A 56,971-nucleotide genomic window follows, 5' to 3' on the forward strand; every position below is an offset into this window, starting at 1 on the left:
TACAATAACTTTCCAGATGTCCATGTGACAGTGCTGGACAAGCTAACTTACGCAGGTAATCGTGCTAATATTGAAGAAATTTTAGGCGACCGCGTTGAGTTGGTTGTTGGAGATATTGCTGATGCAGCCTTGGTAGATAAGCTTGCTTCTGAAGCGGATGCTATCGTTCACTATGCGGCAGAAAGCCACAATGATAACTCGCTCAATGACCCGAGTCCATTTATCCACACCAACTTCATCGGAACTTACACGCTTTTGGAAGCATCTCGTAAGTACGATATTCGTTTCCACCATGTGTCGACTGACGAGGTTTATGGAGACTTGCCTCTGCGTGAAGACTTGCCAGGTCATGGAGAAGGTCCAGGTGAGAAATTTACCGCTGAAACCAAGTACAATCCAAGCTCGCCTTACTCATCAACCAAGGCAGCTTCAGACTTGATTGTCAAAGCTTGGGTGCGTTCATTTGGCGTCAAAGCGACTATTTCTAACTGTTCAAATAACTATGGTCCTTACCAGCACATTGAGAAGTTCATTCCGCGCCAAATCACCAATATCTTGAGCGGTATCAAGCCAAAACTTTACGGTGAAGGTAAAAACGTCCGTGACTGGATTCATACCAATGACCATTCATCAGGTGTTTGGACGATTCTGACCAAGGGACAAATCGGCGAAACTTACTTGATCGGTGCTGATGGCGAGAAGAACAACAAGGAAGTTCTAGAGCTGATTCTCAAGGAAATGGGACAGCCAGCAGATGCTTATGATCATGTGACAGACCGTGCCGGCCACGATCTTCGCTATGCCATTGATGCCAGCAAGCTCCGCGATGAGCTTGGATGGAAGCCAGAGTTCACCAACTTTGAAGCGGGTCTCAAAGAGACAATCAAGTGGTACACAGACAATCAAGACTGGTGGAAATCTGAAAAAGAAGCAGTCGAAGCCAACTATGCTAAGACGCAACAAGTGATTAAGTAAGCCTTGTTATACAGGCAATATGCGATTAAGAGGCTGGGATTATTTGTCCCAGTCTTTTTTATAGGATTGTTAGCCTTTTAATCTGTTTGTTACAGAAAATGATGTAAAAATAGTGTAAAATGAGATAAATCCTTTCTGTGTTTTCAGCTAAGGATATTTCTCAAAGTAAAGGAAGACAAAAATGAAATTGATCAAAAGATTGGTAGGAATTGTCTTGGTGCTGTTGCTTGCAGCAGTGCTATTTCTGGTTCCTTCTTCTATCAATCCGAATGAACAACTAAAAAATGTTCAAGCGAATACTTCGTGGGAAAGTATGATTGAGCCGACTTTGAACAATGCTAATGTAACGGCTCAGGGAGTCAGCACAGAGGTCTCTCTCAATAGTGTCCAGCTTAATCAGGTGCTCAAGTCTTCGCTGACTGACTCTGAGAATCAGGAGCTGCTGAACAGTGCTTACAGTATTGAAGGCAATAAGCTGCGCATCCAGTATCCAGTTAAGTTATTTTTTATTGACAGTAAACTGGATCTAGAGGTGGATGTGACGGTGAAGGGGAGTGCCTTGTACATCACAATCGATAACGCCAAGCTAGGCATCCTTCCTATCCCTAAATCTTGGGTGACTGGCATGCTGAAGCAGCAACTGCAGACCTCTAATTCGACTATCACGACGGAGGGAGATAGTTTTCTTCTACCTCTGCCGCAGAGTCCATTCAGCATTGACAAAATCAGCCTGCAGAATGGAGTTGCTAAAATCCAGATCAGTATAGCTTATGGAATTCAATGATTTTTAAATCTAATTCATAACAAATTTCTAGATTGAAGAAAAGATCTATTTTAGATGATGCTCTTCAATCTTTTTATATTTAAGAAAATTGATCGAATAGAGCATGATGAAAATACCATATTTTTTAACTTTGTAGGCATCAATTAGGAATATTAAAAAATTCTGACAATTCTTTAAAATTATGCTAAAATGAAGAAAAGGAGGGAAAACGATGAAATTTTACTCAATAGATCCAAATGTTGATGTGGTTGAAACTCCGGTTGAAGAGCAAGGACGTCTCATCCGCCATTTGCACCTTGCTAAAGGAAAACAAATTCCTGAACATAGCGCAGATGCTCTTGTTACAGTTGTCTGTCTAGAAGAAAAAGTAGATTTTACTGCCTTTGGAGAAACTGTACAATTGGTGCCGGGAAGTTTTCTGACAATGGAGCCGAATGAACTTCATAGTTTATATGGTGTGGAAGAGAGCCATGTTTTAGTGATTCAGCAGTTGCTTTATCCCTGATCTACTTGAACAGATGCTCTTTCAACATTAACTCAAGGAATTTTTCTATTTCTTGAGTTTTTTTATTCTATTTTCCAAGAGGGCTTTGTTGCTAATTTTATGCTATAATAAATACTATGCAAACTAAACCAACTTCTGCCTATGTGCATATTCCTTTTTGTACTCAGATTTGTTATTACTGCGATTTTTCCAAGGTTTTTATCAAAAATCAGCCGGTAGATAGTTATCTGGAGCATTTGATTGAGGAGTATGATTCCTACGATATCAAAAAGCTCCGTACCCTCTATATCGGTGGTGGGACTCCGACCGCTCTATCAGCGCCTCAATTGGCCTTCTTGTTGGAAAAGCTGACAGACAAGCTTGACTTGTCTTGTCTAGAAGAGTTGACCATCGAAGCCAATCCTGGGGACTTGGATCAGGAGAAGATTGCTGTACTTAAAGACTCGCCTGTCAATCGGGTTTCGCTGGGCGTTCAGACTTTTAATGACCGTATGCTTAAGCAAATTGGTCGCAGTCACTCGGAAAAGGACATCTATGAGAATATTGCCAATCTCAAAAAAGCGGGTTTTGACAATATCTCGATTGACCTGATTTATGCCCTGCCCAAGCAGACTATGGAAGATGTAAAAACCAATGTTGCCAAGGCTATTGCTCTGGACATTCCTCACATGAGTTTGTATAGCTTGATTTTGGAAAATCATACGGTCTTTATGAATCGGATGCGGCGCGGAAAGTTGCCCCTGCCTAAAGAGGATTTGGAAGCGGAGATGTTTGAATATATTATAGCTGAGCTGGGAAAAGCAGGTTTTGAGCATTACGAGATTTCCAACTTTTCCAAGCCAGGCTTTGAGAGCCGTCACAACCTCATGTACTGGGACAATGCGGAGTATTATGGTATCGGTGCGGGAGCGTCTGGCTATGTTGATGGTGTTCGCTATAAAAACCACGGCCCCATTCGTCATTATCTGCAGGCGGTGGAAGCAGGCAGTGCCCGTGTGCAGGAAGAAGTGCTGACGCTGCATGAAAAGATGGAAGAAGAGATGTTTCTCGGACTGCGGAAGAAGTCAGGTATTTCTAAAAAACGCTTTGAGGAAAAATTCGGTCTTTCCTTTGAAGATCAATACGGAGCTGTTGTGACTGAACTGACTGAGCAGGGTTTGCTAGTGCCAGACAAAGACATCGTGCGCATGACCAAACAAGGCCTCTTTTTGGGCGATACGGTTGCTGAGAAATTTATATTGGAGTAAATCATGGGCTTAACTTATCAAATGAAAATGAAAATTCCTTTTGATATGGCAGATATGAATGGCCATATCAAGCTACCGGATGTCATCCTGCTGTCCTTGCAGGTATCAGGCATGCAGTCGATTGAGCTTGGTGTCAGCGACAAGGACATGCTGGAGCAGTATAATCTAGTCTGGATTATTACGGACTACGATATTGATGTGACACGACTACCGCGATTTGCAGAGGAAATTACCATCGAGACTGAAGCATTGACTTACAATCGGCTTTTTTGCTACCGTCGCTTCACGATTTTTGATGAAGCGGGCGAGGCTATTATCCAGATGATGGCGACTTTTGTCCTTATGGATCGTGATAGTCGCAAGGTTCATGCAGTTGAACCTGAAATTGTTGCACCTTACCAGTCTGACTTTTCTAAGAAATTGCTGCGCGGTCCCAAGTATCCAAACTTGGAAAATCCTATCAGCAAGGACTACCATGTGCGCTTTTACGACTTGGATATGAATGGACATGTCAACAATAGCAAGTATCTAGACTGGATTTTTGAGGTCATGGGCGCAGATTTCCTTACCCAGCATATTCCTCAGAAAATCAACCTGAAGTATGTCAAGGAAGTCCGACCAGGTGGTATGATTGCCTCTAGCTATGAACTAGACGGTCTGCAGAGCACGCACCAGATTTCTAGTGATGGCGATGTCAATGCGCAAGCTATAATCACTTGGCAAGAAATTGAAAAAGATTAGAAAGTAATGTATGACTTATAAAGGATATTTGATTGACTTAGACGGGACGATTTACAAGGGAAAGAGCCGAATTCCGGCAGGAGAGTCCTTTGTACACGAGCTGCAGAAGCGTAGCATTCCCTATCTTTTCGTGACCAATAACACCACGCGTACGCCAGAAGCTGTTCAGACTATGTTGGCTGAGAATTTCAACATTGAGACGCCGCTTGAGACTATTTACACAGCAACTTTAGCGACCATTGACTATATGAAGGAGAAAAATCTGGGCAAAAAAGTCTATGTCATCGGTGATGTTGGGCTTAAACAGGCCATTGAAGAGGCTGGCTATATAGAAGACACAGAAAAACCAGACTATGTGGTAGTGGGTCTGGACTGGGAAGTGGACTATGAGAAGCTGACAATAGCGACTCTGGCTATTCAAAAAGGCGCTCACTTTATCGGAACCAATCCCGACCTCAATATTCCGACTGAGCGAGGTTTGCAGCCAGGAGCGGGTGCTATCAACTCCCTCTTGGAAGCAGCCACTCGGGTTAAGCCGACCTTTATCGGCAAGCCAAACGCCATCATCATGGAAAAAGCCATAGAGCATTTAGGGCTGGCGCGTGAGGATGTAGTCATGGTGGGGGATAACTACCTGACAGATATTCGAGCGGGAATCGACAATGGCATTCCGACCCTCTTGGTTACGACAGGCTTTACCCTGCCAGAAGAGGTACCAAATCTGCCGATCCAACCGACGCATGTATTGTCTAGTCTAGCGGAGTGGGACTTTGATGCGTGATAAGTTAAGATTTTCAGCCAGCGTTTTGTGCTTGCTGGCAGCAGCTATCTTGCTGACTATTTATCTGGCTTGGCTGTTTTATCCGCTGGAAATTTCCTATTTTACTTTGTATGATAAGGTTCATTTGAAAGCAGAGACCATCCAGTATAATTTCAATATTTTGATGAATTACTTGACCAATCCTTTTAGTCAGAAGCTGGCAATGCCGGATTTTCGCTCGTCAGCAGCTGGGCTGTATCATTTTCAGGCGGTCAAGTATCTCTTCCACTTGGCGCAGGTTGTCTTTGTACTAACCTTGCCGGCTTTTATTTTCTTTATCCAAAAAGTGGTCAAAAAAGGATTTTTAGCTCTTTATCAAAGAAGCTTGTTTATCTTGAGCGTATTGCCCTTTGTCATGATTTGCTTGGCTGGTTTGATTGGTTTTAACAGCTTTTTTACGCTTTTTCATCAAGTGCTTTTTGTGGGAGATAATACATGGCTATTTGATCCAGCCAAGGATCCAGTCATCTGGATTTTGCCAGAAGAATTTTTCATGCACGCCTTTATTCTTTTTGCTCTTCTTTATGAGGGAATCTTTTTAAGTTTGTATTTTTTCAGTAGAAAGACTCGTAGCTAATAATACCAAAGGAGATTTTATGAATACTTTACCTGAGCCTTTAAATCCCAAGAAAGATTTGGGGAGATTTTCAGCAAGCTGCTTCACTTATTCTATCGTGATGCTAGTGGTTGTCATACTTTATACTGTCTTTTCCTATTTCTTTGTTCTTTTTCAGCAGGGTTTTGATATAGGTAAGACTGAGGAATTTGTAAAAAGTTTTATGGATAAAGATGGCGGTTCCTACATTATCGCTTCTTGTGTGGGAGTGCTTATTTTCACGATTTTCAGGGGCAAGCAGCTTTTCACGCGAGATTTGCGCAAGAAAAATAAAAAAATGACAGCCAAAGTCTTTTTCTTCATGATTTGTTTCTTGTTTTTCTCTCAGCTATTTAGCACTTTGACGAGTCAGATCATGAATGCTATTTTGTCTCTCTTTGGTTTGGATCTTTCTGAAATTTTATCACAGGATTTTAGCTCTCATTCAATCACCATGTTTATCTATACCACCATCATGGCACCGATTACGGAGGAGATTATTTTTCGGGGAGCAGGTTTGCGGGCTTTGGAAAAACACGGAAAAGTTTTTGCCATTATCATGACGGCTCTGCTTTTCGGTCTATTCCATGAAAATCTCTATCAGGTGTATTTTGCTGCTATGATTGGTCTGGGCTTTGGTTACATCGCTTTTGAATATTCTATTTTCTGGGTGATCTTCTTCCATATTTTCAATAATTTGGTCATCGCAGAAGGACTTGATTTTCTGACCAACTATATCCCAGAAAGAATCGTGAATCTCATAAATTATGGATTGATGACTGTAGGAACAACGGTAGTATTGATTGTACTCATCCTAAATAGGTCGAAAATTAAAGCTTATATTACTGAAAATAGATCTCAGCCGGGAACATATAAGCAAGCTCTTAAATCAGTTTGGTTCTGGGTATTTTCGATCTTATGTGTGCTTGCTGCCTTTTTACCGATCCTTCTTGTCTATATCGCTACAAGATAATAAAGAAATTCAAAGAAGTCTAACAGGCTTCTTTTTTCTATATTCAAACAAATGATTTGTTTTTGATAGAAAATGACAGAAAATGCTTGACTTTGAAATTTAATCTTGTATAATAGAACTGTAATCGATTGCAGAGGAGGTGTTCTATGCTGAAGTCGAAAAGAAAGCAGCTGATTCTCGAGAAAGTTATGAAAGATAAATTTGTTTCTTTAGAGTATCTAGTAAAAGCTTTAGACACTTCAGAATCAACTGTTAGAAGAGATTTAGATGAGCTTGAAAGCGAGCGGAAGTTGAGGCGTGTACATGGTGGTGCTGAGAGTCTTCACTTCTTGCAGGAGGAAGAAAGCAACCAAGAAAAATCTATCAAAAACATTCAAGAAAAAACCAGGATTGCTCAGAAAGCAGCGAGCTTGATTCAAGAATACGATGTCATTTTTATTGATGCAGGGACGACCAATGAACTCTTAGTCAATGAATTGCACGATCCGAGCGTGACGGTGGTGACCAACTCTATCCATCATGCGACTAAGTTGGTGGAGCGCAACATTCCCACTGTGATCATTGGTGGTATCGTGAAACGTTCGACAGATGCCAGTATCGGTGGTGTCGCTCTAAATCAAATCGGTCAGCTGAATTTTGACAAGGCTTTTATCGGAATGAATGGAATCGACGATGGATTTTTCACGACTCCGGATATGGAAGAAGGAGCGGTGAAACGCGCTATTCTTGAAAATGCTAAGAGAACTTATGTTTTGGCTGATGCCTCAAAGTTAGGTCAGACATCTTTTGCAAAAGTGGCCCCGATATCGCGCGCAAGGCTTATTACAAACCAAACTGAATCTGAAGTGATTCAAAAGATTAAAGAAAAAACGGAGGTAATAGAAGCATGATTTATACAGTCACACTCAATCCATCCATTGACTATATCGTTCGCTTGGATCAAGTCCAAGTTGGCAGTGTCAATCGTATGGATAGTGATGATAAATTTGCTGGTGGGAAAGGAATCAATGTCAGCCGTGTTTTGAAGCGCTTGGATATTCCAAACACAGCGACTGGATTTATCGGAGGCTTTACTGGTAAATTTATCACAGATACATTGGCAGAGGAAGAAATCGAGACACGCTTTGTCCAAGTAGCAGAAGATACTCGTATCAATGTCAAGATTAAAGCCGACCAAGAAACAGAAATCAACGGAACGGGTCCAACTGTCGAACCAGCTCAGTTAGAAGAATTGAAAGCTATTTTATCTAGTTTGACAGCAGAAGATACAGTTGTGTTTGCGGGTTCGAGTGCTAAGAACCTAGGCAATGTTATCTACAAAGATCTGATTGCATTGACACGCAAGACTGGTGCGCAAGTGGTTTGTGACTTTGAAGGACAGACCTTGATTGATAGTTTAGACTACCAGCCACTTTTGGTTAAACCAAATAATCACGAACTTGGAGCTATCTTTGGAGTCAAGCTTGAAAGCCTTGATGAAATCGAGAAATACGCACGAGAATTACTGGCTAAGGGTGCTCAAAACGTCATTATTTCTATGGCTGGGGACGGTGCCCTTTTGGTAACATCCGAGGGAGCTTACTTCGCTAAACCAATCAAAGGAACAGTGAAAAATTCAGTAGGAGCTGGCGACTCTATGGTTGCCGGATTTACAGGTGAGTTTGTCAAATCCAAAGATGCAGTAGAAGCCTTCAAATGGGGAGTGGCTTGTGGAACAGCAACCACCTTCTCGGATGACTTGGCAACAGCGGAATTTATTAAAGAAACATATGAAAAAGTTGAGGTAGAAAAACGATGAAAATTCAAGACCTATTGAGAAAAGATGTCATGTTGCTGGATTTGCAAGCAACTGAAAAAACAGCCGTCATCGAAGAGATGATTAAAAGCCTGGTCGATCACGGTTATGTGACAGATTTTGAAACCTTTAAAGAAGGCATTTTGGCGCGTGAAGCCTTGACTTCAACTGGTTTGGGTGAGGGGATTGCTATGCCGCACAGCAAGAACTCTGCTGTCAAAGAAGCAACAGTTCTCTTTGCCAAGTCAAACAAGGGTGTTGACTATGAAAGTTTGGATGGGCAACCAACAGACCTCTTCTTCATGATTGCTGCTCCAGAAGGTGCCAATGATACTCACTTGGCAGCCTTGGCAGAACTGTCTCAATACTTGATGAAAGACGGTTTTGCAGACAAATTGCGCAAAGTATCTTCACCAGACGAAGTTATTGCTCTTTTTGACCAAGCGTCTGAAAAGGCAGCTGAACCGGCAACTGTTGCTCCTGCCAACGAATCTGGTGACTTCCTCGTAGCTGTTACAGCTTGTACAACAGGGATTGCCCACACTTACATGGCTCAAGAAGCCCTTCAAAAAGTAGCTGCTGAAATGGGAGTTGGCATTAAGGTTGAAACTAATGGTGCTAGCGGTGTTGGCAACAAACTGACAGCAGAAGACATCAAAAAAGCTAAAGCAGTCATCATCGCAGCAGACAAGGCTGTTGAAATGGATCGTTTTGATGGCAAACCTTTAATCAGTCGTCCAGTTGCAGACGGCATCCGCAAGACAGAAGAACTGATCAATCTGGCTCTTTCTGGCAATGCTGAAGTTTATAAGGCTGCTAATGGTGGCGCTGCAGTAGCTAGCAGCAATGAAAAACTTAGCTTGGGTGGAGCTTTTTACAAGCACTTGATGAGCGGTGTTTCTCAAATGTTGCCATTCGTTATTGGCGGCGGAATCATGATTGCCATTGCCTTCTTGTTGGATCAGATCTTAGGTGTGCCAAAGGATCAGCTTTCTAATCTGGGAAGCTATCATGAAATTGCGGCTCAATTTAAGGCAATTGGTGGTGCAGCCTTTGGCTTCATGTTGCCAGTATTGGCTGGTTATATCGCTTATTCAATCGCTGAAAAGCCTGGTTTGGTTTCTGGTTTCGTAGCCGGTGCAATTGCTAGCAGTGGCGCATCATTTGGTGGTGTTGCCTATGCTGCAGGTGGTGAGAAGACACTCTCTCTAGCGGGTGTATCATCTGGTTTCCTTGGAGCTCTAGTCGGTGGATTCTTAGCTGGTGGTGTGATTTTAGTACTTCGCAAATTACTTGCAGGTCTGCCTCGCTCACTTGAAGGTATTCGCTCCATCTTGCTCTTGCCACTTCTTGGTGTTCTTGTGACTGGATTCCTTATGCTGGCAGTCAATATCCCTATGTCAGCAATAAATACAGCCCTCAACGATTTCCTTGCTAGTCTGAGCGGAAGCTCTGCTGTCCTCCTCGGTCTCTTAGTCGGTGGTATGATGGCAGTCGATATGGGTGGACCAGTCAACAAAGCAGCCTATGTATTTGGTACAAGTACGCTGGCAAGCACTGTCTCAACTGGTGGTTCTCCAGTCATGGCAGCGGTTATGGCAGCCGGAATGGTTCCACCGCTTGCAGTATTCGTGGCAACTCTGCTTTTCAAAGATAAATTTACTACTGAAGAACGTGATTCAGGTTTGACAAATATCGTTATGGGTCTTTCCTTCATCACAGAAGGTGCGATTCCATTTGGAGCTGCTGACCCAGCCCGTGCAATTCCAAGCTTTATCGTAGGTTCAGCTCTTACAGGTGCACTTGTCGGTCTATCTGGCATCAAACTTATGGCTCCTCACGGAGGAATCTTTGTCATCGGTTTGACTAACAACCCAATCCTTTACCTTGTGTATGTCTTGATTGGTGCAGTTGTCAGCGGTATTCTTTTCGGATATTTGCGTAAACCACTGGAAAAATAAAACCGACGCGAAAGAATCTTGATGGTTTGTCAAGGTTCTTTTTGCCATAATTTGAATAGATGGGATAAGATTATGAAAACATATACAGATAAGTTAGTTGTGAATATGAAAGCAGACATTGCTTGGGAAGCATTGAAAATGATGGATAGATGGCTCCCTAGTTTGTCAACAAATCAAGCCATTTACTTTGAAGGCGGAGAAGACTTTTTCTACGAAGGAAGAAAATACGATGTTGTGACAAAAGAAGGGATAAAAATGGCTTGCGAAATAAGCGAGGTCAAAGAGGAAAACTTTTGGATTGAGATACATGCGAGACATTCTCTTCTACATTCGATTTTAAATTGTCAAGTGGTTCCTTTGACTTCTTCGACCTGCCAATTGGTAAGAATACAATCTTATCCAGGCTTTGTTGGATTTTTGTTTAATCTATTCTTTAAGCGTAGAGAAGCAGGCGAGACAAGTGAGTATTTGGAAGTATGGAAAAATTACGCCCAAAATCAGTTTCAGACTTTGTGATAATTCGTCACCATCTCCTATCTAATAGAGTTCTGAAAACAATTATCGCTAGAAAGATACATCAAATTATGTTATAATGGACTATCGTATATTTTTAGGAGAATAGTAATGGAATTACAACGTGAACAAGAATTTGTCAGCCAGTATCATTTTGATGCACGCAATTTTGAATGGGAAAAAGAAAATGGAACACCAGAAACAAAAGTTGACGTGAATTTTCAGCTGATTGAAAGAAATGAAGAAAAGAATTCAACATCCATGATTGTGATTTTGACTTTTATGATTGTGTTTGATCGTTTTGTGATCAGTGGAACGATTACGCAGACAAATCATATTCAAGGACGTTTGGTNNAGGAACCTAGTGANTTTGANCATGAAGAAGTGGAAGAATTGGCGCGTCCTTGCTTGACNATGCTCAATCGNTTGACTTATGAAGTNACTGAGATTGCGCTAGATTTACCAGGTATTAATTTGGAGTTCTAATGATGAAATTAGCGGTTATAACGGATTCGTCCGCTTTTTTACCGGATAGCCTTCGTGGAAATGACCATCTTTGTGTGCTCGATATTCCAGTAGTGATTGCTGGAGAGACTTATGTAGAAGGAAAAAATCTGACAGCTAGTGAGTTTTATGAGAAAATGGCTGCTGCAGATGAATTGCCAAAGACAAGCCAGCCTAGTGTGGCAGAGTTGGAGGAGACGTTGACGCGCCTTGCCAGCGAGGATTACACGCATGTACTAGGGCTCTTTTTATCCAGTGGGATTTCAGGATTTTATCAAAATATCCAGTATCTCAAGGATGAGTTTCCTGATTTGAAAATCGCCTTTCCTGATTCAAAAATCACCAGTGCTCCGCTGGGGCTCATGGTTGAAAATGCTTTGACTTGGGCTGCTGAAGGACAGGATTTTGAAGAGATTTTGATCAAGATTCAGCAGCAAATTGATGGAACCAGCGCCTTTATCATGGTTGACGATCTCAATCATCTGGTTAAGGGCGGTCGCTTGTCCAATGGCGCAGCTATTTTAGGAAATCTCCTAAGTATCAAGCCGATTCTGTATTTTAACGATGCAGGTGTCATTGAAGTCTTTGAAAAGATTCGGACGGAAAAGAAGGCGACCAAGAGATTGATTGAAGTAGTGGAGGAAAAAACTGCCTCTGCTTCTTATCAGGTCATGGTGATTCATGGGAATGCTGAAGAGAAGGCGGAAAGCTTACGCCAGCAGCTTATAGAGGCTGGTATAGCGAACGATATTCCTCTTGCTACCTTTGGTAGTGTGATTGGAACTCACTTGGGCGAGGGTAGTGTCGCTTTAGCCTACATTCCGCTGGTCTAGAGTTTTGCAGAGCGGTTAGTCAAGAATAGAGAGAGGTTCTAGATGAGTATAAAAGTCATTATTGCTGGTTTCAAGGGAAAGATGGGACAAGCAGCCTATAAGATGGTAACAGAAGATCCTGAACTAGAATTAGTTGGACTGCTGGATCCTTTTACAGATGAAAAGGAAGTGGCGGGAGTTCCAGTTTTCAATACCAAAGAAGAACTTGCAGGCCTTCAAGCAGATGTCTGGATTGACTTTACGACTCCCAAAGTGGCTTATGAAAATACTCGCTTCGCTCTTGAGAATGGCTTTGCTCCGGTGGTCGGAACGACTGGTTTTACGCCTGAGCAGATTGAAGAATTGACCCAACTATCGCGTCAAAAGAGTCTTGGTGGATTGATTGCCCCGAATTTTGCTCTGGGAGCCGTTTTGATTATGCAATTTGCAGCCCAAGCAGCCAAGTATTTTCCAGATGTGGAAATTATTGAACTGCATCATGACAATAAAAAAGATGCACCAAGCGGTACGGCTATCAAGACAGCTGAATTGATCAGCAAAGTTCGGACGAGCAAGCAGCAGGGAGCAGCTGATGAGGAAGAATCCTTGGCTGGTGCCCGTGGGGCAGCCTTTGACGGCATGCGGATTCACTCAGTGCGTTTGCCTGGCTTGGTGGCCCATCAGGAAGTTATCTTTGGTAGTCAAGGAGAAGGACTGACTTTGCGGCATGACTCCTATGACCGGGTTTCCTTTATGACTGGGGTAAATCTGGGTATCAAAGAGGTAGTCAAGCGCTCTGAATTGGTCTATGGATTGGAACATTTACTATGAGATTAGAGAAGATGCCTTCTGAGTTTCAGGAGGCTTTGCCAGTATTAGAGAAGATTAAAGAGGCTGGTTTTGAGGCTTATTTTGTCGGCGGTTCTGTACGAGATGCTCTGTTGAATCGGCCGATTCACGATGTGGATATTGCCAGCTCGGCCTATCCCGAGGAGATCAAAACAATCTTTCCTCGGACAGTTGATGTCGGCATTGAGCATGGAACAGTGCTGGTCTTGGAAGGCCAGGGGGAATACGAGATAACGACCTTTCGGACCGAGGATGTCTATGTGGACTACCGCAGGCCTAGTCAGGTCTCTTTTGTGCGCTCTTTGGAAGAAGACTTGAAGCGCAGGGATTTTACAATCAATGCTCTTGCTTTAAACCAAGAGGGAGAGATTGTGGACCTCTTTAACGGTTTGGCAGATATGAAAAATCGTACTCTGCGGGCAGTCGGAGTAGCTGCAGAGCGTTTCAATGAAGATGCCCTTCGAATCATGCGGGGCTTCCGTTTTCAGGCTGGTTTAGACTTTGATTTGGAAGACTTGACCTTTCAGGCTATGGCAGATTGTGCGCCGCTTTTGGAGAAGATATCGGTAGAGCGGATTTTTATCGAGTTTGACAAGCTCCTGATGGCACCTTTCTGGAGAAAAGGTCTAGAGAGCCTGATCAACGCTGCTGCCTACGACTTTCTTCCTGATATGAAAGATTCAGCAGAAGCTTTGCAGGAACTACTAGACGGTTTAGAAGAAGATTTTCAATTTGCTAGTTCCGAGCAGGCTTGGGCTGCGCTTTTGCTGGCTTTGAAAGTAAAAGATGTTCGGAAGTTCTTGAAGCATTGGAAAACGTCCAATGACTTTCAAAAGCGAGTGAATCAGCTGGTAGCTGTTTATGAGATTCGGCAGGAGCGGAGTCTTTCTAAGCGTGATTGCTATCAGTATGATTTGGATTTGATTCTGCAGGCAGAAAGTTTGAGACAGGCAGCAGGCTTACCGGTTGAGTTTGAGGCCGTCGAATCAACACATGCTGCTCTGACCATTCATGACAAACATGAGATTGTGGTGACGGGCAGTCATTTGATCCGAGATTATGGCTTTAAACCCGGACCAGAATTGGGACAAATCCTGACTAAAATTGAATTGGCCATTGTCGACGGAGAATTGGCAAATAGCAAGGAAGAGATTATGAACTTTATTAAGGAGCAAGTTGGATGAGTGACTTTATCGTTGAAAAGCTGACCAAGTCTGTTGGGGATAAGACCGTCTTTCAAGAGATTTCTTTTATCGTTCACGACTTGGATCGGATTGGACTAATTGGAGTCAATGGGACAGGAAAAACCACTCTTTTGGATGTCTTGTCTGGCAAATCAGGCTTTGATGGTGATGTATATCCTTTTTCAGCAAAATCTGACTATAAAATCTCCTATTTAACTCAGGAACCAGACTTCGATGAAGAGAAGACAGTCTTGGATACTGTTTTGTCCAGCGATTTGCGAGAAATGCAGCTCATTCGAGAATACGAACTGCTCATGGCAGCTTATGATGAAGCCAAGCAAGCTCGTCTAGACAAGGTCATGGCAGAAATGGATTCGTTGCATGCTTGGGAGATTGAAAGTCAGGTAAAAACCGTCCTATCCAAGCTCGGTATCTCAGATTTGGCAGCAAAAATCAGCCAGCTTTCTGGTGGTCTACGCCGGCGGGTGCAGTTGGCGCAGGTCCTACTTTCAGAAGCGGACTTGCTGTTGTTGGATGAGCCGACCAACCATCTGGATATTGATACGATTGAATGGCTGACAAATTTCCTGAAGAACTCAAAGAAGACGGTCCTCTTTATCACCCACGACCGCTATTTTTTGGACAATATTTCCACGCGGATTTTTGAATTGGACGGTGGAAACTTGATAGAGTATCAGGGCAACTATCAGGACTATGTCCGGCTCAAGGCTGAGCAGGATGAGCGCGATGCTGCCCTGCTCCACAAGAAACAGCAGCTTTACAAGCAGGAGTTATCTTGGATGCGCCGTCAGCCTCAGGCGCGAGCGACCAAGCAGCAGGCACGTATCAATCGTTTCCATGATCTTAAAAGTGATTTGGCTGGTCAGACCAATCAGACGGACTTAGAGATGAACTTTGAAACCAGTCGTATTGGGAAGAAGGTTATCGAGTTTCAGGATGTGGATTTTGCATACGGAGACAAGCAGATTTTGTCGCATTTCAATCTCCTGCTGCAAAATAAAGATCGACTGGGCATTGTCGGAGATAATGGAGTGGGTAAGTCTACTCTGCTTAACCTAATTGCTGGTCAGTTGCAGCCTCAGTCTGGTCAGGTCATAATTGGCGAGACAGTCCGAGTAGCTTATTTCTCTCAACAGATTGAAGGCTTGGATGAGTCCAAGCGGGTCATCAATTACTTGCAAGAAGTGGCGGAAGAGGTTAAGAGTGGTAGCGGGACGACATCCATTGCTGAGCTATTGGAGCAGTTTCTCTTTCCTCGCTCAAGCCACGGCACTTTGATTGAGAAGTTGTCTGGTGGAGAAAAGAAGCGGCTTTACTTGCTCAAGCTTTTACTAGAAAAGCCCAATGTCCTGCTTCTGGACGAGCCGACCAATGATTTGGATATCGCAACCTTGACAGTTCTAGAAAATTTCCTGCAGGGCTTTGCAGGGCCGGTGATCACAGTTAGCCACGATCGGTATTTCCTAGATAAGGTAGCCAGCAAGATTTTAGCTTTTGAGGATGGACAGGTCCGAGAGTTCTTTGGCAACTACACGGACTATCTGGATGAAAAGGCTTTTAGACAATCCAGCGCAGCCATTTCCCAAAAGAAAGAAAAGGAAAAGCCAGCCAAGGCGCGGGAACAGAAGAAGCGGATGAGCTACTTTGAAAAGCAAGAGTGGGAGACCATCGAGGCGGATATCGAGGAGCTGGAGGCACGTATCGCCACCATTGAGGCGGAAATGGAGCAGAACGGATCGGACTTTACCAAGCTATCGGAACTTCAGAAGGAGCTGGATGACAAGAATGAGCAGCTTCTTGAAAAGTATGAGCGCTATGAGTATCTGAGCGAGTTGGAGTAGGATAGTACGTAGTATATTCGTTATGGATACAAGTTTGTGAGGGAGAATGATGGAAATTAGGATTTATAGCCAGCCCAGTCAGGAAATCAAGGATCAGCTTTTTGAGCTGGTTCAAAGCTGTCACGTTACAGATGGGACTTATCGACTTCCTTATCTGGATAATGCCTATAATTTTGATGGGGATATGCCAGCTTTTTTTCTGGCCAATCTAGATCATCAAACGGTTGGTTTTTTATCGGTTTATGCGGATGAGCCGGGTCAAGCAGAGGTATCTGTCTACGTATTGCCTGACTATCGCAGACAGGACATAGCGAGCGCCCTTTTACAGGAATTTTCCAAAATTGCAGAGAAATACGATTTATCCCAAATCGAATACATCAGTGAAGTCAAGTTTTTAGCAGACCATCCGACCTTTGCTGAGAAGTTTGACTATGATTTGAAAGAGACGGAAATCTGGCTGGAGCAGGCGGCGGGGACTTTCCCTCAAGAAGAAAAAGAAGGAGTGGAAGTCTTACTTGGGAAAAAAGAAATGGTTGCGGAGATTGCAGCGTTTCAGTCGCAGATTTTTGAAATGCCCATGGATACTGCGCTTCACTATGCCAGTCAAGCGCTGGAGAGCCCAGATAGTCTGCTCTATGTCCTGAAAAAAGACGGTCAAATCGTAGCGTCTTGCTCAGTGGATACAAGTTTTGGAAGTAATCATCTGTTCGCCTTAGCTGTGGATCAGGCTTTTCAGGGACAGGGACTGGGGAGTCACCTAGTCAGGTCTATCTTGAATGACCTTGCTAGCTGCAATGGACAAGTCTGCCAAATCGTCGTAGAAGCTCAAAATACAGGTGCCCTGAGGCTATATGAAAGATTAGGCTTTAAACGAAAATCGGAAGCAGTTTATTTAAAGAGAAAATAGAAGAATTATCTTTCGAAGAAAAGAGCTTTTAAGGTTAGGAGATCTATTGATGATAAAGAAAAAAGAGCCATACTTGGTTCAGGCGGGCTTGGTGCTGGGCTTACTAGCCTTGGGAAATTTAGTCGGTGATGTCAGTCAGTTCTTGCGCTATCTTTTAGCAAGTCTGGCATTCTTGTTTTTCCTCCATCTAGTGATGGGAATGCTGACGCATACCAAGCAAGTCAAAGAGCAACTAGGTCAAGCGCTAGTGGCCTCGGTCTTCCCGACTTTTTTCATGCAGGGAATGGTGGCTTCGACCTATCTAGCGAGCTGGACTTTTTTGGGAAATTTTGCCCGAATTAGTGCGCAAGTGCTGTGGTGGCTAAGCTTTGGCGGGTTGGTTTTCTTGATGGTCTATTATATCCTGACCTTTGTCTTCCCTTTCAAGTGGGAGAATGTTTTTCCCGCTTGGACGGTCTTATTTGTCGGGATTGGTGTCGCTCCTCTGACAATTGCAATTCCTCAGCAGTTAGCTTTGGGGCAGCTGGTCTTTTGGTACGGCCTTTTAGCGACCATCTTGGTCTTGCCAATCGTCCTTTATAAGACCTATAAAATTGGCTTAGCAGAGAATGTTCGTCCAAATACGACAACGATTTGTGCGCCTATTTCCTTGGTGACAGCGGCTTATGTAGCTACTTTTTCTCAGCCAAATCCTGTCTTATTGAGCTTGCTCTTGATTTCAGGACAATGCTTATATGCTTTTATTTTGTGGCAATTGCCTCGTTTGATCAATCGTCCTTTTTCAGCAGGCTTTTCGGCCTTTACCTTCCCCTTGGTTATTTCGGCTGTGGCCTTGAAGCAGTCTTTAAATGTATTAAATTTCGGTCTAGCAGGGCAAATTCTGCTTGCTTTTGAGGTCTTGATAGCTTTGTCTGTCGTTCTTTATGTCACCTTCTTATATACAAAGGACATTTTAGGCAAATGAGGCAGATTTCAGAGATGTATTTCAAAGAGGAAAGTCACTGCCTGCCTTTGAGGAAGGCTGATTTTGTGGTATAATTAGGAGTATTTGTAAAAGGAAAAAGATATGAATATTCAACAATTGCGTTATGTAGTGGCTATTGCCAATAGCGGAACTTTCCGCGAAGCAGCAGAAAAGATGTATGTCAGCCAGCCCAGCTTATCTATCGCGGTGCGAGATTTGGAAAAGGAGCTGGGATTTAAGATTTTCCGCCGGACCAGTAGCGGAACCTTTTTGACCAGACGGGGGATGGAATTTTACGAGAGAGCTCAGGAATTGGTCAAAGGATTTGATGTCTTTCAAAATCAGTATGCCAATCCTGAAGAGGAAAAGGATGAATTTTCCATTGCCAGTCAGCACTATGACTTTTTGCCACCTTTGATTACGGAGTTTTCTCAAAAGTATCCAGAATATAAGAATTTCCGGATTTTTGAATCAACAACCGTGCAGATTTTGGACGAAGTGGCCCAAGGCCACAGCGAGATTGGGATCATTTACCTCAATAATCAGAATAGCAAGGGCATTATGCAGCGGGTGGAGAAGCTCGGCTTGGAGGTCATTGAGCTAATTCCTTTCCAGACCCACATTTATTTGCGGGAAGATCATCCTCTGACTCAAAAGGAGGAACTGGTTATGGAGGATTTGGCTACCTTGCCAACCGTCCGCTTCACACAGGAAAAGGATGAGTACCTCTATTATTCTGAGAATTTTGTCGATACCAGCGCTAGCTCCCAGATGTTTAATGTGACGGATCGAGCAACGCTGAATGGGATTTTGGAGCGGACGGATGCTTATGCGACTGGATCTGGCTTTTTGGATAGCAACAGTGTAAATGGAATCACTGTCATCAAACTACGAGACAATTTAGACAATCACATGGTTTATGTCAAGAGGGAAGATGTGGAGCTGAGTCAGGTTGGAGAAGCCTTTGTAGCCGTTATGAAAGAATATTTTGCACAGAAAAGAGAAGTATGAAACGAAAGATTACCATTCCTTTTTTAGTTGTTCTTTTGATTGCTCTTGATCAAGCGGTCAAGTATTATATTGTTTCCAATTTTTCCTTGGGGCAGGTCAGGAAGTTTATTCCTAAGATTGTCAGTTTGACCTACCTGCGAAATACTGGTGCAGCCTTTTCTATCTTGGAAAATCAGCAGTGGTTTTTCGCTCTGATAACTTGTATCGTGATTGGAGTTGCCGTTTGGTATTTGTTTAAACATATTCAGGGCTCCAAATGGTTGCTGACGGGACTAATTCTAATTATTGCTGGTGGCTTGGGCAATTTCATTGACCGGATCCAGCAGGGATTTGTAGTGGATATGTTCCAGTTGGATTTTGTCAATTTTGCTATTTTTAACGTAGCGGATATGTACCTTACTGTTGGAGTAGCGATTTTATTACTGGTAGTTTTGAAGGAAGAAACAAATGGAATTGAAAATTGATGCAGCAACCGCAGGCCTGCGTTTGGATAAGGCAGTGGCGGACCTGACGGAGCTATCTCGTGGTTTAGCCAATGAACAGATAAAAAATGGCCAGATTTTAGTTAATGGAGAGGCAAAAAAGGCCAAGTATGCTGTCAAAGAGGGCGATGTCATTTCCTATGAAGTACCTGAGCCAGAGGTAGTTGAGTATGTGGCAGAGGATCTTCCGCTAGAAATCGTCTATCAGGATGAGGATGTAGCCGTCGTCAACAAGCCTCAAGGCATGGTGGTTCACCCGTCAGCTGGGCATACCAGCGGCACTCTGGTCAATGCTCTCATGTATCACATCAAAGACCTTTCTGGCATCAATGGTGTGTTGCGTCCGGGGATTGTCCATCGGATTGATAAGGATACTTCTGGCCTTTTAATGATTGCCAAGAATGACCAAGCCCATCTGGCACTTGCAGACGAGCTCAAGGATAAGAAATCCCTCCGTAAATACTGGGCGCTTGTCCATGGAAATCTGCCTAATGACCGTGGAGTGATTGAGGCACCAATTGGCCGCAGTGAAAAAGATCGCAAGAAACAGGCGGTTACAGCCAAGGGGAAACCCGCTCTGACACGTTTCCAAGTCTTGGAACGTTTTGGGGACTATACCTTGGTTGAGTTACAGCTGGAGACGGGGCGGACGCATCAAATCCGTGTTCACATGGCTTATATCGGCCATCCAGTCGCTGGAGATGAGGTTTATGGACCACGTAAGACCCTGAAGGGCCATGGTCAATTTTTGCACGCACGAACACTGGGCTTCACCCATCCTCGGACTGGTGAAGTGCTGGAATTTACAGCTGAAGCGCCAGCTATTTTCCTAGAAACTCTTGAAAAACTCAGAAAAGTCCATGACTAATCGTCTCCGTATTTATGAGACTCTAGATAAATGGAAAATTAAGTCGACTGTCTTGGTTACAGTCGTTTTTATTTTCGAAAAATCATGATATAATAAATAGAATACCCTAGAAGGAAGAGAAAAATGAATTTAGAAGATTTGAAAAAACGTCAGGAGAAGATCCGCAATTTCTCCATCATTGCCCACATTGACCATGGGAAATCAACCTTGGCTGACCGAATTTTGGAGGCGACTGAGACGGTTTCCAGCCGGGAAATGCAGGCCCAACTCTTGGACAGCATGGACTTGGAGCGGGAGCGCGGTATCACCATTAAGCTCAATGCTATCGAGCTCAATTATACTGCTAAGGATGGGGAGACCTATATCTTCCACCTCATTGACACGCCGGGACACGTGGACTTTACCTATGAGGTGTCACGGTCATTGGCGGCCTGTGAAGGCGCCATTCTGGTTGTGGATGCTGCTCAGGGGATTGAAGCTCAGACTCTTGCTAATGTTTATCTAGCGCTGGACAATGACTTGGAAATCCTGCCAGTTATCAATAAGATTGACTTGCCAGCTGCGGATCCTGAGCGGGTGCGGACAGAGATTGAAGACGTGATTGGACTGGATGCTAGCGAAGCCGTATTGGCTTCTGCCAAGGCTGGTATCGGAATTGAAGATATTTTAGAGCAGATTGTGGAAAAAGTTCCAGCTCCGACTGGAAATGTTGAAGCACCACTCAAAGCCTTGATTTTCGACTCAGTCTACGATGCCTATCGTGGGGTAATCCTGCAAGTGCGGGTGATGGATGGTGTGGTCAAGCCGGGAGATACCATTCAGCTCATGAGCAATGGCAAGAACTTTGACGTAACTGAGGTCGGTATCTTTACACCGAAAGCTATTGGACGTGATTTCCTAGCGACAGGGGATGTTGGTTATATCGCAGCTTCTATCAAAACGGTACAAGATACTCGGGTCGGAGACACAGTGACCTTGGCGGACAATCCAGCATCTGAGCCATTAGACGGATACAAGCAGATGAATCCTATGGTTTTCGCTGGTCTCTATCCGATTGAGTCCAATAAATACAATGACCTACGTGAGGCGCTTGAAAAGCTCCAGCTAAACGATGCCAGTCTGCAGTTTGAACCAGAAACATCTCAGGCATTGGGATTTGGATTCCGCTGTGGTTTCTTAGGCTTGCTGCATATGGATGTCATTCAGGAGCGTTTGGAGCGTGAGTTTAATATTGATCTGATTATGACGGCGCCGTCTGTTATCTATAAGGTTAATCTGACAGATGGTGAAGCTATTGATGTCTCTAATCCGAGTGAGTTTCCGGATCCGACCAAGATTGATTCCATCGAGGAGCCTTATGTCAAGGCGCAGATTATGGTGCCGCAGGAATTTGTCGGAGCTGTGATGGAGTTAGCTCAGCGCAAGCGCGGTGACTTTGTGACCATGGACTATATCGACGATAATCGGGTCAATGTCATCTATCAAATCCCGCTTGCTGAAATTGTCTTTGATTTCTTCGACAAGCTCAAGTCCTCTACTCGTGGCTATGCTAGCTTTGACTATGAAATCTCTGAGTATCGCTCATCCAAGCTGGTTAAGATGGATATCCTCCTCAATGGCGACAAGGTTGATGCCCTCAGCTTTATCGTTCACAAGGAATTTGCCTATGAGCGTGGTAAGCTGATTGTAGACAAGCTCAAGAAAATCATTCCTCGTCAGCAGTTTGAAGTACCCATTCAGGCAGCCATCGGACAGAAAATCGTGGCTCGGACTGACATCAAGGCTCTGCGTAAGAATGTTTTGGCCAAGTGTTATGGTGGTGATGTTTCCCGGAAGCGCAAACTCCTAGAAAAACAAAAAGCTGGTAAAAAACGGATGAAAGCGATCGGATCTGTCGAAGTCCCACAAGAAGCTTTCCTCAGCGTCTTGAGTATGGATGAGGAATAAAGTTGACTTTGAATGCCTGAGTCCAGCATTACAAAGTGAAGGAAAAAAAGTCAATCTGTTCCTGAAAATAAAATAGGGAAGCAGTCTTGGGTAGTTGGATTCTATCTATAATGTGTGGATAGTATGGAAATATAGATAGTTCAGGCTCATGTAGTCTAAAAAGGAGATTTCTTATGGCAAAAAAATATTTTCTTAGTTTTTTGACGGTCTTGGTTGGTCTTTCTCTGTCCTCTTGTGGCCTTATTAAAAATTATGGTAATCGGAAATCGTCTACTTCTAGTAGTACATCCAGTCAAGTTTCTCAAAAAGATAGCAGCAAATCTGATAAAGCTAGTGACAAAGATGTTTCCACTACGACCAAAACCAAGCGCATTGGTTCGGCTGACTATGGCTATATCGATATTCCAAGTAATTGGATCAAGTTCACCGACTTAGATGGTGGCGACAGCGTTCAGTTCACGGATGGCTCAGCTTATAATATCGTTACCATGAATGGCTATACTAGAGAAAAAGCTCATGTCCAAGATGGGGAAACTTTCAATGCTGAGCTAATTGCCCAGCGACTAGCCTATAGTTGGAATGATAATAAAGATGTAGAAAAAATGTGGGGAGCAAAATCCACTGTTTCTGGCAATGAAGCTTTCCAACTGAATGTAATTATGAAATCAGGGCAGTTAGTTGTTTCTTGGGTTTTCCAAAAGGACGACAAGGTCTATTTAATCTCTTTTGAAGGCGATCGGGAAACTTTGGCTTCTGTCATTTCCTACATAGAAGAAACATGGAGCCTTGACGAAAAAAGGGCCGGCTAACAATATTTAAAACAAAGTAAATGAGAGTGGGATAGAAATCGGTAATTCGTTAGAATTCGATTTCGTCGTCCCACCTCCGCACAGTTGAGTAGGGCTGTAAAAGCTGATGAAATCAGCGTAGTAGAGCCCACTCAACCACTGCGTCTTGCTCGACAATCCAAAGACAATTGAGAGGCTAGGACTTTTGTCCCAGTCTCATTTTTTTGAGATTTATGATATAATGCTAACGAAAATTAACTGATTAGAAAGTAGTTTATGACTCAAGAAATCGACCTTGAAAAGTACCATCAGCTAGCCCTGCAGAAGCAGAAAGAGCACCGAAAATTTTTAGCCAATCTCAAGAAAAAGCCACCAAAAAACCTCGATAAGATTGCCCAGCAGATCCATGATGAGGTCTTTGAGGAGATTGACTGTACAGCCTGTGCCAATTGCTGCAAGACTTTAGGACCAGACTTTAAGGAAGCCGATATTGTCCGTATTGCGAAGTATTTCAAGATGAAACTGCCGGCTTTTGAAGAGGAGTTTCTGCAGGTGGACGAAGACGGTGACAAGATCTTCAAGGCCATGCCTTGTCCTTTTTTAGGTGGAGACAATCTCTGCTCGATCTACGATGTTCGTCCCAAGGCCTGCAGAGAATTTCCCCATACAGACCGCAAGAAGATTCATCAGATTAATCATCTGACAATCAAAAATACCCTGACCTGTCCAGCGGCCTATCTCTTTGTGGAGAAGCTGCGGGATAGGTTGTAGAATCGCCCTCTAAATCTTGTACAAAAATTCTAGGGCGGAAGTATCTGAAATCTGTTAGACTATAGTCAAGAGGTGAAAAAGAATATGATGCATCAATTCAATCGAACCATGGAATATCTGGAAAGCAAGTTGGACGCAGAAGTGGATTTGCAGCAATTTCAGCAGCTATCGGGTTATTCTTATGCTCTCTTCAGCAGGCTCTTTTCCATTCTAGCAGATATGACTTTAGCGGAATACCTACGCAATCGCAGGCTGTCAGAAGCTGTGATAGACTTGCGGGGAAGCTCTGAGAAAGTCATTGATATAGCACTGAAATACGGCTATGACTCTGCGGATGCTTTTAGCGCAGCCTTCAAGAAATTCCATGGTGCGACCCCCTCAGAAGTTCGAAATGGAAAACCTTATCGGGTCTTTCCAAAACTTCAATTATCCTTAAAGATTACAGGAGGAAAGAACATGGATATCAAGATTCAAAAGAAATCTGCTTTTACCGTGGCAGGCGTCCTATTGGAAGCTATCGATAATAGCCAATGCCCATCTGCTTGGGAGCAGCTCTATGGAAATCACAGCTTTGAAAGCTTAGAAAGTATGGGCAGTGGCCAATCCTTTGGCCTCTGCTCTGATGTCAAAGAGGGTGAAATCATTAACTACATGGCGGCTTATGATGTGACGGATAAAGCGAAAGCAGAAGCCCTAGGCCTTTCTATCAAGGAAATCCCAGCAGCTGAATATGCCATCGTACCAGTCAAGGGGGCTATACCAGCCAGCATCCACCATGCTTGGAAATATGTTTTGGAAGTCTTCTTCCCAGAAACAGGTTATCGCCACTCAGGAGCACCAGATTTTGAAGTTTACACTGAGGGAGACATGTCCTCGCCAGACTATCAAATGGAACTCTGGATACCTGTGGTGAAATAAAGTGAAAATCAGCCGTTTATTTTTGAGCGGCTGGTTTTTATGCATTGTGGTATAATGTCCACACTTTACTTAGCAGTCCTAATTTTATATATAGATTGAGTCTCAGATCGCTCTTTTAAATATCAGCAATACATATGACTTTGAATAACTCGCTTCAACTCATTGTTTTATGAGTAATTTAAAAAATATATTTTTCGATGATTGTTTCATGCCTAATTAGGTAAATTAGCCATTCTTCGCGCGGTCGTATTTATATTTTTATCGTTTGAGGGAAGATCTTACCGTTTGCAAATTGATGGTTAAGTCGATATATTCTTCCTTCTCAAATATTTTCTAAATCATTTAATCTTTTTAAAGATAAGAACCGCTTTCTAATTAATCAAAGACTACTTTAAATTTTTCAACTCTTGATAACATGAGAAAATCTCCGTAAAATGATTCAATTTATTATAGCAAAAATAGACAATCTATAGAGTTAGGATTAAATGAAATTGACATTTGAAAGCGCTAAATGTATAATTTTTGTTAAACAAGAAAGAATGAGGTAACGATATGAATAAAACAGAATTACTATTACAAAGACTAAATGATATTGGTCAGTCTCTAAAAGATTCTAGACAAGCACTAGCTTTGCTGGCACTTGGTTCTTGCGGAGCAGAAAGAGAACGATTGGATCAGTACTCCGATTTGGATTTCTTTGTTATTGTAAAAGATGGCTACAAGCAGGCCTATATCCAGGACCTAACCTGGTTAAGTAATCTAGAACCAATTGCATTTCACTACCAAAATACAGTGGACGGACATAAAGTTCTATTTGAAGATGATGTTTTTTGTGAATTTGCTATCTTTGAAGCTCATGAACTAGTAAACATTCCCTTCGCTGAAGGCAAAATTATCTGGAAGGAGGTCGGTTTTGATGGAACAATCTGCCAGCCACAAAGATTGCCATCAAAAGAAAATAGAGATCGTGAATGGCTGTTGGGAGAAATTTTATGCAACCTATATATAGGACTAGGTCGCTATCAACGAGGGGAAAAATTGGCTGCTTATGATTTCATCCAAAACAGATCTGTCAAGCTCTGGACTGAACTAATCAATTTGGAAAAAACTTCTAAATCTNATTTTATAGATATTTTTAACAGCAACAGACGATTTGAAAAAGGTTATCCAAATGAAGCCAAACAATTACCCTACTTTTTGCAAGGTTACGAACGAATTTCTGAATCTGCTCAGGCACTCCTAGAATATCTTGATAAACACTATCCTCTTAACGCATTTATAAAAGAAAAAATTCGTAATTTATTATAAAAGAGACTTTCCAAAAAATAATCTAAATCCCAAAAGTTAGGTATCTTTGTCAACTATAATGGATTAATGAAATTTTAAAACCTGTAGAAGGTAATCGACGTCCTCTCCTTTCTTATGTTCAGAGTGAGAAAGATTTATTTCTTAAAGTTACCAAAGTTATCAAATTCAAAGGTATTATATTTGATTGGTTTAATCAGAGCCTAAAAAGCGCCTTTGAGGTTACTTTTTTAGTTGAGCTTAGCGTTTACTTTAGCTATTGGACTGCTGGGTACAGTCTGTGTACAGTATGATATAATAAATCTACTACAATTGCAGAAAGGATTTCGATTTTGTCATACAAATTTCTACTTTTCGACCTTGATCATACGTTGCTGGATTTTGATACGGCAGAAGACATCGCGCTGACGCATTTTTTGGAGGAGCAGGGCGTAACGGAGATCCAGACCTACAAAGACTATTATATTCCCATGAACAAGGGGCTTTGGCGGGATTTGGAGCAGGGGAAAATCACCAAGCCAGAGCTGGTCAATACGCGCTTTTCTCGTCTTTTTGCTCATTTTGGCATTGAGAAGGATGGGGCCGAGCTGGCTCTTCTCTATCAGCAGCATATTGCTCAGCAAGGACAAACATACGCTGGTGCTAGCGAGCTTTTGGACAGTCTGACAGCAGCTGATTATGAGATTTACGGAGCGACCAATGGCATCACGGCTATTCAGACCGGTCGCATGGCTCATTCTGATATTGCGCCCTATTTTAATCACATTTTTATCTCGGAGCAGATGGGGACTCAGAAGCCTGAAGCTTTATTTTATGAAAAAATAGCAGAGCAGATACCAGATTTTGATCTGTCTCAGACTTTGATGATTGGAGACTCCTTGACGGCAGATATTGCTGGCGCCAATAATGCAGGAATGGACTCTATCTGGTACAATCCCAAAAAGTTGATTAATAATAGCAGTGCGCAGCCGACTTATACGGTATCTTCCTATGGAGAAATTAAAAAATTACTACTTTGAAAAAATTTTTAACTCTGTCAAGAAAAAAACTTGACAGCTGTTTTTAATCTGCTATAATAGAACATGTGCTAAATAGCTCAGCTATTTCACCGAAATAAAAAATAAGAAAAGAGAAATTTTAAAAATGGCAGTAAAAATCCGTTTGACTCGTATGGGTTCTAAGAAAAAACCTTTCTACCGTATCAACGTTGCAGACTCACGTTCACCACGTGACGGACGTTTCATCGAAACAGTTGGAACTTACAACCCACTTGTTGAAGAAAACCAAGTGACTTTGAAAGAAGATCGCGTTCTTGCATGGTTGGCTGATGGAGCTCAACCTTCAGATACAGTTCGCAACATCCTTTCAAAAGCTGGTGTTTTGAAGAAATTCCACGATTCAAAATACTCTAAATAATAGAAGTGCAGGTTGATATATGGACACGATTGAAAATCTCATTATTGCGATAGTGAAACCTTTGATTTCACAGCCAGATGCCTTAACTATCAAGATTGAAGATACGCCTGAGTTTTTAGAGTATCATCTTGATCTTGATCCAAGCGATGTTGGACGTGTGATCGGTCGTAAAGGTCGTACTATCTCCGCTATAAGGACGATTGTTTACTCTGTCCCAACCGAGTACAAAAAAGTTCGCATCGTCATTGATGAGAAATAAGAAGCAGCGGGGCTATGTGTCCCGTTTTTTCTATGGCCCTTAATGAAACAAGCCGTTAGGCGTAGTTGAATTTAGGGCCATTGATGCAGTTCGAGCTCAGCGAGAACTACGTTCCTTATTATCCTTAATGAAACAAGCTGTTAGGTGTAGTTGAATTTATGGCCATTGATGCAGTTCGAGCTCAGCGAGAACTACGTTCCTTATTATCCTTAATAAAACAAGCCGTTAGGTGTAGTTGAATTTAGGGCCATTGATGCAGTTCGAGCTTTGCGAGAACTACGCTCCTTAATCTCCTTGCCGAAACAAGCCGTTAGGCTCAGTTGAATTTAGGGTCATTGATGCAGTTCGAGCTTCGCGAGAACTAGGTACTTCATTTAAGATAAAAACGAAATGCAGGGGCGAGTTTAGAGAAATTCGAAACCGGAGGACATATGAAGTCAGAAGATTATGCTTGGAACGCTCATGAGCGCAAGTCTTATGAGAATGATCAAGTGATTTTACCGAGCCCTTACAAGCTGAAAATTCTGGATGATAGTGAGAAGAGACTGGAATTGGAGCTTGTTTTGGAGCAGCTTCCTCAGGGGCAACTGGCTCGATGGGCTATGAAAATAGCGTCAAGCTTTATAGATCTGATTGATGCGGAAGATGAGTCTGAAAAGCAGAATATTTTGACTCAGGTAAGAGAGGTTTTTCAGGCTCGACTTGATGGGAGGGCATCTGCCTATGAAGTAAGGCAGGCTGGTTTCTTGGCTAACAAACTGTCGCAGCAAGCCCAATCACAAATCGGTAAATATGCTGCGCGTGTTTTTGCCCAAGGAGTTGCAACAGGCCACATGCGGGGCCATGCTATTGTCGCAGCGGATTATGCCATCAAAGTCAGAAACTTGCAGAGTCCAGATGATTTGCAGCGGGCTGTCAAGGAAAGAGAAGGGCAGATAGAGTTAGCCTCTGCTTTTATTAGATCAGGAAAGGAAACTTTATGAAGCATTTATTTTCACGCTTGTCACCAGCGCAAAAGATTATCTTGTCTTTTCTTCTGGTGATATTCTGTGGCTCCTTGCTACTCAGTCTGCCTTGGGTGCAGACGGCTAGTTCCAAAGCGGGCTATCTGGATCATCTTTTTACAGCTGTCTCGATGGTCTGTGTGACAGGGCTTTTTACACGATCGGTTGTGGATACATACAATGTCTGGGGACAGCTCCTTTGTATGCTGCTGATTCAGATTGGTGGTTTGGGAATCCTGACTTTTATCGGATTTTTCACCATGGAAAGTCGGAAAAAGCTCAGCCTCAAGGATCGCCGTATTCTGCGGGATAGTTTTAGTTATGGTCACAATCGTACCCTAGGTCAATTTGTCCGTTCGATTTTTATCACGACTTTTACTATCGAAGGACTGGGTGCGCTCCTTCTCATGATTCGCTTCATTCCCAAGTTTGGTCTGAGAAAAGGGATTTTTAATTCTATCTTTTTAGCCGTTTCTGCATTTTGTAATGCGGGCTTTGATAATTTTGGTAATGATAGCCTACTAGGCTTGCAGACAGATGTTTTGGTCAATATCACCTTGGCTCTCCTCATTATTACTGGAGGACTTGGCTTTATGGTCTGGTTTGACTTGGCGACTAAATTGGGAGGAAAACAGAAGGGGCTTCACTTTCATACCAAGGTAGTCTTGCTGCTGACTGCTGGTCTCCTCGTCTTTGGGACGGTCACGAGTCTCTGGACGGAGTATAATAATCCTGGAACGATTGGCAATCTTTCCTTTGGTGATAAGCTACTGGTCAGCTTTTTCCAGACAGTCAGCATGAGGACAGCTGGCTTTGCTTCCATAGATTATACGGCTGCTCGTCCAGTAACCCTGTTTATCTATCTGCTCCAGATGTTTTTAGGAGGAGCTCCGGGTGGTACAGCGGGCGGTCTGAAAATTACCACCTTCTTAGTTATTTTGCTTTTCGCTCGTAAGGAGATTTTGAGCTTGCCACATACCAATCTTGGTCGGAGAACGCTGGCTCCTCAGCTAGTGCAGAAGGCTTTTGGTGTGACAGTGATTTTTCAGCTGACATTTCTGCTTGGTCTTTTGGCTCTTGGGCTAGTGACCGATAGCAGTCATCGTTTTATTTACCTGATATTTGAGACTGTGTCGGCACTGGCTACAGTTGGTGTGACAGCCAATATCACTACCAGCCTCAATACAGCTGGTATGGTTGTGATTATGTTGCTGATGTTTATTGGACGGGTGGGGCCGCTGACTCTTATGGTCAGTCTTAACCATTATCAACCGAAGAAGGCGACTACCTTGCACTACAGCAAGGCGGACATTATGATTGGATAGGAGAAAAGAAATGGCAAATCAAACAGTTGGAATTCTCGGCTTGGGGATTTTTGGACAGAGTATCATTGAGGCTTTGATTTCTCAGGATGTAGAAATCATTGCAATTGATAATCACGAAGAGACAATCAATCAGTATGAAGACATGATTGCCGTCGGTGTGATCGGGGACATTACTGATATGGAACTTTTGGAGGCGGCAGACGTTGGTTCCTGTGATACGGTCGTCGTGGCGACTGGAGAAAGTCTGGAATCCAGTGTTCTAGCGGTCATGCACTGTAAGGCATTGGGCGTTAAAAATGTCATTGCCAAAGTCAAGGATGAAGTAACCCAGCAGGTACTGGAAAAGGTGGGAGCTGATTTGGTTATCCTGCCTGAAGTGGAGGCTGGTATTTCATTAGCTAAGACCATTCTCTTTAACCATTCGATTGAGGTTTTCCAGCTGGATGACGATGTAGTGGTGGCTGAGTTTGAACTGCCTGCTAGCTGGGTCGGGAAAACGGTCCGTGAAGTAGATGCTCGTAGGCTGTATCATCTCAATATTATCGGCTATCGTCTGACAAAAAATCAGCCTTTGGAAAGCCAGTTTACTCCAGACTTTGTCTGGCCGGAAGGAGTCAGCATTATGGCTGTGACTGATAACCAGCATTTGGATAATTTACGTGAAATAGTGAAGTAGCGGCTAGAATAAGAACCCTTCGTTAGGAAGTCTGATCAGCATTAACGATCAGTAATTCCCAGAAAGTCGATACCTACCCTCAAATGAATACCTAAGAGCTCTTTCAGGGCTCTTTTTTGAAACCAGTTATAAAATTTGTTATACTATCACTAGAAAAGGAGTGATTTTATGAGCTTAACCAGCCAGATCATTACAGCAGATTTTCCAGATTTGGATAAGGTAGAAGCCTTGAATAATGAAGCTTTCCCAGAAGAGGAAAGGATACCGCTCAGTGAGTTTTTACGATATGAGGATCAGGAAGATGCTAATTTTTTCGCCTTTTATCATGAAAAGGAGTTTGTTGGTTTTGCCTTTGCCATTTCCAACGCGCAAGCCTTTTATGTTAGTTTCTTTGCGATTATGCCTCACCTGCGCAGCCATGGCTATGGCGGTGAAATCATTGAAAAGCTGGTCAATTTCTATCAGCGAACCATGATTTTAGAAATTGAGCGCCTAGACGAGCCCTGTGACAATCTTGAACAGCGTCAAGCTCGCTGGGATTTTTATCACAGCAAGGGCTTCCGTTCAGCCAATGCCTTTCTGGAATATGAGGATCTTAGCTTTGAAATTCTGTATCGAGGGGATTCTTTTGACGAAGAAGCCTACCGAGACATTTTCCACCGACTTCAAGAGGAGAATTATTTCGACTTTGAAATCAAACATAGACGTTTCAGCGATTATTAAATGGAAGTTCTCTGGAGCTCAATGGCGATTTGGAGCAATAAAAGATTGCTTTGTTTTTACTAAAAGGAGGTTAGAATGAGACTCTGGCATCAAGCACTGATTCCCAAGCTTCCCCGTCCGCAACTACTTGGCCAGCATCGGGAATGCTGCGCTCTTCGTGGCAATGGCTGGGGCAAGAAACATGCGACCGTTGACTATGTTTTTACTCACTCTCCTTACTTGCTTTATCGCTACCATGAGCTGATTATGGAGGAGATGAGCAAGCGAGGTTATCGTGTGTCCCCAGAGTGGCTGGAGCGGGACTATCGTGGCAAGACTTGTCTAGCCTATGTGCATCTGGAAGAAGTGGCTGTGGCGAGCCCTATTTACTCCGAGCATGATGCGGCTTACTATGAGGAATGCCTGCAAAATCTCAAAGAAAAAGGCATTGACTTATAGGCTTTTCCGCTGTCTGAGCCAGCGGCCTGCCTTGAGAAAAAGCCAGCAAAATGATACAATAAAATGAATAGTAAAAAGATTAACTGGAGTAAAAATGAAGTATTTTAATGTTGGGAAAATCGTCAATACCCAAGGTTTGCAAGGCGAAATGCGGGTTTTATCAGTGACAGATTTTGCGGAGGAGCGTTTTAAAAAAGGCAATAAACTGGCTCTTTTCGATAAGAAGGATCAGTTTATCATGGATGTGGAGATTGCTAGCCACCGCAAGGCCAAGAACTTTGATATTATCAAGTTTAAGGGGATGTATCATATCAATGACATCGAGAAATTTCGTGACTTTAGTCTGAAAGTGGCCGAAGAAGACTTGGCTGATTTAGAAGATGGCGAATTTTACTACCATGAGATTATCGGCCTTGAAGTCTATGAAAATGATGTTCTGCTAGGTACGATTAAGGAGATTCTCCAGCCAGGAGCCAATGATGTCTGGGTGGTCAAGCGTAAAGGTAAGCGTGATTTGCTGCTGCCTTACATTCCGCCAGTAGTGTTAGGCATTGACATCGAGCAAGGTCGGGTTGATGTAGAGATACCGGAAGGACTGGATGATGAAGATTGATATTTTGACCCTCTTTCCAGAGATGTTTGCGCCTTTGGAGCACTCGATTGTGGGTAAGGCGCGAGAAAAAGGACTCTTGGAAATCAACTACCATAATTTTCGAGAAAATGCGGAAAAATCTCGGCATGTGGATGACGAGCCCTACGGTGGCGGTCAGGGCATGCTGCTGCGGGCTCAGCCAATTTTTGATGCCTATGATGCCATTGAAAAGAAGCAACCGCGTGTGATTTTGCTGGATCCTGCTGGTCGGACTTTTGATCAAGCCTATGCTGAGGAGCTGGCTCAGGAAGAGGAACTCATCTTCATCTGCGGTCATTACGAAGGTTATGATGAGCGGATCAAGACCTTGGTGACGGACGAGATTTCGCTGGGTGACTATGTCCTGACTGGAGGAGAATTGGCGGCTATGACCATGATTGATGCGACAGTTCGCCTAATTCCAGAGGTTATTGGCAAGGAAGTTAGTCACACGGACGACAGCTTTTCGTCTGGACTATTGGAGTATCCTCAGTACACTCGTCCTTATGACTATCGGGGCATGGTTGTTCCAGAAGTACTCATGAGCGGGCACCACGAAAATATCCGCAAGTGGCGTCTCTATGAAAGTCTAAAAAAAACCTATGAGCGTCGTCCAGACTTGCTGGAAAACTATGAATGTACAGCCGAAGAAGCCAAAATGTTGGAAGAAATTCGAGCCAATAGTAGGGATAGTGAACACTAGTCCTTTCTATAAAATAGTAAAATTTGGATACCGATTTCTCAAAGCCACGTTTGTGGCTTTTTTATTTGGATGAATAGTTGGAAAATTTTTGAAAAAATTCAAACTTCCTTCTTGACAGAAAAAATAAAAAGGAGTATTATCTTAACTAGTTAATAAACCAGTTAACAAATCAAGTTGTTTTTTAAAGCAATTCTTGGCAAAGAATGTTTTGAAAATAGTTATTTCTTTGAATGATTGCTAAACTGGTTAAGGAGTTGAAATGAAAATCAAAAGAGTTTTGATAGCTTTAAGTCTAGTCTTACTGGGGCTTGGCCTTGCTTCTTGTATCAAAAAGGAAGCAAGTGGTGCTGGCAGCAAACGCGGGCTCAATATTGTCACGAGTTTTTACCCGATTTATTCGATGGTCAAAGAAGTCTCAGGAGATTTGAACGATGTACGGATGATTCAGTCAGGCGCAGGAATTCATGAATTTGAGCCATCAGCCAGTGATGTAGCGGCTATTTATGAAGCAGATATCTTTGTGTATCATTCGCGGACTTTGGAGTCTTGGGCTGGTAGTCTGGATCCTAGTTTACAAAAGTCCAAAGTAGCGGTCGTAGAAGCTAGCAACGGGATGCAGTTGGACAAGGTGGCTGGCTTAGAAGAAGTGTCTGCTGAGGAAGGGATTGATGAAAAGACCCTCTATGATCCACATACTTGGCTGGATCCTGAAAAAGTGGCAGAAGAAGCACAACTCATCGCTCAAGCATTGTCCAAGCTAGATAGTAAAAATGCGGATACTTATCAGAAAAATGCTCAAAAATTTGCAGAGAAGGCAAAGGCCCTGAGCCAAAAATACCAAGGAGTCTTTAGTGGGCTAGATGAAAAAACTTTCGTGACCCAGCATACGGCCTTTTCTTATCTAGCCAAACGTTTCGGTCTCAAGCAACTAGGGATTTCAGGGATTTCGCCAGACCAAGAGCCTAGTCCAAGGCAGTTGACGGAGATACAAGACTTTATCAAGACCTATAAAGTCAAGACGATTTTTGTCGAGAGCAATGCTTCTTCTAAGTTGGCTGAAACCTTAAAGAAGGCGACAGGAGTCAACCTAAAGGTGCTAAATCCTCTCGAAGCAGATCCTGAAAATGATAAGACTTATCTTGAAAATTTAGAAGATAATTTAGAAATTTTAGCGAAAGAATTAAAACATTGAGGTGGTATATGAAAAAGAAATATATTATTAGTTCAGTTGCGGTACTAGCTACACTAGGTGTGTGCGGTTATGCGATCATGCAGTATCAAGCAGATAAGCCACAAGAACAAGCAACAAATCGAGTGGCTTATGTAGAAAAGAAATCTACAAATAAGCAGGACAATAAATCTCAAAAAGCCGAGAAATTGACACCTGAGCAAATTCAGGCCAAAGAAGGCATTACTGCTGAGCAAATCGTTGTCAAGATTACGGACCAAGGCTATGTGACTTCACATGGTGATCACTATCATTACTATAATGGCAAGGTTCCCTTTGATGCAATTCTGAGTGAAGAGTTGATNATGCGGGATCCAAATTATCAATTGCAGGAATCAGATATTGTCAACCAAGTGAAAGATGGCTATATTATCAAGGTTGCAGGCAAATATTACCTCTATCTGACCAATGCCAAAGAAACCAGCAATGTTCGTTCAGTTGATGAAATCGCACGGCAAAGACAAATTCATCCTAGCAAGGAAGAAGTCGAAGGCGGTTCAGAAGCTAAATCGAGTCAAACTGTTAGCAGAAAAACGCAAGACTTCAGTCGTCCAAGTGCTGCTTATGCTGCAGGAAAGAGAACCTATCAAGCAGAAGGCACTGCATCGAGTCGGAGCAATGGCGCCTATACAACAGATGACGGCTATGTTTTCAGTCCATCTGATGTGATTTCGGATACAGGAGATGGCTTCCTTGTGCCACATGGCGGTCATATGCATTATATTCCTAAAAGTGATCTGTCGCCAGGTGAGTTAGCGGCTGCCCAAGCCTACTGGGACTCCTTGCAGCGAGGCAAGCAAGCAGCTAGTCCAGCTGAAAATCCTAATACAGGAGGAGAGGCTTCTGGTCCTACAGGTAAAGGATCAGAAAATCAACATGCAGGAACTGCGACTAAGCCAGCGCATCAAGCTGACAAGGGACAGACTGCTAAGCTAGCTCAACCGTCCAAACCTGTCCAATCAGATGCTGGGCACGGAGCTAAACCAGCTGAAAAAGCAGAAGATGCACCATTAAGTTACCAAACCTTACTTGAGAAGCTCTACCATACACCAAAAGAAAAACGCTATGTTGAAAAAGATGGTCTTGTCTTTGATCCAAGCAAAATCGTTAGACGGACTGCAGAAGGAGTGGCCATTCCACATGGAAATCACTATCACTTTATCCCTTACAGCAAACTGTCTGCCCTAGAAGAAGAAATAGCTCGGAACATTCCTGTTGCTGGCCAGAAGACTTATCCTAAGGCTGCTGCAAGTACACCAAGCCAGCCTAGCCAACCAGCAAATCCAAGTCAACCAGCCAAACCAGCTGATAAAGACGAGCACGACCATGGTTTCCATGCTGAGCATGTCATCTCAAAAGATGAGGAAGGTTACGTTGTCCAACACGGCGGCCATGCACATTATTTCTTCAAAAAAGATTTGACCAAAGATCAAATTGCAGCGGCAGAAGCGAACCTGGCTAAGCACAAAGATTCAAGCCAATCCAGTCAAGTCAGCACAGAATATGACCGTTTTTCTCGTGACGCAAGTGACGAAGAGAAAATCGCTTATATTTCCAAGACTTATGGCGTACCGCGTGAAGCAATTAAGATTTCAAAAGGCTTCTTTGTCTTTAATAATCCGGATCAAGACTACGATCCGACACATATCCACCCCTATGCTGTTCGAAAAGAGCATGTTCGGATTCCTCTAGAAACTGGAAATCCAGAGCTGGACTTCCTAAACGAGCTTTATACAACAGCCCTGCGTTCGGGTCTGTCTCCATACAGTATTCAGGTTGAAAATGGTCAGTTTGTCATTCCTCATGGCGATCACAACCACTACATCCGTGTCCAATCCAAAGGATTGAATCTAGGCTTGAAGAATAAAATTCCAGCCTTGCAATCGGCTTATCAAGCAGGAGCTTATGATGAAAAGGCCGTCCTTGAAAAGGTGGATGCTCTGTTGGCAGCTAGCCGAACCATTTATGCTAAAGACTTACTTATGCAACGTCGAATCGAACTAGCTCTCGGTAATTTTGTAGAAACCATGAAGCAATTGCCAAGCAACTCAACAGAGGGATATTTGGCCAGCCTAGATCAATTTGATAAGCACTACATTCATGTTGATGAAAAAGCGAAAGCGGAAGAGCTGACAGAAGTTGATAAAAAATATCAAGAATTGGTTGACAAGATCAAACGTTTGGAAACAGACAGCTACAATGTGAATAAAACCAGCTTGCTCGCTGAATTGCAGGAAGCTAAGGTAGAAAAAAATGAAGCTAAGATGGCTGAGATTGAGCAGCTATTGGCAAGTCTGCAAGATTATCAAGATCGGACAGGAGTGACCTCCGTCGAGTATCTCAAAGCTTTCTATCTTGCGGTTGACGATGCACGTTTGCAGCCAGAACTTCGTAATAAAGTTGCTGATTTGACGCTCAAGCTTTATAAATCTCAGGCTTTTATTGAAGCGGTCGACCTGAAAGCTCTTTTCTTGGAACTCTATCAAACCAAGCTCGAAGTTGATAAGGCTCTGGCAAGTGGTGAGGCTGCTACAGCTAAGGATAAAACAGTTCTAGATACAGAAAAGTTGGACGACCACAGTTATAAGACGGCTATTTATGGTTTCTTGAAAGAATTGTATGGAGAATTTGCACCACAACCTACTGAGGAAATCTCAGAAGAAACTCTCCAAGCTCTCTTCCAAAAAGGACAAGAACTTTTGGAAAAAGTAACAGATTCGACTCTGCAAGAAAATTATCAAAAGCAACTCGCAGCACTTCGAACTGATTTGCAAGAATCTCGCAAAGATAGAGAAATCATCTTAGCAGAAACGAAAACGCTCTTGGCTCAAATCGTTGAAACCTTAAAAGAACAGCAAGCATCTGCAGCGCTCAAGGATAAAGAGACTTATCTGAAAATTTACAATTTGCTGATGTCCGCCCACAAGATGCTTGAGGAACAACAGGGGACAGATGAGCAATTTGCCAAGGTAGATGGTCTATTGGATAAATTATCCGATCCGAATGAGGACAAAGCAGCCTTGCTAGCCGAAGCAGAAGCGTTCTTTAATCAACTTCAAGCCAACAAGCCGGCTCCTACTGAGGCTAAAACTGAGACGGAGGCTAGTCCGACTGAGGAGACTAAGGAAGAAAAAACTAGCGAGTCTCCTAAAGAAACAGTAGAAGAGTCAAGCTCACCAGTCATTCCTGAAGTAGAAAAATCAAATTCAGCAGCTCCTTCAGAAAAAGCTCCTGAAAGTCAAGTGACATCAGAAGAAAATAAACAGTAAAGATTTTTTCGAAATAAATGGAATAAGGAGCGGAAGAAGCTTGAAAACGCTTTAAATCCGCTCTATTTCCACTTTATTAGGATGAAGCGTTCGATTTTTGTCATAGAATTGTAATAAAATTTCTATTTAAATGATATGGTTTTGACTGGTTTAACCAGTCATTTTATGTTAGTATTATAGCGTAGGACTAAAATATGAAATGATACATGTGCTATTAGAAGGAGATGTCTATGGACAAGAAAATTGGTAAATCCGTTGTAGCAACTGGCATTGCAGCGACAACGATTATTTCTGGTGCGCTTAGCCATCAGGTAAAAGCGGATGAACTCGTTGAGTCAACGGCTACGAAACCAAAGGCAACAGCAGTTACCGAGAAACCAATTACAACAGCGGATGTAGCAGAAGCGAAGGAAAAAGCAGATGCTGCCAAGAAAAATGTAAATCAGCAACAAGAGCAAACTAAGAAAGCTGAAGCAGACCTTGAAGGAGCCAAAACAGCAGTTTCAGAGGCTCAAGAGAAAGTGGCTACAGCTACTGAAAATGAAAAGGCAGCAACTGAAGAAAACATTTCTCAAGCAGAGACCAGTGTTAAAAAAGCTGAAGAAGAAGTAACAGCAAAATCAGAAACTGTCAAAGAAGCAGAAACTGCAGTCCAGGAAGCAAGTCAGGCAGTTAAAGACCAAGAAAATACAATTGCTGGTCAACAATCATTGGTGGATGTGGCAGAATCTGAACTAAACAAAGCTAAAGAACCAGTTCATGCAGAAACTGCAGCTGTAGAAACTGCTAAAAATCAGGAAAATCAAGCTCAGACAGCTGTGGATCATGCTAAAAATGAACTTGCAAAAGCAGAACAAGAAGCAAACGCTGCACCACAAAATCAAGCAGAAATCCAAAACAAAATCAATCAAACTCAGGCTAACTTAGAGCAGACCAAGCAATTGATTGCTGCAACAAATACAGAGTTGGTGCATGAGCAAAAAAACGCAAGTACGGCGCCAGTTGATTTACGGAATACGACCTATTCGCAATTCTTGGAAAATCTTCGAGATAATTCGAATAATGAAGCTGTGAGAAATGCTGCAGCTGATGCTTTAGCCCTTTACAAACGTGGTCAGAATGAATTCAAGATCACGGTTGGTTCAGATCCATCTAGCCCAGCTAGCTTGGAAAATAACTTGCAGGCTTTGGAATTGGTTAAGGCTATCAATGCCTACCGTCGTAATGCAGGACTGCCAGAACTTTTGGTGGATCCATATGCCAATGTTGCCAGCCAAATTCAGACCTTGTACTTTGAGAAGGCTAACTGGCACATGGGCAAGCTGATTGGCAATGAAAACGTAGCCATCAGCTTCAATCCTCAAGGTGCGGTTAATTTCTGGCATAGTGAAAAGGCCCTGTATCAGAAGATTGCTGCTCAATACGGCCTGCCAACTGATGAAAGACAACTGGATGCCAATGCCATTTATATGAAGGTGGGGCCTAACGTCTTTGCGCAAATCGGTCACTATGTCCAAATGATGGATAACAAGGCCAATGCAATCTCTGCTGCCTATGACACTCATCCAAATCAGTTTGGAACTCCATACGGAACTTCAGAAGTTGGATTCCACAATGTTCGTAATTTCAACCAAAGAGTCAATAATGGCACACTGCTAACAGTTGAAGAGATGGAGAAACTTCTCCGCAGTGGCGGCAGTCGTGGAGCTGCCTCAAGTGCCAATGTGACAGCCTTGAAGAATCGTTTGGCAGAGTTGCAAGCGCAGAAAGTTAGTCAAGAGTCTAGCCTGAATCTTTTAAACAATCAGTTGACAGATTCATACAAGGCACAGAAAGATCGTGCGGCTGCTGTTGTAAAAGCTAAACAGAATCTTGAAGCTGCTGAGAAAGCCTTAGCTCTGACTCAACAAAACTTGTCAGATAAAAAGGCTGCTTTGGAATCAGCGACAGCAAGAATCGCGTCTGCAATTTCTCCATATCAGGCTAAATTGCAAAAAGCTCAGGCAACCTTAGTAGAGGCTAAGAATCAGCTCGCAGCTTTGAAGACGGCTGAGGAAAACAAGAATAAGGCCTTAGAAGCAGCTAAAGCTGAATTGGTCGCTGCTCAAAATCGTGTAGCAGCGGCTCAGAAGAAAGTTTCAGATCTCAAAACAGCTCCACAACAATTGGAAAAAGCTAAGCAAGACTTGGCTGCAGCAGAGGCTGACCTGAAGGCTAAACAAGTTGTTGCTGAGGCTGAGAATGCAAAATTAGTTGATTTGCAAACAGTCTACAATGAGTTGCTAGCAAATTACAATTATTTGCTAGACCTTCTTCCAAAAGAAGAGCGCCAAGCCCTAGCATCGGCCACTACAACTACTTATCAGGCAAATGGTGGACTTAATTTTGCTGCAGCAGGTGCGGGAAGTCAAACGCTGCTGACTTCGAATGCAAATCCAGTTTCTCAAGATGAGAAGGATGCATCGGTTGAAACATTGGCTAACGTAGCTACTCAAGCTCAGCCAAAAACTGATAATAATACTAGTGCTACACCAACGCCAGCAGCTCCTAAAGCTTCAGCCAACAAAGCAACCGTCCTTCCTAATACAGGAACGGAAGCTGAGCTATTAGCTTTCCTTGGAATGACCCTCGGTGCAGCTCTTCTCGCAGGTGCAGTGAAACATCGCCGCAGAAAAACTTTATAGTATATAAGACTGAAGTGAGTGTTACATCTCACTTCATTTTTTATTGGTGAATTAGTTTGATTGAAACAAATTTAAGAAGAAAATTTTTTGAGACCCAAATAATTCTTAATTTTGCTAGAAAACATTCCTTTTATCTGCTTTTCAGGGGATATCATGTTATAATAGCAGAGGATTTTATACAAAAAGAGGAACTTATGACTAAAAAAGCTATTCTAATGATGACCTTTGGATCGCCAGAGGGCTATACTTTTGAGGATATTGCAGAATTTTTTACGAATATCCGTCGTGGCGTGCGACCTACTGATCGGGAGATTCAGCACCTTCATGATAATTATCAGCGTATTGGTGGCAGCCCCCTGCAACGCATCACGCGGACAGAAGTTGAGCTGGTGAAAGAAGCTTTAAAGGGGGAATATGCTGTCTATTTTGCTAATAAATTTTCTCGCCCCTTTATTCCAGATGTTATTAAGCAGATGGAGAATGACGGAATTGAGGAATGTATCTGCTTAATTTTAGAACCGCATTATTCTTTTTACTCTGTTATGGGGTATGAAAAATTTATTACGAGCCAGACAATTAAATTCCATATTATCAAAGAATGGTATCAAGCTGAGGACTTGCTTCGCTTTTGGGAGGAAGAAATCAGGAAAATCTTGCAAACGCAAGGCAAAGATGAAAGTTTTAAGGTCATTTTCTCAGCTCACAGTGTACCAGTTTTAGCCCTTGATTTTGAAGATCCATATATTGATCAGATTATTGAAAACTCACAGTTGATTGCACATCGGCTGGGTTTGGCTCCATCTGAATATACCAATACCTGGCAGAGCGAAAGCGATATTGGCTTGCCGTGGATCAAGCCAGATGTCTTAGAATATCTCCGAGATCAAGCGAACCACCCGCAACATTATATCTTTGTCCCAATCAGTTTCATCAGCGAACATATCGAGGTACTGTTCGATAATGACGTGGAGTGTCAGGAATTGTGTCAAGAACTCGGTGTGGCTTATCATCGTCCACCAATGCCGAACACAGACTCCCGTTTGATTGATGCATTATTAGCAACTATTCGTCAGCATGAAGCAGAAGAGCTTCGATACATGCATCCAGAAGAAACAACCTTTGACGAATTGGCCCCTTCAGAAGAAAGTAATCAAATTTTAAGCGAAACGGAAGAACTTCAAATGCCTGAATTTGTCAAAAAGTTGATAGAGAAAAAGGGCAGAGAAAATGTCAAAATGCCTTATTTTATAAAGAAAATGTTAGAAAAAAGGGCGCAAGAATCAAAGTAAGTCTAGCCTAGAAATAAACATTTGTAACGAGCAACGAGCAATGATCATGAATTGTTAGGGAAGTACATGTTCTAGGAAAATGAAAAATTTCTATTGAAAAGATAGGGTTTTGGAGAAATATGTCTATAAACAAGCTAATTCAATCCAAGCTGGAACTGTTGCCGACCAGTCCCGGCTGCTACATTCACAAGGACAAAAACGGTACTATTATCTATGTCGGCAAAGCCAAGAATCTCCGTAATCGGGTTCGCTCTTATTTTCGTGGCAGCCACGACACCAAGACGGAGGCCCTGGTTTCCGAGATTGAGGATTTTGAGTTTATTGTCACTGAGTCTAATATCGAGGCTTTGCTCCTAGAAATCAATCTAATCAAGGAAAATAAGCCCAAGTACAATATCATGCTCAAGGACGATAAGTCCTATCCTTTTATTAAGATTACCAACGAAGTCTATCCGCGTCTGATTATCACGCGCCAAGTCAAAAAGGATGGCGGTCTTTATTTTGGGCCTTATCCAGATGTCGGTGCAGCCAATGAAATCAAGCGCCTGCTCGATCGCATTTTTACGTTCAAAAAGTGCACCAATCCACCTGCAAAAGTCTGTTTTTATTATCACTTGGGACAATGTGAAGCCCATACGATTTGCAAGCGGGATAGCCAGTATTTCAAGAATATGGCTCAGGAAGTGTCGGATTTTCTGAAAGGGCAGGACGACAAGATTATCGATGAGCTGCGTGATAAGATGAATAAAACAGCTGCAGCCATGGAGTTTGAGAGAGCGGCCGAATACCGTGACCTGATTCAGGCTATTGGAACCTTACGTACCAAGCAGAGGGTCATGGCTAAGGATTTGCAGAATCGCGATGTTTTTGGCTATTATGTGGACAAGGGCTGGATGTGCGTGCAGGTCTTCTTTGTGCGCCAAGGCAAGTTGATTGAGCGTGATGTCAATCTTTTCCCCTATTACAATGATCCCGACGAAGATTTCCTGACCTATATTGGCCAGTTTTACCAAGAAAAGTCCCACCTCAAGCCCAATGAAATCTTGATTCCAGCAGACATTGATGAAGAAGCTGTCCGGGCCGTGGTGGATACCAAAGTAGTCAAGCCTCAGCGAGGCGAGAAGAAACAGCTGGTTAATCTAGCTATTAAGAATGCTCGGGTCAGCCTCCAGCAGAAATTTGATCTTTTGGAGAAATCCGTTGAGAAAACGCAGGGCGCTATCGAAAATCTAGGGAAGCTCCTTAACATTCCGACGCCCGTTCGGATTGAGTCTTTCGATAACTCTAACATCATGGGGACCAGTCCTGTATCGGCTATGGTGGTCTTTGTCAATGGTAAGCCTAGCAAGAAGGATTACCGCAAATACAAGATCAAGACCGTGGTAGGGCCGGACGACTACGCCAGTATGCGAGAGGTTATCAAGCGCCGCTATAGTCGGGTGATACGTGACGGGCTGACGCCACCAGATCTGATTGTCATTGACGGTGGACAAGGTCAAGTCAATATTGCTAAAGAAGTTATCCAGAACCAGTTGGGGCTTGATATTCCTATCGCTGGACTTCAAAAAAATGACAAGCACCAGACCCATGAATTGCTCTTTGGAGATCCTCTTCGAGTTGTAGAACTGTCCCGTAATTCTCAGGAATTTTTCCTCCTCCAGCGCATTCAAGATGAAGTACACCGCTTTGCCATTACCTTCCACCGCCAGCTCCGGTCTAAGAATTCCTTCTCATCGCAACTCGATGGCATCGAAGGCTTGGGACCAAAACGCAAGCAAAATCTCATGAAGCATTTCAAATCTCTGACCAAGATTAAAGAAGCCAGTGTCGATGAAATCGTCGAAGTGGGCGTACCGCGAGCGGTGGCAGAAGCTGTGCAGGCAAAACTCAATCAAATAGAGCCATCCCGACCCTTGTTAGAAGTTGCGGAACCGATTGTAGGCATAGATTGAAAGAAAAATTTATCTGATTTTAGAGAGATTCAGATACAGCTTTCAAATACTGAATGATATTGCTCAACCAGATTGATGGAGGATATTGTTGGTGCCAGTAGTGAAAAGAGGTAGATATGTTAAGAATTTTCCCATTTAAAACCGATGGTGTCATAACTGAAATAGAACAATTGGAGAAAAATTATTCTATTTCCTTGCCTGAAAAATATAAAGAATTTTTATTAAAGTATAATGGCGGAGATACGATTGATNCAAGNTTTAAANTNGAGAAANTTCGTTCAGATATCCACTCNTTTTATGGTTTNTCATTNGCTAACCATTTTAGTAATTTTAACTATCTAGTCGAAAAAGGCTTTTTAGAAGATTTTATTGAAAATCATTATCTACCCATAGCTAAAGANAGTTTTGGTAATAATATTTTACTTGGTGTCGGTGCTAGTAATTATAATAAAATAGGATTTTATGATCATGAAAAGCAAACGTATATTTCATTTACTATCGATTTTGCTGAATTTCTAAAAAAAACAAAAAGTCCTGTTGTTCATATTCCATCCATTGAGGAACGAATGAAAGAAATGGAAGAAATTGGAAGTTCTGTTGTAGTTGATGATGAGTTAAAAGCTTTATGGCAAGAAGAAATCGATGAATTTGTAGGCCGAGAGCAAGTGATTGTTAGGTTGTAATGCTATTTTATACTGGCTTTTTTGGTCTTTGACTTTCTGACTTGCCTCTGCTCTTGCGAAAGATGGGCAAGATGGTTTCCAAAATCAAGTACCTTAAGTAAAATAGCTCTTCAAATGGAATATATGCAACAAAGATTACAAGCCAGAAATTAAAAAGAAGAGGAAAATAAGATGAGCTTAATGATCCGTGCACTAGGTCATACCAGTGATGAGGATATAAAAGATTTGGAAGAGAAATACAACCTAACTCTTCCAGAAGATTATAAAAACTTTTTGAAAGAAAACAATGGTGGACACTGTCCTTCCTATGAGTTTGAAAATTCTATTGAGATACAGAACATCAATGAAGAAATTAATATTGATGTTTTATATGGGATTAAGACTGGCGTAAAAAACTTTGATATAGAAGATTGGACTGATGAATACTTGGATGATCTTTTTTCTAATTCAATCATTATAGGTGATTCCTTGCAACATGGTTTTCTAGTTTTCTGGTTGAGTGGTGATGAGGATGAAGGTATTTATTACTATGATGATACATATAATCTAGAAGCTTCAAGTGATGAAAATAATGCCTATTTTCTAGCTCGCACTTTTACCGAATTTCTAGAATTAGTCCAAAATTAATGGTAAAATGGGAGGGATTAGAATGTGAGAATGTGTAGTCCCTCTTTTATTTAGTACTTATTTTTAAAAAATAGTGGATTGATTGAATTGAAACTTTACAGGATAGTAAAAAATTTGGAGTTAGAAATGTTAAGAATATTTCCTTACGATACAGAAGGTGTAGATCAGGCTATAGCGGATTTTGAAGGTAAGTTTACAATTAAGCTCCCAGAAAAATATAAAGAATTTCTGATTAAATACAATGGCGGGAATAGCTTGCAAACTAGTTTTAGTATAAATCGTAAAANTTCAGACATACGAGCATTTTATGGTTTTAATAAAGCGAGTCAATACAATAATTTCCAATATTTGATTGAGAGTGGTTTTTTAGAAGAGTTTTTAGAAAGAGGCTTCATTCCCATAGCCAAGGATAGTTTTGGGAATTCTATTCTTCTTGGTGTTATAGAAAAAAATTTCAATCAGCTAGCTTTTTTTGATCATGAAGGCCAGCTTGTGCGGCCTTTAGAAATCAATTTTGAAGACTGGGTGGCTAAACTTAAAAGCAAAAAGAAAAAGATTCGCACGATTGAAGAAAGAATCGCCGATATGAGAGCCGTAGGCAGCAAAAAAGAAATTACTCCTAGATTAAAGGAAATCTGGCAAGAAGAAATTGATAAGTATGCTGGTCGTGAGCAAGTGATTGTTAGGTTGTAGTCTTATTTGATTTAATGAGAGTGGGACAGAAATCGGTAATTCGTTAGAATTCGCTTTCGTCGTCCCACCTCCACACAGTTGAGTAGGGCTGTAAAAGCTAGCGTAGTAGAGCCCACTCAACCACTACGTCTTGCTCGACAATCCAAAGACAATTGAGAGGCTAGGACTTTTGTCACAGACTCATTTTTATTTTTTCGAGAGTTTCTGTTATACTAGAGTTGTCCATCATTGACGTTCTAAGCTACTTTCCTGATGGAACTGGCATTATCAATCTATCTCAGTCAAAGATGGCTAATTTATCGGAACATATTTCTATCATGAAAGAAGATTAAAATGACAATTGAGAAAGAGTTAAATAGAATAGTAGAAAGTATTTCATTGATTCAAACGAGCCAAGCTGAGGTACCGTTTTCAGAAGAAGCTCTAGAAGACTTCACAGACTATTTAAGGGCCTACATTCCAAATCATGTAGGTTGGATAAAGAAGGGAAATGAAAAGCTGGTTCAGTCCCTTACAAAAGACAATCAGTTAGATAGAGAAGCAATTTCACAGATGATAGTAGGTCTACACAATTTATCTTTGGATTTTGAGGAATTATGTGACATATTGCTTAAACTTTCCGATGAAATAGATAGAAAAAACTGAAATTCAAGTATGCTGGCTATTCAAGATCAAAGAAAAGGAGAAAAAATGCTAAGACTTTTTCCGTTTGATAAAACAGGTGTTTCAGAGGCATTGGCTCAATTTGAAAAAATTCATGACATTTTGTTGCCGGAAGAATATAGAAGCTTTTTAATAAACTATAATGGTGGAAATACCTTACAGACAAGCTTTAAAATAAAGAAAGAGAGTTCTGATATTCGAGCCTTTTATGGCTTTGAAAATGCTGATTACGAATACAATTTCCAGTATTTCCTTGACCATGATTTTCTATCCGAGCATATTCAAGGTGGCTACCTACCGATTGCAGAGGATAGTTTTGGAAATTATATTCTTTTGGGAATTTCTAAACAAGATTATAATCTCATAGCATTTTTTGATCATGAAAAACAAAAAATTATCGCCTTCCATCTTTCGTTTAAAGAATTTCTGGCCACGATTAACAGTAAAGTGTGTAAGATTAAATCGATTGACGAAAGAATTCAAAAAATGAAAGAGGTAAATAGTCCAGTCATTGTTGACGATGAATTGAAAGCAATCTGGCAAGAAGAAATCGATAAGTATGCAGGCCGAGAGCAAGTGATTGTCAAGTTATAGTCTTATTTTGTTTAATGTGATAACCTGACGTTATCACATTTTCATTTTTCCTAGAGTTTTTGTTATACTAGTTTTATTGGACATTGATTTTTAACAACTTGCCTATTTTGCGAGAGGCAGATATTGTTTTGAAGTCAAATGCTTTCCTGAATAGAATGAACTGAAGGGCACTTATGAAACAATTATTGCAAGAATTAACAAGCGTTTATTCCAAATTAAATTCCCATTATAATGAGCATCTAATAAATCCAGAAAAAATATCGGATGTTTGTGATGAACTTCGTGAAGATTTCCAAGAAGACTTCGATAATCTTGCCAGAGGGCTTGCTACAATGAAAAATTTAGACTTAGAATCAATAACTAGTACTAATAATCAAGCCTACCTAAGTGGGATGTATGATATCTATACTTCATTGCTAAATATTGAAAATTATATAGCTGATTTAAGGGAGATTCACATTCACATTTCAAAGAAGATTAGAGAAATCAATGGCGAAATTGTTGATGAAGATGTGATTGGCAGAGAGGCTAGAAAATGAGTTTACTCGGCGAATGGATCGATTCTAAAAAGGAGCAGTCATGCATAAATTTATTGCCAAAATAAAGTCAGATAATAGCGATACGAAAATTTTGAAAATAATTAGAGATTTTAGTCATGAGCCAATCGGAGTAATCAAGGAAAAAATGACTCATCATATGGCTGTGCTTGAAACAGAATATCTGAATTTAGAGCGACTAAAGAGCTTTAAAAAGACAGTAGAAGAGATAATGGAATTGGGCGGAGAGCTTCAATTATTCCTTGATGATGAAAAGGTAACCATGCAATTTTTGAGTCATGTTATTGAGTCACAAGAAGATACTAAAAATCAAATTGAGGAAGACGATTTCTATATGTTCGATGATGCGAAGTAATGGTTCCGACTTTCCAATATAGTAATAATGCGAAATTGTTCCCTCTCAGTCAAGATTGTGGTCTCTGAAGATAGAAGTAGATGATAAATATATAAGGAAAGTATAAAGTGAAAGAAGTACTAGAAAATTTGCATCAGATATGCTCAACACTCAATGATAAATTTAATGGAAAACTGCTTGATTATGAGAAGTTAGATGATTTTCTGGAGGACATTCGTGATGACTGGGATTCAAGTTTCGAACAGTTAAAATGTGGTCTTCAGATCTTGGAAAGTCAGGCTGGATCAATTGAATCTTCAAGAAATAGCGCTTATACAAAAGGGATTCTTGAAATTTTTTGGGGACTGAGACGACTAGAGGTTTTATTGGATGATGCGGACGACTTGCTGGTAACCTTGAATAAGAAATTGATGTATGAAAGTGGAGAAATATCTGAGGAAGAATACCTGGATGATGGAATCCTAAATGTTAAATATCTGGATGAAGATAATGACTCAGACTAAATCAAGTTGTTAGAATAACTAAAGATAGGTTGACCGAGTGAAGGAGTGCTTAATGGAAGATATTTATAAAGGAGCGAATGGTGTCAATAATCTACACAAAGATCAAAATGTCAGATAATATCTTACAGGCATGTAAAATAATGAGGAAACATAGCACTTTGCCAATTGGCGAAATAAAGACGAGAATAGAGAAAAATGAGGCTTTGTTAGAAAGTGATTATCTGGATCTAGAGCAGTTAATAGTGATGCAAGAAATTCTCGCTAGTCTCATAGATTTAGGTGCAAAAATTAACTTGTACAAAGGACAAGCTGAAGTGGATATGGGATTTCTAAATAATACCATTGAAACCTATAAAAATATTGCGATTGACAGAGAAAAACTAGATGAACTCATGTTCGATAGTGAGGGATAAAAGCTATAAGTTCTAGCATCAGTAGCATTTTTAGAATGAACCTAGAATTTTTAATAGCACAATTTCAGGATTTCAATATAAATAGAAGTGAGAATATGGAGACTGAAAATACAGTATCAATTTGGATTGGAAATTTTGCAAGTAGGGAAGAGCTGGATACCTATATCGACTTAAGGTATGATGATGACGGAGAAATCGTCAGTTCCAAGTTTTATGATGCTTTTCGAATTGATATCGATGATATTGACGACTACCTAATCGAAAAAGAATATTGCGATTCCAGATTTTTAAATGTATATGACCATATAATCGGAGCCTCATATGCAGATGTCGTCATAGATAATTTAAAGAAGATTGAAGATGACCAAGCCATACCTGGAAGTAATTCCATTATTTTACTTTACAATTATAAATATTGTGGGCAAGTCAAAGAGCAGCCCAATATCAAATTTATTGCGACAGTCAATTATAGATAGGTAGAGAAAATGAATGAGCTAGTAACGAGGTATATCAGCTTTTGTGAGAACTTAAATCAGAACTTCAATGGAAATATTTTAAGTGGTGACAGCCTAGATGATTTAAAAAGCTGTGAAAAAGCTATAAATGAATGCTTGAATCAATTAAATAGCGGGCTTAGCTTGTTAGAAAAAAAGAAAAATAGAATTTCATCATCTCAAGATCCCTTTTATACATCTGGATTTGTAGATATCTTTTTAGCTCTAGACGGTCTAGAGGATGCATTTTCTGAACTAAAACACATTTCAATAGCAATGAATAAACACTTTATGTATGAAAGTGGAGAAATATCCGAGGAAGAATTTCTGAATGATGGTATTTTAAATGTAGGAATAGTGGATGCAGGAGATGAAGAATGAAGCTAGATGCTAGAGTTGAAGAAGCTTTAATCGAAATCAATTTTGTAGAGAGATATGAAGCATTGTCCCATATATTTAGTAGGAGTAGAACTCCTAAAGAAGAAGCTTTGGATTATTATGACGGTGATTTTTTGATGGAAATAATCAATTCCTTAGGTTATGAAGTGAAATTTAGCAAAAAAGAGTATTTTTTCTCGCTAAAAAAGGAAAAAAATGGTCAATATGAATTCGGCTTTAAATTTTCTTTGGAATATGGAATGGTAGAACTCATCTGGGATTTAAAAGATTCAAACCAAAATGTCTTGCTAGGAACTAATCTATTTACTATCATAAGATTGCTAACTTCACCAGACAATAAGATAATGGATCCCATTGTTTCTGACTACGTTGATTTTCGAGACGTCATGAAAATCGCCTTTGACATGTATGAGGATTTCAAGCAAGCCTTTTTGAAGGCTAATGCAGGAGATGAAGAATGAAGCTAAATACTAGAGTTGAACAAGCTTTAATAGAAATTAATTTCGTAGAACGATATGAAAATATTTCTAAAAAATACAATAGGGAGAGAACTCCAAAAGGCCAAGAATTGGATTACTTTGACGGCGATTTTCTGATGGAAATTGTTGAATTATTAGGCTATAAAGTTCAATATGATAAACGAGAGCGTTTTTTCCATATTGATTTGGAATCAGTCGAAAAATTTCAATTTGGTTTCCATTTTGCTCTTGAGCATGGTCGATTAGAATTGATCTGGGTTGTTTATGAAGGAGATAAAGTTGTCCTTGGTTCTCCTTGGACTAGATATCCAAGGTTGATGATTGCGCGTGATTATATTATCAAACAGCCCATTATTTCCGACTATGTAGATTTTCGAGACGTCATGAAAATTTCCTTTGAAATGTATGAGGATTTCAAGCAGGCATTTTTGAAGGCTGCTGCAGGGGATGAAGAATGAAGCTAGACACTAGAATTAAACAGGCATTAATCGACATCAACTTTGTAGAGAGATATGAAAAATTATCCGCGCATTATAGTCAGAAAAGAACACCAAAGGGTCAAGAGCTTGATTATTTTGACGGTGATTTTCTGATGGAGATAGTGGAATTATTAGGCTACAAAGTTCAGTATGATAAACAAGAACGCTTTTTCCATATAAAACTGGAGGAAATTGGACATTTTCGCTTCGGCTTCCATTTTTCTTTTGAACGTGGTCGATTAGAATTGATCTGGGTCATCTATGAGGGAGATAAAGCTATCATGGGTAGCCCCTTTGCATCTTATGCCAAATGGTTAATCTCAAGAGATTATATTATACTGAAGCCTGTAATTTCCAGTTATGATGATTTTGAAAAGGTCATGAAAATCGCCTTTGACATGTATGAGGATTTCAAGCAAGCATTTTTGAAGGCTGCTGCAGGAGATGAAGAATGGAATTAGATACTAGCTTGAATGCAAATAAATTTTCTAGAGCTATGATAGCTTTTGCAGCGTCCTAGATTCAGAAAGGAATCGAAATGGAATTTACTCTTAATCTCGATCTTTTGCAATTTATGCGAAAATTAACGGAACCGCTAGAAACATATATAGGAAACTCGGATTATAAGGAATATGTGCATGAAACGTTAGAAATTACAGGCCGATTTATTGATAGGCTTAGTGAGTCCGCCCCAGACTTGCTGTATGGTAGACTGGAAAATTTAGACGAGGAAGACATCTTAACCTATTCGGAGCTGGATAAAAGCACCGATCCAGCTGTGTGGAGATGTATTGATGCTTTCCTTGCGTTAGTAGTTTATCAGTCATACAAAGCTGTTGGACAGCGGTATTTGCCCCAAACCATAGAGTGTGTGGATGAAGATACGCTAGAAGATTATTTTATTCATTATAAGCAACTGGTTAAAAGCTATAGTGACATTGCAAGGAGAACGAAATTGCTTGAGGAGGAAGCCTATGTCACAGCCCCCTCTGTTAGCCCTTACCTAGAATTTTTGTTTGAGGAGTAAATGCGAGCATATGAATACCAATCAACTTTATCTCATGCTGGTCTATTCAGAAGCTATCCTAAGTTATATGAAAACAGAATATAAGCCACAAATTCGAGTTGCCTTGGATGCTTGCTGGAGTTTTGTGGAAAACAAAAACAAAACGGGAAAAGAGCTTTATAGTCTGCTAGATGATGGAACGGATTTTAAGGGAATTTTCATCTACATGCAATTAGACGAGAATGAGGATGATATTCCATCGTGGGATAATCTTAGCTATGCAATCGGTGCAACTGCTAGGGAAGCCTATCTGCTGGACAATCAGCAACAATTGCCTTCTCCTTTGGAAAATATTGATTCAAGCTTAGTAGACTTATTTATTGAAAATTTAAAAGAAATCAATATGAATTTTTATAATCATCTTGAAGAAATTAAGGGCTTTTTGAAGGATGATTGTCCTCCTTCAAAAAATACTTCCTTGCAAACATTGGAAAGCTTAGGATTATTAGAAGGGAGTTGAACATTGAAATGGATAATCGACAAATTCAACAAATAGCTGATGTTTTGTATGCTGAAAGCAATGCTAAAGCTGTGGCGAGCCTTGAGAAGCTTCAAACGGAGGATGAACTGTTTGTCTTGCTGGAGAATTTTAACTGGAATAATGGATTTGAAGTGCCAAAAGCAGTGCTTAATCATCCCAAGTGTAGTCTTTCAGTGGCTTTATTAGCTTTTTATCGTGCAGATGGCATCAGGTATTTACTTGAGGGAGAAGCAGCCTTTGCAAATTCGCTATCAATGGAGTGGGAAGGTTTTGTAAAAAATGTTTATACCAAAATTCTCAGAGGTCAATTTCCAAGTGGGACGATTTCTTTTCAGCCTGAAATAACGAAGATTCAAAAATTTAAACTAAAAAAATTAAAACTAGAAATTGATGAACGATTCCTTGAAGGCATTTCGGGCAAAGATTTGAATGTAGTCATTTAATGAAATAAATGGTAGAGCCATCCAAAGGACTAGGGATGGTTTTTACGTTTTCTGAGATATTTTGTTATACTAGATTTAAACTCAGCAATCGTTCGTGAAGGAGTAAATATGAAACATAAAATCGCAATTCTCTCTGATATACATGGGAATACCATGGCCTTGAAGGCAGTTCTGTCAGATGCTAAAAGACAGGAAGCAACAGAATATTGGCTTTTAGGGGATATTTTCCTCCCTGGTCCGGGGGAAAATGATTTGCTAGCCTTGCTAAAAGACCTTCCTATCACAGCGACTGTCCGTGGAAACTGGGATGATTGTGTCTTAGAGGCCTTAGATGGGCAATATGGTTTAGAAGATCCACAGGAAGTCCAGCTCTTGCGTATGACGCAGTATTTGATGGAGCGAATGGATCCCGATCAGATCGCTTGGTTGCGGAGTCTACCTATGGTTGCGAAGAAAGAAATTGATGGCCTGCGTTTTTCGCTCTCGCATAACTTGCCTGACAAGAATTATGGGAGTGACTTACTGGTTGACAATGATACGGAGAAATTTAACCAGCTACTCGATGAGGAGACTGATGTGGCAGTTTACGGTCATGTCCACAAGCAGTTGCTTCGCTATGGCAGCCAAGGGCAACAAATTATCAATCCCGGTTCGATTGGCATGCCCTATTTTGATTGGCTGGCCTTGAAAAATCACCGTGCCCAGTATGCCTTGCTAGAAGTTGAAGATGGGGAACTGGTGAATATTCAATTCCGAAAAGTCGCCTATGATTACGAGGCAGAGTTGGAATTGGCCAAAGACAAAGCCCTCCCTTTCATCGAAATGTACGAAGAATTACGTCGCGAAGATAACTACCAAGGCCATAACCGAGAATTATTGGCTTACTTGAATGACAAGTATGGTTACGTAGAGGATGTTAGGCAGTTTTTTCAGATAAGTGAACCAAAAGAAAATGGAAGTTGACGAGGGACGGCATTGAGTTTGGAAGGACGGGCTTAGATGTTTGAGAAGATTAAATTAGATCCGTTGAACCAGTTTTATCCAGTGAATCTAGATGAGATTAAAAATAGTGAATCAAAGCTGGGCATTCAAATCCCTGAACTCCTTAAAGAATTTTATGCAGAAGTCGGATATGGCTTTCTAAAAAGCAAGGTGGCTAATATAAACCGTATCATGGATCCAGAGTCAATATTAGACTTTAGATTGAGGCAACATGATTTTGAGTTTTATCCAGATATTGAAATCTACAATCAATTTGAGGATGATAAATTAGTTTTCTTTGAAACTAATGAAGTAGCACTGCTATCTATCGGATTTGCTGCTGAAAATAAGGGGAAAATCTACTACTATGATAAGGAAATTGCTCCTAATTTAGTAGATCTTCTAGAACAGCTTATGGAAGATGACACCTTCTATTATGACTTGATATAGCTGGAGTTTTTTTGGCGAATAGAAATCAATACCGATTTTTATAATCATGTTGAAAAGGTCGAGCGCTTTATCAATAGTATCCACTAACTTCAAAAGCTAAAAGAATTAGATAGGATGATGACAATGCCCCAATTTGAAGATAAATTTATGGAAGTTCAGGCTAGTATGATTTCACTAGCAATGGAATATGTCCAAGATCAGGCAGATAAAATATACATTTATGCAATAGCAGATGGTTTATATAGTTTTAATTTGTTTTATGAAATAAAAGGGAACGTTGTACATAAACACTTGGTAAATAATTTCTTACCAGATGATTCTCAAGTTGATATCAGTCTACAATCAATCTTACTGAGAGAAGGTATCAAGGATGTAGAAAACATGATTGAAATCTGCCAAGAATACGGTCGTGAGCACCCAACTGAAATGTGGCTTGTTTATGATGTTCAGAAAAACAGGCTTGAAAGTCGCTATAGCTATGAAGGCCGTTATGAGAAGGATGATGACTTAGAGCTACTTCCAAGTCTAGAGTTTGAAAAGTGGTTTGAGGAAGTGCAAGGCCAATAACTGTTTTCGACAATGAAATTGCATTGAATTGATGAAGCAGTGGAAAAAGACTGCATAGAAGGTAAGAAAGATTTTTGCGGTTACCTAGTTGACGAACTTGGAGAATAAAGAGAATAATGAAATTGAATCATCAAATTTTCGGTAACATAGAATTTAATAATGGCTGGACAAGACCTATTTCTATAACGATGTTCGGTAAGCAGCATGTTTTAGAGATAAATATTGATGCAGATGAAGACGCAGAATTTGAAATCAACCAAGAAAAATCCTATACATTTTTTCAAGAACACTTAGAAGAAATTGTAACAGAGGTTAATTCTGCTATTTTATCGTACTATGATCGAAAAATATCAGATATTGTTTCCAGTTTTACAAATTTAGCTGAAAAACAATCTTTTTTAAATAAAATTGGAGATGAGCAGCAAATTTATTCTCTGTTACAGCCTAAGCAAATCATGTTTCCTCTAACCTTTGATGAAAGTGTTGAAGAATTTGGTTTTTTATGTGATTGTGATTGGGATAAAGAAAATGGCATAGGAATAAAATTTACCAATGGCCTTTTGTCTGAAATTGGCTATCAAGATATACTTCTATAAGTATATCATTCATAAATTGTCTATCTTTTATATTTATTGAATAACAAGCACCTAGTCACATTTATCACATGCCTTTCAGCTTCAACCGTCTTATGGAAGACTTGTTAAAGATTTTAGAAAAATCCAAAGTTTAATAATAGACAGGAGCTAGAACCGTTTAGAAGATTGGGATAAAGGAAATCAAGCACGAATATGAAGTGGTTACATTACAAGGGTATTTCCATGGATATAATAGAAAGTGTGGAGCATAGTTGGCAGATTACTCTACCAGATGATTATAAGCAAGTCGCTTTGAAATATGATGGTGGTTATCCTAATCCCAATCATTTTAAGGTAGGCGAAAAGCTAGAAATTTTCAATAATTTAATTAGCCTAGATGAAAATGAATGTGATAATATATATGAAATTCTTGAAGATCTACAAAATCGGCTCGGCGACCAACTGATTCCATTTGCAGAAGATGGGTTTGGAAATGTATTATGTTTTGATTATTCAGCTGATAAAAGCGTAGTTTTTTGGAATCATGAAAAGAACTACAATGATTTTAAAGAAGCGACCTTTGTTTGTTCCAGTTTTTCTAGTCTAATTGAGGGCCTTTTTTAAGATGTCTAGTAGTAAATGACCATTATTTAGAATCAAAGCAATGAACTTGTTTGCTTCCATTTATGGGGGCGATATTAATATTCTTTTTCCTATGAATAGTAATATTAGCAGGGGTGGTAGAGTTTGGTATTCTATGGAGCATGCATGGAAAGCTAAATTAAATGATATTCCTCTTGAAGAATTAATCAGATAAGGAATAAACCAGGAGGTTAAAAATGTTTGAAAATCAATTAAGCCAATTGTTTAATGATATAGCAAATAATGTAAATCGTATGATTCCGGTAACGTGGAATGATTTCTACTTTAATGTTGAGTTAAAGGAAGGGGACGGAGAAGTTTTTTTCTATTTTAATACGAAAGAAAGTCCTGAAAAATATATTTTCTCACATGATATACCAGTAATTTATGATATTCCATTTCCCGAATATATGGACTCCTTTAATCAATTAATGAGTATTTCTAGAAATATTTTAGAGGTTTTAGAAGACAATAATCAACCTAAATGGTATGCAATGGTTTTAGTAGTAAAATCTCGGAAGCAATTAAAAGTTGAGTTTGATTACACTGATTGGTTTGCCAGTCCCTTTACCTCTAATCAAAGGTTGTCTTTTTTTTAAACATAAATGTTTAGGAGAAGAACCTGAAAATAATGATTTACTTCAACTTTTTAAAGAAATGGAAGAATATAAAAAACAAGGCTAAATATCTACGACGAACGCTTGAGGGAGTTGGAGTATTTTCCCTATGATTTGTTGGTGTAGGGAGATTAAGCATAGAAAGGGAGTTAATATATGATAAGAGACAAACATAAAGATCAAGCGTATTTTGAAAATCGTTTGAATCGTGTACAAAAACGTTTAAGAGAAGATATCGAGATGACAGATGAAATTTCGGAGAAGTATTTGTTGTTCCATTATCAAGATTTGGTTTTGGATAATGAAGAACTAGTGAAACTTTCCTATGCTATAGGGGCTTCGAAAGAGGAGATTTTTCCCTATTATCAAGGGATTCTGTCTCATCTCAAAGTTATTGCTTCGGAGGGAGTTTCCTTTTATCGTGCAGTTGATGTCTTTGCCTTGGGAGTTCTCTATAGTGAGCGCAAGGAAGAGTTTCTAGATGATTTGAAGGCTATTTATGAGCAAATGGATCACACAGATGGCTTGATTG

General features: G+C 41.0%; 66 protein-coding genes and 1 pseudogene (2 of these 67 cut by a window edge). All 67 read left to right on the top strand.

Features of this window, described 5'->3' with window-relative positions; translation table 11 throughout:
* Window positions 1-975, top strand: the 3' portion of a protein-coding gene (gene rfbB, locus D8792_RS02290) for a dTDP-glucose 4,6-dehydratase (protein WP_125372716.1). 72 nt of this gene lie to the left of the window's left edge; 975 of the gene's 1,047 nt are visible here — the last part of the coding sequence; its start codon lies off the left edge, out of view; it ends in the stop codon at window positions 973-975.
* Window positions 976-1,156: 181 nt separating this feature from the next.
* On the top strand, window positions 1,157-1,759 hold the full coding sequence (locus tag D8792_RS02295) for a hypothetical protein (protein WP_125372717.1): 603 nt from the start codon (window positions 1,157-1,159) through the stop codon (window positions 1,757-1,759).
* Between the two features lie 211 nt (window positions 1,760-1,970).
* Complete coding sequence (locus D8792_RS02300; RefSeq protein ID WP_125372718.1) at window positions 1,971-2,264, top strand: cupin domain-containing protein; 294 nt, start codon at window positions 1,971-1,973, stop codon at window positions 2,262-2,264.
* Between the two features lie 116 nt (window positions 2,265-2,380).
* Window positions 2,381-3,511 (top strand): radical SAM family heme chaperone HemW, encoded by a 1,131-nt coding sequence (gene hemW / locus D8792_RS02305; protein ID WP_125372719.1) that lies wholly within the window; start codon window positions 2,381-2,383, stop codon window positions 3,509-3,511.
* 3 nt (window positions 3,512-3,514) lie between these two features.
* Window positions 3,515-4,252 carry an acyl-[acyl-carrier-protein] thioesterase gene (locus D8792_RS02310; RefSeq protein WP_125372720.1) on the top strand — a complete coding sequence of 246 codons (738 nt, stop codon included), beginning with the start codon at window positions 3,515-3,517 and terminating at the stop codon, window positions 4,250-4,252.
* Window positions 4,253-4,262: 10 nt separating this feature from the next.
* The gene (locus D8792_RS02315) at window positions 4,263-5,033 is read left to right on the top strand and encodes a TIGR01457 family HAD-type hydrolase (RefSeq protein WP_125372721.1); all 771 of its coding nucleotides are present in this window, start codon (window positions 4,263-4,265) and stop codon (window positions 5,031-5,033) included.
* On the top strand, window positions 5,026-5,649 hold the full coding sequence (locus tag D8792_RS02320) for a TIGR01906 family membrane protein (protein ID WP_125372722.1): 624 nt from the start codon (window positions 5,026-5,028) through the stop codon (window positions 5,647-5,649). The genes D8792_RS02315 and D8792_RS02320 overlap by 8 nt, the downstream gene beginning before the upstream one ends.
* A gap of 19 nt (window positions 5,650-5,668) precedes the next feature.
* Window positions 5,669-6,640 (top strand): CPBP family intramembrane glutamic endopeptidase, encoded by a 972-nt coding sequence (locus tag D8792_RS02325; protein WP_125372723.1) that lies wholly within the window; start codon window positions 5,669-5,671, stop codon window positions 6,638-6,640.
* Window positions 6,641-6,786: 146 nt separating this feature from the next.
* Window positions 6,787-7,530, top strand: a complete 744-nt coding sequence (locus D8792_RS02330; protein ID WP_125372724.1) for a DeoR/GlpR family DNA-binding transcription regulator — start codon at window positions 6,787-6,789, stop codon at window positions 7,528-7,530.
* A complete protein-coding gene (gene pfkB / locus D8792_RS02335) occupies window positions 7,527-8,438 on the top strand; it encodes a 1-phosphofructokinase (RefSeq protein WP_125372725.1) in 912 nt (303 codons plus the stop codon). The genes D8792_RS02330 and pfkB overlap by 4 nt, the downstream gene beginning before the upstream one ends.
* A complete protein-coding gene (locus D8792_RS02340; RefSeq protein ID WP_125372726.1) occupies window positions 8,435-10,396 on the top strand; it encodes a PTS fructose transporter subunit IIABC in 1,962 nt (653 codons plus the stop codon). The genes pfkB and D8792_RS02340 overlap by 4 nt, the downstream gene beginning before the upstream one ends.
* Before the next feature lie 72 nt (window positions 10,397-10,468).
* Window positions 10,469-10,912: a hypothetical protein gene (locus tag D8792_RS02345; RefSeq protein WP_260470157.1), complete on the top strand. Its 444-nt coding sequence runs from the start codon at window positions 10,469-10,471 to the stop codon at window positions 10,910-10,912.
* A 108-nt stretch (window positions 10,913-11,020) separates the two neighbouring features.
* Window positions 11,021-11,395, top strand: a complete 375-nt coding sequence (locus D8792_RS02350) for a DUF1149 family protein (protein ID WP_125372728.1) — start codon at window positions 11,021-11,023, stop codon at window positions 11,393-11,395.
* Between the two features lie 2 nt (window positions 11,396-11,397).
* Window positions 11,398-12,246 (top strand): fatty acid kinase binding subunit FakB, encoded by an 849-nt coding sequence (gene fakB, locus D8792_RS02355; protein WP_125372896.1) that lies wholly within the window; start codon window positions 11,398-11,400, stop codon window positions 12,244-12,246.
* A gap of 42 nt (window positions 12,247-12,288) precedes the next feature.
* Window positions 12,289-13,056, top strand: a complete 768-nt coding sequence (gene dapB, locus D8792_RS02360; protein WP_125372729.1) for a 4-hydroxy-tetrahydrodipicolinate reductase — start codon at window positions 12,289-12,291, stop codon at window positions 13,054-13,056.
* A complete protein-coding gene (locus tag D8792_RS02365) occupies window positions 13,053-14,258 on the top strand; it encodes a CCA tRNA nucleotidyltransferase (RefSeq protein ID WP_125372730.1) in 1,206 nt (401 codons plus the stop codon). Before dapB ends, D8792_RS02365 begins: the two co-directional genes overlap by 4 nt.
* A complete protein-coding gene (locus tag D8792_RS02370) occupies window positions 14,255-16,120 on the top strand; it encodes an ABC-F family ATP-binding cassette domain-containing protein (protein WP_125372731.1) in 1,866 nt (621 codons plus the stop codon). The genes D8792_RS02365 and D8792_RS02370 overlap by 4 nt, the downstream gene beginning before the upstream one ends.
* Before the next feature lie 49 nt (window positions 16,121-16,169).
* Window positions 16,170-17,027: a GNAT family N-acetyltransferase gene (locus D8792_RS02375; protein ID WP_125372897.1), complete on the top strand. Its 858-nt coding sequence runs from the start codon at window positions 16,170-16,172 to the stop codon at window positions 17,025-17,027.
* Window positions 17,028-17,076: 49 nt separating this feature from the next.
* A complete protein-coding gene (locus tag D8792_RS02380; protein ID WP_125372732.1) occupies window positions 17,077-17,991 on the top strand; it encodes a TDT family transporter in 915 nt (304 codons plus the stop codon).
* A gap of 102 nt (window positions 17,992-18,093) precedes the next feature.
* Window positions 18,094-19,002, top strand: coding sequence for a LysR family transcriptional regulator (locus D8792_RS02385; protein ID WP_048791995.1), 909 nt, complete (start codon window positions 18,094-18,096; stop codon window positions 19,000-19,002).
* Window positions 18,999-19,466 carry a signal peptidase II gene (gene lspA, locus D8792_RS02390; RefSeq protein ID WP_125372733.1) on the top strand — a complete coding sequence of 156 codons (468 nt, stop codon included), beginning with the start codon at window positions 18,999-19,001 and terminating at the stop codon, window positions 19,464-19,466. The genes D8792_RS02385 and lspA overlap by 4 nt, the downstream gene beginning before the upstream one ends.
* Window positions 19,450-20,352 carry an RluA family pseudouridine synthase gene (locus D8792_RS02395; RefSeq protein ID WP_125372734.1) on the top strand — a complete coding sequence of 301 codons (903 nt, stop codon included), beginning with the start codon at window positions 19,450-19,452 and terminating at the stop codon, window positions 20,350-20,352. Before lspA ends, D8792_RS02395 begins: the two co-directional genes overlap by 17 nt.
* A gap of 123 nt (window positions 20,353-20,475) precedes the next feature.
* Window positions 20,476-22,299, top strand: a complete 1,824-nt coding sequence (gene lepA, locus D8792_RS02400) for a translation elongation factor 4 (protein WP_125372735.1) — start codon at window positions 20,476-20,478, stop codon at window positions 22,297-22,299.
* 173 nt (window positions 22,300-22,472) lie between these two features.
* Window positions 22,473-23,108 (top strand): hypothetical protein, encoded by a 636-nt coding sequence (locus D8792_RS02405; RefSeq protein ID WP_125372736.1) that lies wholly within the window; start codon window positions 22,473-22,475, stop codon window positions 23,106-23,108.
* A gap of 255 nt (window positions 23,109-23,363) precedes the next feature.
* Window positions 23,364-23,858, top strand: coding sequence for a YkgJ family cysteine cluster protein (locus D8792_RS02410; RefSeq protein ID WP_125372737.1), 495 nt, complete (start codon window positions 23,364-23,366; stop codon window positions 23,856-23,858).
* 84 nt (window positions 23,859-23,942) lie between these two features.
* Complete coding sequence (locus D8792_RS02415; protein WP_125372738.1) at window positions 23,943-24,776, top strand: AraC family transcriptional regulator; 834 nt, start codon at window positions 23,943-23,945, stop codon at window positions 24,774-24,776.
* Window positions 24,777-25,328: 552 nt separating this feature from the next.
* Complete coding sequence (locus D8792_RS02420; protein WP_125372739.1) at window positions 25,329-26,084, top strand: hypothetical protein; 756 nt, start codon at window positions 25,329-25,331, stop codon at window positions 26,082-26,084.
* Between the two features lie 329 nt (window positions 26,085-26,413).
* Entirely contained in the window at window positions 26,414-27,100 is a 687-nt protein-coding gene (gene pynA, locus D8792_RS02425) for a pyrimidine 5'-nucleotidase PynA (protein ID WP_125372740.1), read from the top strand.
* 124 nt (window positions 27,101-27,224) lie between these two features.
* The gene (gene rpsP / locus D8792_RS02430) at window positions 27,225-27,497 is read left to right on the top strand and encodes a 30S ribosomal protein S16 (protein ID WP_005590447.1); all 273 of its coding nucleotides are present in this window, start codon (window positions 27,225-27,227) and stop codon (window positions 27,495-27,497) included.
* 19 nt (window positions 27,498-27,516) lie between these two features.
* On the top strand, window positions 27,517-27,756 hold the full coding sequence (gene kphA, locus D8792_RS02435) for an RNA-binding protein KphA (RefSeq protein ID WP_005590445.1): 240 nt from the start codon (window positions 27,517-27,519) through the stop codon (window positions 27,754-27,756).
* Between the two features lie 431 nt (window positions 27,757-28,187).
* Window positions 28,188-28,739, top strand: coding sequence for a putative immunity protein (locus D8792_RS02440; protein WP_125372741.1), 552 nt, complete (start codon window positions 28,188-28,190; stop codon window positions 28,737-28,739).
* Window positions 28,736-30,085 carry a TrkH family potassium uptake protein gene (locus D8792_RS02445; RefSeq protein ID WP_125372742.1) on the top strand — a complete coding sequence of 450 codons (1,350 nt, stop codon included), beginning with the start codon at window positions 28,736-28,738 and terminating at the stop codon, window positions 30,083-30,085. The genes D8792_RS02440 and D8792_RS02445 overlap by 4 nt, the downstream gene beginning before the upstream one ends.
* A 10-nt stretch (window positions 30,086-30,095) precedes the next feature.
* Complete coding sequence (locus D8792_RS02450; protein WP_125372743.1) at window positions 30,096-30,761, top strand: potassium channel family protein; 666 nt, start codon at window positions 30,096-30,098, stop codon at window positions 30,759-30,761.
* A 168-nt stretch (window positions 30,762-30,929) separates the two neighbouring features.
* On the top strand, window positions 30,930-31,484 hold the full coding sequence (locus D8792_RS02455; RefSeq protein WP_125372744.1) for a GNAT family N-acetyltransferase: 555 nt from the start codon (window positions 30,930-30,932) through the stop codon (window positions 31,482-31,484).
* A gap of 75 nt (window positions 31,485-31,559) precedes the next feature.
* Entirely contained in the window at window positions 31,560-31,922 is a 363-nt protein-coding gene (locus D8792_RS02460; RefSeq protein WP_125372745.1) for a TIGR02328 family protein, read from the top strand.
* A gap of 94 nt (window positions 31,923-32,016) precedes the next feature.
* Entirely contained in the window at window positions 32,017-32,535 is a 519-nt protein-coding gene (gene rimM, locus D8792_RS02465; RefSeq protein ID WP_125372746.1) for a ribosome maturation factor RimM, read from the top strand.
* Window positions 32,525-33,256, top strand: coding sequence for a tRNA (guanosine(37)-N1)-methyltransferase TrmD (trmD, locus tag D8792_RS02470; RefSeq protein ID WP_045497615.1), 732 nt, complete (start codon window positions 32,525-32,527; stop codon window positions 33,254-33,256). The genes rimM and trmD overlap by 11 nt, the downstream gene beginning before the upstream one ends.
* A gap of 259 nt (window positions 33,257-33,515) precedes the next feature.
* Complete coding sequence (locus tag D8792_RS02475; RefSeq protein WP_125372747.1) at window positions 33,516-34,448, top strand: metal ABC transporter solute-binding protein, Zn/Mn family; 933 nt, start codon at window positions 33,516-33,518, stop codon at window positions 34,446-34,448.
* Between the two features lie 8 nt (window positions 34,449-34,456).
* Window positions 34,457-36,730: pseudogene (locus tag D8792_RS02480) on the top strand (pneumococcal-type histidine triad protein); the annotation flags it as partial.
* Between the two features lie 1,253 nt (window positions 36,731-37,983).
* Window positions 37,984-40,437, top strand: coding sequence for a CAP domain-containing protein (locus tag D8792_RS02485; protein WP_125372749.1), 2,454 nt, complete (start codon window positions 37,984-37,986; stop codon window positions 40,435-40,437).
* 194 nt (window positions 40,438-40,631) lie between these two features.
* Complete coding sequence (hemH, locus tag D8792_RS02490) at window positions 40,632-41,726, top strand: ferrochelatase (RefSeq protein ID WP_125372898.1); 1,095 nt, start codon at window positions 40,632-40,634, stop codon at window positions 41,724-41,726.
* Between the two features lie 125 nt (window positions 41,727-41,851).
* A complete protein-coding gene (gene uvrC, locus D8792_RS02495) occupies window positions 41,852-43,678 on the top strand; it encodes an excinuclease ABC subunit UvrC (RefSeq protein WP_125372899.1) in 1,827 nt (608 codons plus the stop codon).
* Between the two features lie 116 nt (window positions 43,679-43,794).
* Window positions 43,795-44,361: an SMI1/KNR4 family protein gene (locus D8792_RS02500; protein WP_125372750.1), complete on the top strand. Its 567-nt coding sequence runs from the start codon at window positions 43,795-43,797 to the stop codon at window positions 44,359-44,361.
* A 171-nt stretch (window positions 44,362-44,532) separates the two neighbouring features.
* Window positions 44,533-44,988, top strand: a complete 456-nt coding sequence (locus D8792_RS02505; protein ID WP_125372751.1) for an SMI1/KNR4 family protein — start codon at window positions 44,533-44,535, stop codon at window positions 44,986-44,988.
* A 126-nt stretch (window positions 44,989-45,114) separates the two neighbouring features.
* Window positions 45,115-45,681, top strand: coding sequence for an SMI1/KNR4 family protein (locus D8792_RS02510; RefSeq protein WP_125372900.1), 567 nt, complete (start codon window positions 45,115-45,117; stop codon window positions 45,679-45,681).
* 333 nt (window positions 45,682-46,014) lie between these two features.
* On the top strand, window positions 46,015-46,326 hold the full coding sequence (locus D8792_RS02520) for a hypothetical protein (RefSeq protein ID WP_125372752.1): 312 nt from the start codon (window positions 46,015-46,017) through the stop codon (window positions 46,324-46,326).
* Between the two features lie 9 nt (window positions 46,327-46,335).
* The gene (locus D8792_RS02525) at window positions 46,336-46,938 is read left to right on the top strand and encodes an SMI1/KNR4 family protein (RefSeq protein WP_260470163.1); all 603 of its coding nucleotides are present in this window, start codon (window positions 46,336-46,338) and stop codon (window positions 46,936-46,938) included.
* A 173-nt stretch (window positions 46,939-47,111) separates the two neighbouring features.
* On the top strand, window positions 47,112-47,477 hold the full coding sequence (locus tag D8792_RS02530) for a hypothetical protein (protein WP_125372753.1): 366 nt from the start codon (window positions 47,112-47,114) through the stop codon (window positions 47,475-47,477).
* 40 nt (window positions 47,478-47,517) lie between these two features.
* Window positions 47,518-47,850: a hypothetical protein gene (locus D8792_RS02535; RefSeq protein ID WP_125372754.1), complete on the top strand. Its 333-nt coding sequence runs from the start codon at window positions 47,518-47,520 to the stop codon at window positions 47,848-47,850.
* Window positions 47,851-47,957: 107 nt separating this feature from the next.
* Window positions 47,958-48,353 carry a hypothetical protein gene (locus tag D8792_RS02540; protein ID WP_125372755.1) on the top strand — a complete coding sequence of 132 codons (396 nt, stop codon included), beginning with the start codon at window positions 47,958-47,960 and terminating at the stop codon, window positions 48,351-48,353.
* Between the two features lie 107 nt (window positions 48,354-48,460).
* A complete protein-coding gene (locus tag D8792_RS02545; protein WP_260470164.1) occupies window positions 48,461-48,766 on the top strand; it encodes a hypothetical protein in 306 nt (101 codons plus the stop codon).
* 95 nt (window positions 48,767-48,861) lie between these two features.
* Window positions 48,862-49,242 (top strand): immunity 22 family protein, encoded by a 381-nt coding sequence (locus D8792_RS02550; protein WP_125372757.1) that lies wholly within the window; start codon window positions 48,862-48,864, stop codon window positions 49,240-49,242.
* A gap of 9 nt (window positions 49,243-49,251) precedes the next feature.
* Complete coding sequence (locus tag D8792_RS02555) at window positions 49,252-49,641, top strand: hypothetical protein (protein ID WP_125372758.1); 390 nt, start codon at window positions 49,252-49,254, stop codon at window positions 49,639-49,641.
* The gene (locus D8792_RS02560; protein ID WP_125372759.1) at window positions 49,638-50,120 is read left to right on the top strand and encodes a hypothetical protein; all 483 of its coding nucleotides are present in this window, start codon (window positions 49,638-49,640) and stop codon (window positions 50,118-50,120) included. The genes D8792_RS02555 and D8792_RS02560 overlap by 4 nt, the downstream gene beginning before the upstream one ends.
* Complete coding sequence (locus D8792_RS02565; protein ID WP_125372760.1) at window positions 50,117-50,596, top strand: hypothetical protein; 480 nt, start codon at window positions 50,117-50,119, stop codon at window positions 50,594-50,596. The genes D8792_RS02560 and D8792_RS02565 overlap by 4 nt, the downstream gene beginning before the upstream one ends.
* Window positions 50,593-51,078 (top strand): hypothetical protein, encoded by a 486-nt coding sequence (locus D8792_RS02570; protein WP_125372761.1) that lies wholly within the window; start codon window positions 50,593-50,595, stop codon window positions 51,076-51,078. Before D8792_RS02565 ends, D8792_RS02570 begins: the two co-directional genes overlap by 4 nt.
* 77 nt (window positions 51,079-51,155) lie before the next feature.
* Window positions 51,156-51,644 carry an Imm6 family immunity protein gene (locus tag D8792_RS02575; RefSeq protein WP_125372762.1) on the top strand — a complete coding sequence of 163 codons (489 nt, stop codon included), beginning with the start codon at window positions 51,156-51,158 and terminating at the stop codon, window positions 51,642-51,644.
* A gap of 10 nt (window positions 51,645-51,654) precedes the next feature.
* Complete coding sequence (locus D8792_RS02580) at window positions 51,655-52,143, top strand: Imm6 family immunity protein (protein WP_125372763.1); 489 nt, start codon at window positions 51,655-51,657, stop codon at window positions 52,141-52,143.
* An 8-nt stretch (window positions 52,144-52,151) separates the two neighbouring features.
* A complete protein-coding gene (locus tag D8792_RS02585) occupies window positions 52,152-52,607 on the top strand; it encodes a DUF4274 domain-containing protein (protein ID WP_125372764.1) in 456 nt (151 codons plus the stop codon).
* Between the two features lie 108 nt (window positions 52,608-52,715).
* Window positions 52,716-53,570, top strand: a complete 855-nt coding sequence (locus tag D8792_RS02590) for a metallophosphoesterase family protein (protein ID WP_125372765.1) — start codon at window positions 52,716-52,718, stop codon at window positions 53,568-53,570.
* Window positions 53,571-53,606: 36 nt separating this feature from the next.
* Entirely contained in the window at window positions 53,607-54,038 is a 432-nt protein-coding gene (locus tag D8792_RS02595) for an SMI1/KNR4 family protein (protein ID WP_125372766.1), read from the top strand.
* Window positions 54,039-54,161: 123 nt separating this feature from the next.
* Entirely contained in the window at window positions 54,162-54,605 is a 444-nt protein-coding gene (locus tag D8792_RS02600; RefSeq protein WP_125372767.1) for a hypothetical protein, read from the top strand.
* 116 nt (window positions 54,606-54,721) lie between these two features.
* On the top strand, window positions 54,722-55,201 hold the full coding sequence (locus D8792_RS02605) for a DUF6985 domain-containing protein (RefSeq protein WP_125372768.1): 480 nt from the start codon (window positions 54,722-54,724) through the stop codon (window positions 55,199-55,201).
* A 192-nt stretch (window positions 55,202-55,393) separates the two neighbouring features.
* Entirely contained in the window at window positions 55,394-55,804 is a 411-nt protein-coding gene (locus D8792_RS02610) for an SMI1/KNR4 family protein (RefSeq protein WP_125372769.1), read from the top strand.
* 40 nt (window positions 55,805-55,844) lie between these two features.
* Entirely contained in the window at window positions 55,845-55,997 is a 153-nt protein-coding gene (locus D8792_RS11390) for a hypothetical protein (protein WP_185758385.1), read from the top strand.
* A 22-nt stretch (window positions 55,998-56,019) separates the two neighbouring features.
* Window positions 56,020-56,421 (top strand): immunity protein YezG family protein, encoded by a 402-nt coding sequence (locus D8792_RS02615; RefSeq protein ID WP_125372770.1) that lies wholly within the window; start codon window positions 56,020-56,022, stop codon window positions 56,419-56,421.
* A 174-nt stretch (window positions 56,422-56,595) separates the two neighbouring features.
* Window positions 56,596-56,971 carry the 5' portion of a PoNe immunity protein domain-containing protein gene (locus D8792_RS02620; RefSeq protein WP_125372771.1) on the top strand. The gene runs 290 nt beyond the window's last position, so 376 of the gene's 666 nt are visible here — the first part of the coding sequence; its start codon is at window positions 56,596-56,598; the stop codon falls past the right edge of the window.

This window comes from Streptococcus cristatus (assembly GCF_003943505.1).
GTDB classification, from domain to species: domain Bacteria; phylum Bacillota; class Bacilli; order Lactobacillales; family Streptococcaceae; genus Streptococcus; species Streptococcus cristatus_E.

Bases quoted from the DNA above. Each gene is read 5' to 3' on its own strand.
- D8792_RS02475 (WP_125372747.1), top strand. From the start codon at position 33,516: ATGAAAATCAAAAGAGTTTTGATAGCTTTAAGTCTAGTCTTACTGGGG.
- D8792_RS02595 (WP_125372766.1), top strand. From the start codon at position 53,607: ATGTTTGAGAAGATTAAATTAGATCCGTTGAACCAGTTTTATCCAGTG.
- D8792_RS02320 (WP_125372722.1), top strand. From the start codon at position 5,026: ATGCGTGATAAGTTAAGATTTTCAGCCAGCGTTTTGTGCTTGCTGGCA.
- trmD (WP_045497615.1), top strand. From the start codon at position 32,525: ATGAAGATTGATATTTTGACCCTCTTTCCAGAGATGTTTGCGCCTTTG.
- fakB (WP_125372896.1), top strand. From the start codon at position 11,398: ATGAAATTAGCGGTTATAACGGATTCGTCCGCTTTTTTACCGGATAGC.
- D8792_RS02445 (WP_125372742.1), top strand. From the start codon at position 28,736: ATGAAGCATTTATTTTCACGCTTGTCACCAGCGCAAAAGATTATCTTG.
- D8792_RS02375 (WP_125372897.1), top strand. From the start codon at position 16,170: ATGGAAATTAGGATTTATAGCCAGCCCAGTCAGGAAATCAAGGATCAG.
- D8792_RS02580 (WP_125372763.1), top strand. From the start codon at position 51,655: ATGAATACCAATCAACTTTATCTCATGCTGGTCTATTCAGAAGCTATC.
- D8792_RS02455 (WP_125372744.1), top strand. From the start codon at position 30,930: ATGAGCTTAACCAGCCAGATCATTACAGCAGATTTTCCAGATTTGGAT.
- D8792_RS02570 (WP_125372761.1), top strand. From the start codon at position 50,593: ATGAAGCTAGACACTAGAATTAAACAGGCATTAATCGACATCAACTTT.
- lspA (WP_125372733.1), top strand. From the start codon at position 18,999: ATGAAACGAAAGATTACCATTCCTTTTTTAGTTGTTCTTTTGATTGCT.
- D8792_RS02590 (WP_125372765.1), top strand. From the start codon at position 52,716: ATGAAACATAAAATCGCAATTCTCTCTGATATACATGGGAATACCATG.
- D8792_RS02550 (WP_125372757.1), top strand. From the start codon at position 48,862: ATGGAGACTGAAAATACAGTATCAATTTGGATTGGAAATTTTGCAAGT.
- D8792_RS02610 (WP_125372769.1), top strand. From the start codon at position 55,394: ATGAAGTGGTTACATTACAAGGGTATTTCCATGGATATAATAGAAAGT.
- D8792_RS02560 (WP_125372759.1), top strand. From the start codon at position 49,638: ATGAAGCTAGATGCTAGAGTTGAAGAAGCTTTAATCGAAATCAATTTT.
- dapB (WP_125372729.1), top strand. From the start codon at position 12,289: ATGAGTATAAAAGTCATTATTGCTGGTTTCAAGGGAAAGATGGGACAA.
- D8792_RS02555 (WP_125372758.1), top strand. From the start codon at position 49,252: ATGAATGAGCTAGTAACGAGGTATATCAGCTTTTGTGAGAACTTAAAT.
- kphA (WP_005590445.1), top strand. From the start codon at position 27,517: ATGGACACGATTGAAAATCTCATTATTGCGATAGTGAAACCTTTGATT.
- D8792_RS02545 (WP_260470164.1), top strand. From the start codon at position 48,461: ATGTCAGATAATATCTTACAGGCATGTAAAATAATGAGGAAACATAGC.
- D8792_RS02615 (WP_125372770.1), top strand. From the start codon at position 56,020: ATGTTTGAAAATCAATTAAGCCAATTGTTTAATGATATAGCAAATAAT.
- D8792_RS02340 (WP_125372726.1), top strand. From the start codon at position 8,435: ATGAAAATTCAAGACCTATTGAGAAAAGATGTCATGTTGCTGGATTTG.
- D8792_RS02440 (WP_125372741.1), top strand. From the start codon at position 28,188: ATGAAGTCAGAAGATTATGCTTGGAACGCTCATGAGCGCAAGTCTTAT.
- D8792_RS02325 (WP_125372723.1), top strand. From the start codon at position 5,669: ATGAATACTTTACCTGAGCCTTTAAATCCCAAGAAAGATTTGGGGAGA.
- D8792_RS02565 (WP_125372760.1), top strand. From the start codon at position 50,117: ATGAAGCTAAATACTAGAGTTGAACAAGCTTTAATAGAAATTAATTTC.
- D8792_RS02315 (WP_125372721.1), top strand. From the start codon at position 4,263: ATGACTTATAAAGGATATTTGATTGACTTAGACGGGACGATTTACAAG.
- D8792_RS02575 (WP_125372762.1), top strand. From the start codon at position 51,156: ATGGAATTTACTCTTAATCTCGATCTTTTGCAATTTATGCGAAAATTA.
- D8792_RS02460 (WP_125372745.1), top strand. From the start codon at position 31,560: ATGAGACTCTGGCATCAAGCACTGATTCCCAAGCTTCCCCGTCCGCAA.
- D8792_RS02485 (WP_125372749.1), top strand. From the start codon at position 37,984: ATGGACAAGAAAATTGGTAAATCCGTTGTAGCAACTGGCATTGCAGCG.
- D8792_RS02605 (WP_125372768.1), top strand. From the start codon at position 54,722: ATGAAATTGAATCATCAAATTTTCGGTAACATAGAATTTAATAATGGC.
- pfkB (WP_125372725.1), top strand. From the start codon at position 7,527: ATGATTTATACAGTCACACTCAATCCATCCATTGACTATATCGTTCGC.
- D8792_RS11390 (WP_185758385.1), top strand. From the start codon at position 55,845: ATGAACTTGTTTGCTTCCATTTATGGGGGCGATATTAATATTCTTTTT.
- D8792_RS02505 (WP_125372751.1), top strand. From the start codon at position 44,533: ATGAGCTTAATGATCCGTGCACTAGGTCATACCAGTGATGAGGATATA.
- D8792_RS02310 (WP_125372720.1), top strand. From the start codon at position 3,515: ATGGGCTTAACTTATCAAATGAAAATGAAAATTCCTTTTGATATGGCA.
- D8792_RS02410 (WP_125372737.1), top strand. From the start codon at position 23,364: ATGACTCAAGAAATCGACCTTGAAAAGTACCATCAGCTAGCCCTGCAG.
- D8792_RS02295 (WP_125372717.1), top strand. From the start codon at position 1,157: ATGAAATTGATCAAAAGATTGGTAGGAATTGTCTTGGTGCTGTTGCTT.
- D8792_RS02380 (WP_125372732.1), top strand. From the start codon at position 17,077: ATGATAAAGAAAAAAGAGCCATACTTGGTTCAGGCGGGCTTGGTGCTG.
- lepA (WP_125372735.1), top strand. From the start codon at position 20,476: ATGAATTTAGAAGATTTGAAAAAACGTCAGGAGAAGATCCGCAATTTC.
- D8792_RS02415 (WP_125372738.1), top strand. From the start codon at position 23,943: ATGATGCATCAATTCAATCGAACCATGGAATATCTGGAAAGCAAGTTG.
- D8792_RS02535 (WP_125372754.1), top strand. From the start codon at position 47,518: ATGCATAAATTTATTGCCAAAATAAAGTCAGATAATAGCGATACGAAA.
- D8792_RS02585 (WP_125372764.1), top strand. From the start codon at position 52,152: ATGGATAATCGACAAATTCAACAAATAGCTGATGTTTTGTATGCTGAA.
- D8792_RS02330 (WP_125372724.1), top strand. From the start codon at position 6,787: ATGCTGAAGTCGAAAAGAAAGCAGCTGATTCTCGAGAAAGTTATGAAA.
- D8792_RS02405 (WP_125372736.1), top strand. From the start codon at position 22,473: ATGGCAAAAAAATATTTTCTTAGTTTTTTGACGGTCTTGGTTGGTCTT.
- hemH (WP_125372898.1), top strand. From the start codon at position 40,632: ATGACTAAAAAAGCTATTCTAATGATGACCTTTGGATCGCCAGAGGGC.
- D8792_RS02370 (WP_125372731.1), top strand. From the start codon at position 14,255: ATGAGTGACTTTATCGTTGAAAAGCTGACCAAGTCTGTTGGGGATAAG.
- rimM (WP_125372746.1), top strand. From the start codon at position 32,017: ATGAAGTATTTTAATGTTGGGAAAATCGTCAATACCCAAGGTTTGCAA.
- D8792_RS02395 (WP_125372734.1), top strand. From the start codon at position 19,450: ATGGAATTGAAAATTGATGCAGCAACCGCAGGCCTGCGTTTGGATAAG.
- D8792_RS02600 (WP_125372767.1), top strand. From the start codon at position 54,162: ATGCCCCAATTTGAAGATAAATTTATGGAAGTTCAGGCTAGTATGATT.
- D8792_RS02525 (WP_260470163.1), top strand. From the start codon at position 46,336: ATGCTGGCTATTCAAGATCAAAGAAAAGGAGAAAAAATGCTAAGACTT.
- D8792_RS02385 (WP_048791995.1), top strand. From the start codon at position 18,094: ATGAATATTCAACAATTGCGTTATGTAGTGGCTATTGCCAATAGCGGA.
- D8792_RS02345 (WP_260470157.1), top strand. From the start codon at position 10,469: ATGAAAACATATACAGATAAGTTAGTTGTGAATATGAAAGCAGACATT.
- D8792_RS02530 (WP_125372753.1), top strand. From the start codon at position 47,112: ATGAAACAATTATTGCAAGAATTAACAAGCGTTTATTCCAAATTAAAT.
- D8792_RS02300 (WP_125372718.1), top strand. From the start codon at position 1,971: ATGAAATTTTACTCAATAGATCCAAATGTTGATGTGGTTGAAACTCCG.
- D8792_RS02520 (WP_125372752.1), top strand. From the start codon at position 46,015: ATGACAATTGAGAAAGAGTTAAATAGAATAGTAGAAAGTATTTCATTG.
- D8792_RS02365 (WP_125372730.1), top strand. From the start codon at position 13,053: ATGAGATTAGAGAAGATGCCTTCTGAGTTTCAGGAGGCTTTGCCAGTA.
- D8792_RS02450 (WP_125372743.1), top strand. From the start codon at position 30,096: ATGGCAAATCAAACAGTTGGAATTCTCGGCTTGGGGATTTTTGGACAG.
- hemW (WP_125372719.1), top strand. From the start codon at position 2,381: ATGCAAACTAAACCAACTTCTGCCTATGTGCATATTCCTTTTTGTACT.
- rpsP (WP_005590447.1), top strand. From the start codon at position 27,225: ATGGCAGTAAAAATCCGTTTGACTCGTATGGGTTCTAAGAAAAAACCT.